The sequence below is a fragment of the Streptomyces sp. NPDC049879 genome (assembly GCF_044461265.1).
Classification (GTDB): domain Bacteria; phylum Actinomycetota; class Actinomycetes; order Streptomycetales; family Streptomycetaceae; genus Streptomyces.
In genome coordinates, this window is sequence record NZ_JBITKT010000006.1 from 449,031 (window position 1) to 505,503 (window position 56,473).

48 protein-coding genes, 1 other RNA gene and 1 pseudogene (1 of these 50 running past the window's edge) are annotated in these 56,473 nt (G+C 73.8%); 19 read left to right on the top strand and 31 right to left on the bottom strand.

Annotated features, from left to right (window positions below; genetic code table 11):
- The 7 genes from ACIBPC_RS22810 to ACIBPC_RS22840 all read right to left on the bottom strand — a co-directional run.
- Positions 1-724, bottom strand: partial view of a DEAD/DEAH box helicase gene (locus tag ACIBPC_RS22810; RefSeq protein WP_362961869.1) — the 5' end (the start) only. Its footprint begins 1,079 nt before the window's first position; the window shows 724 of its 1,803 coding nt (coding positions 1-724); its start codon is at positions 722-724; its stop codon lies off the left edge, out of view.
- A gap of 1,059 nt (positions 725-1,783) precedes the next feature.
- Positions 1,784-3,340, bottom strand: a complete 1,557-nt coding sequence (locus ACIBPC_RS22815) for an MFS transporter (RefSeq protein WP_398847062.1) — start codon at positions 3,338-3,340, stop codon at positions 1,784-1,786.
- Positions 3,341-3,494: 154 nt separating this feature from the next.
- The gene (locus tag ACIBPC_RS22820; protein WP_362961873.1) at positions 3,495-5,828 is read right to left on the bottom strand and encodes a molybdopterin cofactor-binding domain-containing protein; all 2,334 of its coding nucleotides are present in this window, start codon (positions 5,826-5,828) and stop codon (positions 3,495-3,497) included.
- A gap of 64 nt (positions 5,829-5,892) precedes the next feature.
- On the bottom strand, positions 5,893-6,948 hold the full coding sequence (locus ACIBPC_RS22825) for a 2Fe-2S iron-sulfur cluster-binding protein (protein ID WP_398847064.1): 1,056 nt from the start codon (positions 6,946-6,948) through the stop codon (positions 5,893-5,895).
- Positions 6,945-7,850 carry an FAD binding domain-containing protein gene (locus ACIBPC_RS22830; protein WP_362961875.1) on the bottom strand — a complete coding sequence of 302 codons (906 nt, stop codon included), beginning with the start codon at positions 7,848-7,850 and terminating at the stop codon, positions 6,945-6,947. The genes ACIBPC_RS22825 and ACIBPC_RS22830 overlap by 4 nt, the downstream gene beginning before the upstream one ends.
- A 393-nt stretch (positions 7,851-8,243) precedes the next feature.
- Complete coding sequence (locus ACIBPC_RS22835; RefSeq protein WP_362961877.1) at positions 8,244-8,546, bottom strand: DUF3039 domain-containing protein; 303 nt, start codon at positions 8,544-8,546, stop codon at positions 8,244-8,246.
- Positions 8,547-8,557: 11 nt separating this feature from the next.
- Positions 8,558-9,115, bottom strand: coding sequence for a YqgE/AlgH family protein (locus ACIBPC_RS22840; RefSeq protein ID WP_362961879.1), 558 nt, complete (start codon positions 9,113-9,115; stop codon positions 8,558-8,560).
- Between the two features lie 172 nt (positions 9,116-9,287).
- Here ACIBPC_RS22840 and murA point away from each other — a divergent pair, with 172 nt between their 5' ends.
- A complete protein-coding gene (gene murA, locus ACIBPC_RS22845; protein WP_398847066.1) occupies positions 9,288-10,607 on the top strand; it encodes a UDP-N-acetylglucosamine 1-carboxyvinyltransferase in 1,320 nt (439 codons plus the stop codon).
- A gap of 90 nt (positions 10,608-10,697) precedes the next feature.
- Here the strand turns inward: murA and ACIBPC_RS22850 are convergent, their stop codons facing one another.
- From ACIBPC_RS22850 to ACIBPC_RS22860, 3 genes are all read right to left on the bottom strand, one after another.
- Complete coding sequence (locus ACIBPC_RS22850; RefSeq protein ID WP_052848357.1) at positions 10,698-10,979, bottom strand: HU family DNA-binding protein; 282 nt, start codon at positions 10,977-10,979, stop codon at positions 10,698-10,700.
- A 350-nt stretch (positions 10,980-11,329) separates the two neighbouring features.
- Positions 11,330-12,781, bottom strand: coding sequence for an NAD-dependent malic enzyme (locus tag ACIBPC_RS22855; RefSeq protein WP_398847068.1), 1,452 nt, complete (start codon positions 12,779-12,781; stop codon positions 11,330-11,332).
- Positions 12,782-13,241: 460 nt separating this feature from the next.
- Positions 13,242-13,799, bottom strand: a complete 558-nt coding sequence (locus ACIBPC_RS22860; protein WP_398847070.1) for an ATP-binding protein — start codon at positions 13,797-13,799, stop codon at positions 13,242-13,244.
- Positions 13,800-14,008: 209 nt separating this feature from the next.
- Between ACIBPC_RS22860 and ACIBPC_RS22865 the strand changes: the two genes are divergently transcribed.
- The 5 genes from ACIBPC_RS22865 (at position 14,009) to ACIBPC_RS22885 (ending at position 17,050) form a co-directional block, all read left to right on the top strand.
- Positions 14,009-14,860 (top strand): helix-turn-helix domain-containing protein, encoded by an 852-nt coding sequence (locus ACIBPC_RS22865; protein ID WP_398847072.1) that lies wholly within the window; start codon positions 14,009-14,011, stop codon positions 14,858-14,860.
- 11 nt (positions 14,861-14,871) lie between these two features.
- Positions 14,872-15,063, top strand: coding sequence for a hypothetical protein (locus tag ACIBPC_RS22870; protein WP_398847073.1), 192 nt, complete (start codon positions 14,872-14,874; stop codon positions 15,061-15,063).
- A 151-nt stretch (positions 15,064-15,214) separates the two neighbouring features.
- Positions 15,215-16,066 (top strand): helix-turn-helix domain-containing protein, encoded by an 852-nt coding sequence (locus ACIBPC_RS22875; RefSeq protein ID WP_398847075.1) that lies wholly within the window; start codon positions 15,215-15,217, stop codon positions 16,064-16,066.
- 11 nt (positions 16,067-16,077) lie between these two features.
- On the top strand, positions 16,078-16,269 hold the full coding sequence (locus tag ACIBPC_RS22880) for a hypothetical protein (RefSeq protein WP_398847077.1): 192 nt from the start codon (positions 16,078-16,080) through the stop codon (positions 16,267-16,269).
- A gap of 34 nt (positions 16,270-16,303) precedes the next feature.
- Complete coding sequence (locus ACIBPC_RS22885) at positions 16,304-17,050, top strand: hypothetical protein (protein ID WP_398847079.1); 747 nt, start codon at positions 16,304-16,306, stop codon at positions 17,048-17,050.
- Positions 17,051-17,071: 21 nt separating this feature from the next.
- Here ACIBPC_RS22885 and ACIBPC_RS22890 read toward each other — a convergent pair.
- Positions 17,072-17,827, bottom strand: a pseudogene (locus tag ACIBPC_RS22890) (methyltransferase); the annotation flags it as partial.
- 217 nt (positions 17,828-18,044) lie between these two features.
- Positions 18,045-19,019, bottom strand: coding sequence for a helix-turn-helix transcriptional regulator (locus ACIBPC_RS22895; protein WP_398847081.1), 975 nt, complete (start codon positions 19,017-19,019; stop codon positions 18,045-18,047).
- A gap of 101 nt (positions 19,020-19,120) precedes the next feature.
- Between ACIBPC_RS22895 and ACIBPC_RS22900 the strand changes: the two genes are divergently transcribed.
- The 3 genes from ACIBPC_RS22900 (at position 19,121) to ACIBPC_RS22910 (ending at position 20,627) form a co-directional block, all read left to right on the top strand.
- Positions 19,121-19,522, top strand: coding sequence for a RidA family protein (locus tag ACIBPC_RS22900; protein ID WP_398847083.1), 402 nt, complete (start codon positions 19,121-19,123; stop codon positions 19,520-19,522).
- A gap of 136 nt (positions 19,523-19,658) precedes the next feature.
- A complete protein-coding gene (locus ACIBPC_RS22905; RefSeq protein ID WP_398847085.1) occupies positions 19,659-19,964 on the top strand; it encodes a cupin domain-containing protein in 306 nt (101 codons plus the stop codon).
- 195 nt (positions 19,965-20,159) lie between these two features.
- On the top strand, positions 20,160-20,627 hold the full coding sequence (locus tag ACIBPC_RS22910; RefSeq protein ID WP_362967690.1) for an NUDIX domain-containing protein: 468 nt from the start codon (positions 20,160-20,162) through the stop codon (positions 20,625-20,627).
- An 11-nt stretch (positions 20,628-20,638) separates the two neighbouring features.
- Here ACIBPC_RS22910 and ACIBPC_RS22915 read toward each other — a convergent pair whose 3' ends face one another.
- The 6 genes from ACIBPC_RS22915 to ACIBPC_RS22940 form a co-directional block, all read right to left on the bottom strand.
- On the bottom strand, positions 20,639-22,921 hold the full coding sequence (locus ACIBPC_RS22915; RefSeq protein ID WP_398847087.1) for a HelD family protein: 2,283 nt from the start codon (positions 22,919-22,921) through the stop codon (positions 20,639-20,641).
- 53 nt (positions 22,922-22,974) lie between these two features.
- A complete protein-coding gene (locus ACIBPC_RS22920; protein ID WP_398847089.1) occupies positions 22,975-24,141 on the bottom strand; it encodes a uroporphyrinogen-III synthase in 1,167 nt (388 codons plus the stop codon).
- A 108-nt stretch (positions 24,142-24,249) separates the two neighbouring features.
- Positions 24,250-25,617 carry a nitrate/nitrite transporter gene (locus tag ACIBPC_RS22925; protein WP_362967693.1) on the bottom strand — a complete coding sequence of 456 codons (1,368 nt, stop codon included), beginning with the start codon at positions 25,615-25,617 and terminating at the stop codon, positions 24,250-24,252.
- Positions 25,618-25,752: 135 nt separating this feature from the next.
- Positions 25,753-26,751 (bottom strand): DUF1015 family protein, encoded by a 999-nt coding sequence (locus ACIBPC_RS22930; RefSeq protein ID WP_398847091.1) that lies wholly within the window; start codon positions 26,749-26,751, stop codon positions 25,753-25,755.
- Between the two features lie 13 nt (positions 26,752-26,764).
- Complete coding sequence (locus tag ACIBPC_RS22935) at positions 26,765-28,063, bottom strand: ATP-grasp domain-containing protein (RefSeq protein WP_398847093.1); 1,299 nt, start codon at positions 28,061-28,063, stop codon at positions 26,765-26,767.
- Between the two features lie 96 nt (positions 28,064-28,159).
- Complete coding sequence (locus tag ACIBPC_RS22940) at positions 28,160-28,294, bottom strand: hypothetical protein (RefSeq protein WP_398847095.1); 135 nt, start codon at positions 28,292-28,294, stop codon at positions 28,160-28,162.
- Between the two features lie 214 nt (positions 28,295-28,508).
- Here ACIBPC_RS22940 and ACIBPC_RS22945 point away from each other — a divergent pair, with 214 nt between their 5' ends.
- A complete protein-coding gene (locus ACIBPC_RS22945; protein ID WP_362967696.1) occupies positions 28,509-29,435 on the top strand; it encodes a LuxR C-terminal-related transcriptional regulator in 927 nt (308 codons plus the stop codon).
- Between the two features lie 38 nt (positions 29,436-29,473).
- A complete protein-coding gene (locus ACIBPC_RS22950; protein ID WP_362967697.1) occupies positions 29,474-30,457 on the top strand; it encodes a helix-turn-helix transcriptional regulator in 984 nt (327 codons plus the stop codon).
- A gap of 39 nt (positions 30,458-30,496) precedes the next feature.
- On the opposite strand, the gene ACIBPC_RS22955 is transcribed toward ACIBPC_RS22950, so the two are convergent.
- From ACIBPC_RS22955 to ftsE, 6 genes are all read right to left on the bottom strand, one after another.
- Positions 30,497-32,428: a penicillin-binding transpeptidase domain-containing protein gene (locus tag ACIBPC_RS22955; RefSeq protein WP_398847097.1), complete on the bottom strand. Its 1,932-nt coding sequence runs from the start codon at positions 32,426-32,428 to the stop codon at positions 30,497-30,499.
- 113 nt (positions 32,429-32,541) lie between these two features.
- Positions 32,542-32,912: a transfer-messenger RNA gene (ssrA, locus tag ACIBPC_RS22960) on the bottom strand.
- A gap of 86 nt (positions 32,913-32,998) precedes the next feature.
- Positions 32,999-33,478, bottom strand: coding sequence for an SsrA-binding protein SmpB (gene smpB / locus ACIBPC_RS22965; protein ID WP_362967699.1), 480 nt, complete (start codon positions 33,476-33,478; stop codon positions 32,999-33,001).
- A 71-nt stretch (positions 33,479-33,549) separates the two neighbouring features.
- A complete protein-coding gene (locus ACIBPC_RS22970; RefSeq protein WP_362967700.1) occupies positions 33,550-34,665 on the bottom strand; it encodes a S41 family peptidase in 1,116 nt (371 codons plus the stop codon).
- Between the two features lie 117 nt (positions 34,666-34,782).
- Positions 34,783-35,691 carry a permease-like cell division protein FtsX gene (gene ftsX / locus ACIBPC_RS22975; RefSeq protein ID WP_362967701.1) on the bottom strand — a complete coding sequence of 303 codons (909 nt, stop codon included), beginning with the start codon at positions 35,689-35,691 and terminating at the stop codon, positions 34,783-34,785.
- A gap of 20 nt (positions 35,692-35,711) precedes the next feature.
- A complete protein-coding gene (gene ftsE, locus ACIBPC_RS22980; protein ID WP_362967702.1) occupies positions 35,712-36,401 on the bottom strand; it encodes a cell division ATP-binding protein FtsE in 690 nt (229 codons plus the stop codon).
- 284 nt (positions 36,402-36,685) lie between these two features.
- Between ftsE and ACIBPC_RS22985 the strand changes: the two genes are divergently transcribed.
- A complete protein-coding gene (locus ACIBPC_RS22985) occupies positions 36,686-36,883 on the top strand; it encodes a hypothetical protein (RefSeq protein WP_362967703.1) in 198 nt (65 codons plus the stop codon).
- A gap of 118 nt (positions 36,884-37,001) precedes the next feature.
- Here ACIBPC_RS22985 and ACIBPC_RS22990 read toward each other — a convergent pair whose 3' ends face one another.
- The 4 genes from ACIBPC_RS22990 to ACIBPC_RS23005 form a co-directional block, all read right to left on the bottom strand.
- Entirely contained in the window at positions 37,002-37,865 is an 864-nt protein-coding gene (locus ACIBPC_RS22990; protein WP_398847099.1) for an LPXTG cell wall anchor domain-containing protein, read from the bottom strand.
- Between the two features lie 232 nt (positions 37,866-38,097).
- Positions 38,098-39,204: a peptide chain release factor 2 gene (gene prfB, locus ACIBPC_RS22995; RefSeq protein ID WP_362967706.1), complete on the bottom strand. Its 1,107-nt coding sequence runs from the start codon at positions 39,202-39,204 to the stop codon at positions 38,098-38,100.
- A 29-nt stretch (positions 39,205-39,233) separates the two neighbouring features.
- Positions 39,234-40,502 (bottom strand): serine/threonine-protein kinase, encoded by a 1,269-nt coding sequence (locus ACIBPC_RS23000; RefSeq protein ID WP_398847101.1) that lies wholly within the window; start codon positions 40,500-40,502, stop codon positions 39,234-39,236.
- Between the two features lie 121 nt (positions 40,503-40,623).
- Positions 40,624-42,375 (bottom strand): serine/threonine-protein kinase, encoded by a 1,752-nt coding sequence (locus ACIBPC_RS23005; RefSeq protein ID WP_398847103.1) that lies wholly within the window; start codon positions 42,373-42,375, stop codon positions 40,624-40,626.
- Positions 42,376-42,834: 459 nt separating this feature from the next.
- Between ACIBPC_RS23005 and ACIBPC_RS23010 the strand changes: the two genes are divergently transcribed.
- The 6 genes from ACIBPC_RS23010 (at position 42,835) to galE (ending at position 52,656) form a co-directional block, all read left to right on the top strand.
- Entirely contained in the window at positions 42,835-45,429 is a 2,595-nt protein-coding gene (locus ACIBPC_RS23010) for an FHA domain-containing protein (protein ID WP_398847105.1), read from the top strand.
- A gap of 211 nt (positions 45,430-45,640) precedes the next feature.
- The gene (locus tag ACIBPC_RS23015; RefSeq protein ID WP_398847107.1) at positions 45,641-47,011 is read left to right on the top strand and encodes an ABC transporter substrate-binding protein; all 1,371 of its coding nucleotides are present in this window, start codon (positions 45,641-45,643) and stop codon (positions 47,009-47,011) included.
- 88 nt (positions 47,012-47,099) lie between these two features.
- Positions 47,100-48,395, top strand: coding sequence for a carbohydrate ABC transporter permease (locus tag ACIBPC_RS23020; protein ID WP_398847109.1), 1,296 nt, complete (start codon positions 47,100-47,102; stop codon positions 48,393-48,395).
- Between the two features lie 11 nt (positions 48,396-48,406).
- Positions 48,407-49,318: a carbohydrate ABC transporter permease gene (locus tag ACIBPC_RS23025; RefSeq protein ID WP_362967734.1), complete on the top strand. Its 912-nt coding sequence runs from the start codon at positions 48,407-48,409 to the stop codon at positions 49,316-49,318.
- A gap of 201 nt (positions 49,319-49,519) precedes the next feature.
- Complete coding sequence (locus tag ACIBPC_RS23030) at positions 49,520-51,697, top strand: CDP-glycerol glycerophosphotransferase family protein (protein ID WP_398847111.1); 2,178 nt, start codon at positions 49,520-49,522, stop codon at positions 51,695-51,697.
- Positions 51,685-52,656, top strand: coding sequence for a UDP-glucose 4-epimerase GalE (galE, locus tag ACIBPC_RS23035; protein WP_398847113.1), 972 nt, complete (start codon positions 51,685-51,687; stop codon positions 52,654-52,656). The genes ACIBPC_RS23030 and galE overlap by 13 nt, the downstream gene beginning before the upstream one ends.
- 3 nt (positions 52,657-52,659) lie before the next feature.
- Here galE and ACIBPC_RS23040 read toward each other — a convergent pair whose 3' ends face one another.
- Positions 52,660-53,184, bottom strand: coding sequence for a CGNR zinc finger domain-containing protein (locus ACIBPC_RS23040; RefSeq protein ID WP_398847115.1), 525 nt, complete (start codon positions 53,182-53,184; stop codon positions 52,660-52,662).
- A 26-nt stretch (positions 53,185-53,210) separates the two neighbouring features.
- On the opposite strand from ACIBPC_RS23040, the gene ACIBPC_RS23045 reads away from it, so the two are divergent.
- A complete protein-coding gene (locus tag ACIBPC_RS23045) occupies positions 53,211-54,266 on the top strand; it encodes an EamA family transporter (protein ID WP_398847117.1) in 1,056 nt (351 codons plus the stop codon).
- Here ACIBPC_RS23045 and ACIBPC_RS23050 read toward each other — a convergent pair.
- Entirely contained in the window at positions 54,238-55,404 is a 1,167-nt protein-coding gene (locus tag ACIBPC_RS23050; protein WP_398847119.1) for a hypothetical protein, read from the bottom strand. The genes ACIBPC_RS23045 and ACIBPC_RS23050 overlap by 29 nt on opposite strands.
- Before the next feature lie 10 nt (positions 55,405-55,414).
- Positions 55,415-56,242 carry a polyprenol monophosphomannose synthase gene (locus tag ACIBPC_RS23055; protein ID WP_362967717.1) on the bottom strand — a complete coding sequence of 276 codons (828 nt, stop codon included), beginning with the start codon at positions 56,240-56,242 and terminating at the stop codon, positions 55,415-55,417.
- Positions 56,243-56,473: the final 231 nt, after the last annotated feature.

Genomic DNA, 56,473 nt, shown 5'->3' on the forward strand with positions numbered 1-56,473 from the left:
TCTCGTCGCCCGCCTTGGTGCGCCAGCGCATGCTGCCGCTGTAGGAGAGGAAGATGACCGGCCGCACGACGCCGTCGCCGAGGGCGCTGCCGTATCCGTACGTGTAGTCGGCGACGGAGCGGCGGATACCGTCGTTGCCCTCGGCGTAGGCGACGAACGGGATCGGGTTCGTGTCCGAGCGGAACGGGGTGCCGGTCAACGCCAGCCGCCGCGTCGCGGGCTCGAACGCCTCCAGGCACGCCTCGCCCCAGGACCGGGAGTCACCGGCGTGGTGGATCTCGTCGAGGATCACGAGGGACTTGCGCTGCTCGCTGCGGTTGCGGTGCAGCATGGGCCGCACGCCGACGCCCGCGTACGTGACCGCGACACCGTGGTAGTCGCGGCCCACGGGACCGGCGCTGTACGCCGGGTCCAGGCGGATGCCTATCCGCGCCGCCGCCTCGGCCCACTGGGTCTTCAGGTGCTCGGTGGGCGCGACGACGGTCACCTGCTGCACGACGTGGTGGTGCAGCAGCCAGGACGCGAGGGTCAGGGCGAACGTCGTCTTGCCCGCGCCGGGTGTGGCGACGGCGAGGAAGTCCCGTGGCTGCGTCCGCAGGTACTCCTGCATGGCGGCTTCCTGCCAGGCCCGGAGCTTCCCCGCCGTGCCCCAGGGGGCGCGGCCCGGGAAGGCGGGCGAGAGGTGGTGGGACGACGGGACGGCGGACGATGCTGTGCTGGTCACGGTCTCCACGGTGCGGGGGTCGGCGGCGGCTGGCGATCGCGTCAGCCTAACCGAGCGACGCACGCCGCCCGGCAACCGGTCGACACCTGCCCAAGGCCGTCTCACCCAATCCCGGAAACGGCACGGCGAGCGCGCACACCACCGTGAACAACACCACAGCGGACGCACGGCGGTGCCGCCCGCGCGTGCGCCGTGCAGGGCGGAAACGGTTCGGCGGTGGCGCACGACGGCGCGCACGAAAACACGGTGAGGTTTAGGGGTTTCCGCCACGCGGTGACGCCTCCAGCCCAGGGTGCCGGATGGCCGCACGTCCGGAGACAGGGGCATCGCGACTCCCCCGCAAGCCACGACGCACGGGCCCGCTGGCGGCGCTCGGCAGCCACGGCGAGGCGTGACATCGCCGGAGACGGGGCGTCGCGACTCCCCCGGGTCCGTCCCCAGAGGGAGCGCCCGGCCGCCCGGCCTCCGGCGCGCGTGACCGCGGCACGCACCCACCGGGAGCACGGGGACGGATGTGCCCGGGGACATCGCGACCAGGAACCCCGTTCCCAGGACACGCGCCTCCCCGCGCACGGCCCGACAGCCCACCCCGCCAGGGCGGTCGGCCCACCCACCTGCGCCGTCGCGGTGCGGCTTCGCGCGCTCCTGGAGGAAGGAGCAGCGACGGCGCTTCGGCCAAGGGGGCGCCGGGTGCGACCGCAAGGCACCGGAGCGCGCAGTACTCGGGCAGGCAGCAAGCGTGCCTGTGCCCGCCCCCGGCTGCCCTGCCGACGGCAGCCCCCGCCCAGGGCGATCCGAGGACACGCGCCTCCCCGCACACGGCCCGACGGCCCACACCGCCACAGCAGTTGGCCCGGTGGGTGGAGCGGCGACGGCGGGCCGGGCCGAGGCCGTACGTCGAGCGTCCGTCCCGAGCAGGGGCGTACCCGCCGTCCCGGCCGGGAGTTCTCCGGCGCATGACCCGACACGCCCCGTTGGGCGACGGCCGGGCGGCCCGTCGCTCCGGCGCCCGCGTACGCGTGCGGGCCTGGGTGGCGGAGCCCCGGCCGGGCCCGCCGTTCAGACGGCCGCCGCCGTCGCCGTTCCCTTGGACGAGGGGGTCAGGCGGCCCGCCACGGCGACGCTCACCAGCGCCGTCACCGCCGTCACCGCGTAGACCACCACGAACGCCGCCGGACCCACCGCGCCTTCGAGCGCGCCGTCGTGCGCCACCGCCGAACTGTCCCCGCCCAAGGCGGCGAACGCGCTGCCGACCAGGGTGAGCATCACCACGTTCCCCAGGCTGTCGCACACCTGGAGCGAGGCGACGTTGCCGCCCGCCTCCTCGGGGGCGGACAGCCGCAGCACCAGGACACCGAGCGTCGAGACGACCAGGCCCATGCCGAAGGCCGCGAGGCCCAGCGTCACCACGGGCAGCGACACCGGGACGGTGTCGAACAGCACCAGCGGTGTCGTCGCCGTGCCCAGGGTCAGCAGGACCGTGCCACCGCGCACCAGCCGTTCCCTGCGCCCCTCGGCCCACGGCCGGGACTGCGCCCACGAGCCGAACGCCCACAGCGCCCCGGAGGCCGCCAGCGCGAGGCCCGCCTCGGTGTATGACAGCCCGCGCCGCGTGACCAGCATCAGCGGCAGGAACGTCTGCGTCGCCATGTACGCGGCCGACAGGAGCCCCCGCAGCGCGATGACGGACGGCAGCCCCCGGCGGCCGAGGAACGTGCCCGAGGGCAGCAGCCTGGTCGCGCCCGGCACCATCAGCGCCAGCCCGGCCAGCACGGGTATGAGCGCCATCCAGTTCAATTCCCGCCCGCCGTACTGGAGCAGGCCCGCGCCGAACGCGACCACCAGCGCCAGCCGCAGCCGCCGCCCGTCGAAGCGGTCCGCACCCCCCGGCGGCGGCCCGGCGGCCTGCCGCCGCAGCGCCGGGAGCAGCACCGCGAGCGGCAGCACGACCAGGACGGTGATCCCGAGGAACACCCAGCGCCAGCTGAACCGCTCGGTCACCGTCCCGGCGATCAGCGGCCCGATCAGCGAGGGCACCACCCAGGCCCCGGAGAACGCCGCGAACGCCGCGCCCCGCAGCCGTTCGGGGTACGCCCGGCCCACGGCCACGTACAGCGCGACGATGACCAGCCCGCCGCCCGCGCCCTGCGCCGCCCGGCCGAGGATGAACACCCACATGCTCCCGGCCGCCCCGGAGAGCAGCAGCCCGGCGCCGAAGGTCACGATGCCCGCGAGCACAGGACCCACCGGCCCGCGCCGGTCGCACCACTGGCCGGACAGCGACATGCCCAGCAGGCTCGTCGTGAAGAACGCGGAGAACGCGAAGGCGTACAGCGACACCCCGTCCAGCGCCTCCGCCGCGGCGGGCATGGCCGTGCCCACCGCCATGCCCTCGAAGGCGATCAGCAGGATCATGCTGACGCAGCCCAGGGTGAGCGTCCGGTACCGCGCGCTCAGCACACCGCCACCGGTGTCCACCGGCCCGTCCGGCTCCCCCGCCACCACGGCGGGGACCTCAGCCGGCGGCGGCCCCTCCCCCACCGGGACACCGATGACCGTCAGGCCCTCGGGTCCCGCCTCTTGTCCGGCCTCGTCGCCGGTCGTCCTGTCGCGCATGCCCCCAAGGTAAGGATCGGAGCCCGCTCCTGCCTATGGACCAAAGGACGAAACCGCACTCACCTTCGGCCGACGTCCCGGGACGGGCACCGCTCACTTCCGGCCGACACCCGTCCGGCCGCCGCCCCCGTCCCAGCCCCTTCCGAGCCCCCGCTCAGGCGCCGCCCACCGCGCTCTGCGGCCGGATCGGCAGCCGGTTGACCGGCCGCCCCGTGGCCGCCCGCACCGCCGCCGCGACCGCCGCGGGCGACACCACGACCGGCACCGCGCTCGCCGCCTTCGCCCCGAACGGCGCCACCACGTCACGCTCCTCCAGCAGCGACACGATCCGCACATCCGGCGCGTCCAGCGCAGTCGGCAGCGGATACCCCGACAGGTCGGGACGGCGCACCATCCCCCGTACGACACGCAGGTGTTCGGTCAGCGCCGCGCCGACCCCCTGCACGACGCCCGCCTCGATCCGCGCCCGCACCTGCCGCGGGTTCAGCACCCGCCCGACGTCCTGCGCGATCGCCATCTCCACGACCCGCACCGCGCCCAGCTCCACGTCCACGTCCACCACCGCGCGCACCGCCGCGAAGGCCAGCCCGACGAACGCGTCCCCCTGCCCCGCCTCGTTCAACGGCTCGGTGGGATGCGGGCGGCACTGCGCGGTCGCCCACAGCTCCTTGCCCTCCAGCGCCTCCGCGACCGTCGTGCTCAGCACACCGTCGTACGACGTGATCTTCCCGTCCGCGATGCTCAGCAGCTCCGCGGACATCCCGAACGTCGCCGCCAACGGCTGGAGCAGCTGCGTGCGCACCATCTTCGCCGCACGCTCCACCGCACCGCCCGACACCCACGTGTGCCGCCCGCGCCCGCCCGCGCCCGCGGGCGGCAGGTCGGTGTCCACCGGCGCCACATGCACCTCGTCGATGCCCAGCACGTCCTGCACGATCTGCCGCGCCAGCGTCGCGAAGCCCTGCCCCGAGTCGACCGCCGCGCACAGCACGGTCGCCACGGTGCCCTCGACCTTGACCGTGGCCGTGGCCACCTCGTCGGTCCCCTCGGCACCGAGCATGTGCACCATGCCGAGGGCATATCCGACGCCACGCCGAACGGCCCCGGGGTCCCCCGCGCCGTCGGGGCCGCCAGGCAGCAGCCAGTCCTCGACCGGCCCGTCCTTCGGCAGCGCGGGCATCGGCGCCTCCCGCACGGCGGCCAGCAGCTCCGCGACGGGCGCGGGGCAGGTGACGGCCTGCCCGGTCGGCAGCGTGTCCCCGGTGGACATGACGTTCCTGGCGCGCAACTCGGCCGGGTCGAGCCCGAGATGGACCGCGAGCTTGTCCATCTGCCCCTCGTACGCGGCGCAGACCTGCAGCGCGCCCTCGCCCCGCAGGTAGCCGGACGGCGGGTTGTTCGTGCGCACGGCCCAGCCGTCGACCACGGCGTTGGGCACCACGTACGGTCCGGCCGCGAACGACACGGCGGCGGCCAGCACCTCCGCGGAGTCGTCGGCGTAGGCGCCCGCGTCCATCAGCAGCTGCGCCTCGACCTTGACGAGCTTCCCGTCCCGGTTGGCGTGGTGCCAGTAGCGCAGCAGCGTCGGGTGCCGGTGCGCGTGCCCGAGGAACGACTCCTCGCGCGTCGCCGCCAGTTTGACGGGCGACGCGGTACGGATGGCCAGCAGCGCCAGCGGCAGCTGGAACCCGAGGTCCTCCCGGTCCCCCAGCGCGCCCGGCACCCCGGTGACGCAGATCTTCACCTGCTCCGCCGTCAGCCCGAGGCAGGCGGCCAGCCGGTCGCGGTCGGTGTGCGGGTCGGTCGACCCGATGTACACCTCGACGCCCCCGTCCGGGCGCGGCACGGCGAGCCCCGACTCGGCACCCACGGGCGCCGGGTCCTGCCGCCCCACGCGGTACAGCCCCTCGACGACGATCTCGCCGGTGGCCGACGGGTCGCCGTGCCGCAGCGGGATGTGCCGCACGAGGTTGCCGTCCGGGTGGATGGGCGGCGCCTCGAACGCCTTCTCCGGGTCGGTGACCGCGTCCAGCACCTCGTACTCGACGACGATCGCGGCGGCGGCCAGCCTGGCCGTCTCCGGGTGGTCGGCGGCGACGGCGGCGACCGGCTCGCCGTGGTAGCGCACCACCTCGGAGGCCAGCGGCGGCCGGTCCGTGACGGCGCGCCCCAGGCCGCCCGTGCCGGTGACGTCCTCGTGCGTGACGACGGCGCGCACGCCGGGCATCGCGGCGGCCTGGGCGGTGTCGATGCGCTTGATACGGGCGTGGGGGTGGGGCGAGCGGAGCACGGCGGCCCACAGCAGGCCCTCGGCCCACAGATCGGCGGTGTAGGGGTAGGTGCCCAGTGCCTTGGCCTCCGCGTCGGCCGGGGCGAGGGAGGTGCCGAGGCCGTGCGCGGGCGCGCCCGCGGGCCTGCCGACCGGCTGGCCGGCCACGGCGGGGGTGACGGTGATGGCGGCGGCGGTGTCGGCGGCCCGGTCAGTCATGGCGTTGCCCTTTCATCCCCATGCGGGGGTGCGTCCCCTCGCGGGAGTGCATCCCCTCGTCCCCTCACGGCTGTCCGGCGGAGCGCTGGTGCGGCAGCGGCGTCTGGCGTTCGGCGGCGGCCTCGTGGGCGGCGGCGCGCTCCTCGACCACGGTGCGCACCGCGTCGAGGTAGCCCCGGTAGCCGGTGCAGCGGCACAGGTTGCCGCACAGGGCCTGCCGCGTCTCCAGCTCGGTCGGCGCGTGGTTGCCCTCCAGCAGGTCATGGACGGTCATGGCCATGCCGGGGAGGCAGAAGCCGCACTGCACGGCGGTGGCGGCCAGGGCGCGCTGCACGTCGGACGGCACGCCGCCCTCGCTCAGGCCCTCGACGGTGCGGATCTCCGCCCCGGCGGCGGTGGCGGCCGGGACGAGGCACGCGGCGACCAGGCGGCCGTCCACCTGCACCGAGCACGCGCCGCACTCGCCCTGCGCGCAACCGTCCTTGGCCCCGGCGAGCCCGAGCCGCTCCCGCAGGACGTACAGCAGCGACTCGCCGATCCAGGCGCCCGCGACGGGCCGGTCCACGCCGTTCACCCGCAGGACGTAACTGACTTCGGGGTGGTCGCTCTGGCTCGCCGTGGGCGCGGGCGGTACGGCGACCGGGTCGGCGTCGGCGTGCCGCGGCGGGTCGAGGACGGGCGCGGGCGGGTACGGCTCGCCTGCCTGGTCGGGTGTCCACGGGACGGGCGGCACGTCGTGCCCCGGCAGTTCGGCCGCCGGGCGGCGGTTCTGCGCGAGCGCGGCGCCCTGGCCCATGGCGGCGGCGGCCTGCCCGGGGCGCAGGCCGTGGCCCGGCGCGGCGGGCGCGCCGTCCTGCTGCCCGCCCCCGGCGAACGGCATGGTCCACTGCCCGGTGGCGCCCGGGTCCATCGTCGGGGGCGTCGTGGCGGGCGGCGCGGTGGGCTCGTCGATGACCGGCGGTTCGTAGCCGTGCCCCGGCGCGGCGAGCGGCTCGGTGCCGGTCCCCTCGCGGTAGCCGCCGGGCAGCTCTATGAACGCGGTGGCGTCGGCGTCGTACTCCCCGCCCCAGCCGCCCTGCGGGCCGTGCGCGGTGGGGTCGGGCTGCTGGTCGTTGCTCATCCGAGAGCCCTTCCGAGTCCACGGCGGGCCAGTGTGGCCACCGTACGCCTCAAGTGCAGCAGCGCGGGCGAAAGTTGCGGAGTTTCGCCGCCGTCGGCGGGCGGTTCCGGGTCGGGGATGCACGCCATGCCGACGTACGTGCCGAACGCGTCGAGCGCCTCGGGCGTCAGGCCGCGTTCGCCGTCCCAGTCCACGAGGGACGCGACCCACCGCTCGGCGTCCAGCGGCCGCAGCGGCATGGGCGCGACGGCGCCGACCGCGCAGCGCACCTCGCGGCGCACCGGGTCGAGCACGACGGCGACGGACGCGGTGGCGCGCGCGGGGCCCGTGCGGGCGGTGGCGCGCAGGTACGCCTGGGGGGCGTGCAGCAGCGGTACGCGGACGTGGGCGACGAGTTCGCCGCGCCGCAGCCGGTCGCGGCCCGCGAGGAGGTTGCCGACGGGGATCTGGCGGCCGTCGCCGTCCGGGCCCGCGACGAGCAGCGTGGCGTCGAGGGCGGCGAGGACGGGGAGGGTGTCGCCCGCCGGGGCGGCGGTGATGATGTTCCCGCCGAGGGTGCCCGCGTTCCGTACCTGCGGGGGTCCCGCGGCGCGGCAGGCGGCGGCCAGGGCCGGGATCAGGGCGGCGAAGTCGGGGCGGCTCATCCGGGCGTGCGTGAGGCAGGCGCCGAGGAGGGCGTGCCCGTCCTGGTAGGCCCAGCCGCGGAGTTCGGCGAGTCTGCCGAGGCCGACGAGGGCGGCGGGGCGCAGCAGCCCGGCGTTCACACTCGCCATCAGATCGGTGCCCCCGGCGACCGGCACGGCGGCCGGGACCTCGGCGAGTGCCGCGACGGCGTCGTCAAGGGTGGACGGGAGCGCGACGAGCCGCGCCGAGTCGGGTGCGTGCGGTGCGTGCGTGCTCAATCCTGCTGCCCCTTTCCGGTGTCCCGGCTGCCCAGCCGTACGGTACGTCCTCGGGGCCCGGACGTGGCAACTCTGGCACAGATCCGAGCACGGTCCACGCGGGGGTCGGGCCGTCCACCGCTCACCCGATCGGGGCATGCGTGAGCATCTGTGACGGGTGGGAGGGAAGCGGAGGCGGAGGCGCCGGGGGAACGGCAGCGGGGACGCCGGGAAGCCCCGGAAGCGGAACGGAACGGGACGCCCGGCCGCCGTGCGTCGGCGGCCGGGCGTCCCGGGGCACGCGCGCCCGTCCCTCCGAGCGGTCCGGCGGACGCGGGACCGCGGGGACGGGCGGCGCGGCGGAGCGCGGTGCGGAGGCTGCGCGCGGGTTGCGGCGTGCGGAGGGGCGGCGGGCTACTTGCCGCCGCCGCCCTTGCCGCCCTTCCCGTCCTTGCCACCGCCGCCGAACGAGCCCATCGACTCGTAGATCTCCTTGCACATGGGGCAGACCGGGTACTTCTTCGGGTCGCGTCCCGGCACCCAGACCTTGCCGCAGAGCGCGACGACGGGGCTGCCGTCGAGCGCGCTCGCCATGATCTTGTCCTTCTGGACATAGTGGGCGAAGCGCTCGTGGTCGCCGTCGCCGTGCGTCGTCTGCGGGGTGGGCTCGACGAGGGTGCCGGCGCCCGCTCCGCGTTCGGGCTCAAGAGTGCTCATGGACCCCAAGCCTAATTCAGCGACGGGTCCTCCGGGTATGTCGCGAGCAGGGCGAGGGAGCCGCGCTGCCGCCGCAGGACGGCCCGCCACAGCCCTTCGGGGCGCGGCACGGACACGTCGCCCGGCTCGGAGTCCACGACGTACCAGGCGCCCTCGTCCAGCTCGCGCTCCAGCTGCGCCGGGCCCCAGCCCGCGTACCCGGCGAAGATCCGCAGGCTGCCCAGCTCGGCCGCGAGCACCTCGGGCGGCGCGTCGAGGTCCACCAGGCCGATCGACCCGTGCACCCGGCGCCAGCCGAGGGGGCCCTTCCCCGGTACGACGGCCAGCGCGAGCGCCGCGTCCAGCGCGACGGGTCCGCCCTGGAAGACGACGCCGGGCTCGACGGCCAGTTCCGCCCAGGCCTCCAGCACCTCGGACACGCCGACGGGCGTCGGCCGGTTGAGGACCACGCCGAGTGCCCCCTCGCGGTCGTGGTCGAGCAGGAGCACGACGGAGCGGTCGAAGTTGGGGTCGGACAGGGCCGGAGTGGCCACCAGCAACCGCCCGGTGAGGGAGGACTCCTCGGTCATGCGCCCATGATTCCGCATCCCGGGGGTAGACGGGAGGGCCGACCTCACGGCCCCGCACGGCGGTCCCGGCGGCCGGTCATACCATGGCGCGCTCAGGACCACTACCATTTCGAAACGGATCACCGTTCCGAGCAATCGGGGCCCCCGCACCCACCCAGAGATCGTGAGTTCGATGACCGACGACGTACTGCTAGTCCACGGCGGCACCCCGATCGAGGGGGAGATCAGGGTCCGCGGGGCGAAGAACCTGGTGCCCAAGGCGATGGTGGCGGCGCTGCTCGGCAGCGGCCCGAGCCGCCTGCGCAACGTGCCCGACATCCGGGACGTGCGGGTCGTGCGCGGCCTGCTCCAGCTGCACGGCGTGACCGTCCGCAGCGGCGACGAGGCCGGGGAGCTGATCCTCGACCCCTCGCACGTCGAGAGCGCGAACGTGGCGGACATCGACGCGCACGCGGGCTCCTCCCGTATCCCGATCCTCTTCTGCGGCCCGCTGCTGCACCGGCTGGGGCACGCGTTCATCCCCGGCCTCGGCGGCTGCGACATCGGCGGCCGTCCGGTGGACTTCCACTTCGACGTGCTGCGCAAGTTCGGCGCGACGATCGACAAGCGCGAGGACGGGCAGTACCTGGAGGCGCCGCAGCGGCTGCGCGGCTGCAAGATCCGCCTCCCGTACCCGTCGGTGGGTTCGACGGAGCAGGTGCTGCTGACGGCGGTGCTCGCCGAGGGCGTCACCGAGCTGTCGAACGCGGCGGTGGAGCCGGAGATCGAGGACCTGATCTGCGTGCTGCAGAAGATGGGCGCGATCATCAACCTGGACACGGACCGCACCATCCGCATCACGGGCGTGGACCGCCTCGGCGGGTACACGCACCGGGCCCTGCCCGACCGCCTCGAAGCCGCCTCCTGGGCGAGCGCGGCCCTGGCGACCAAGGGCAGCGTCTACGTCAGGGGCGCGCAGCAGCGCGAGATGATGACGTTCCTGAACACGTACCGGAAGGTCGGCGGCGCGTTCGAGATCGACGACGCGGGCATCCGCTTCTGGCACCCGGGCGGGCCGCTGAACGCGATCGCGCTGGAGACGGACGTGCACCCCGGCTTCCAGACCGACTGGCAGCAGCCGCTCGTGGTGGCGCTCACGCAGGCGTCCGGCCTGTCGATCGTGCACGAGACGGTGTACGAGTCGCGGCTCGGCTTCACGAGCGCGCTGAACCAGATGGGCGCCCACATCCAGGTGTACCGCGAGTGCCTGGGCGGGACGCCGTGCCGCTTCGGGCAGCGGAACTTCCTGCACTCGGCGGTCGTCTCTGGCCCCACGACGCTCCAGGGCGCCGACCTGGTCATCCCGGACCTGCGGGGCGGCTTCTCGTACCTGATCGCCGCCCTGGCCGCGCAGGGGACGTCCCATGTGCACGGCATCGGGCTGATCAACCGGGGCTACGAGAACTTCGTCAACAAGCTGGAGGACCTGGGCGCCAAGGTCGAACGCGCTTGAGGTGACCTGCCGCACCCGCGGACATGACGGAGGGGTGACCCCCTGGTGAGGGGGTCACCCCTGGCGATTGTTCACCGCGACGTCACGTCGTCACTGGCCCTTGGCGGCTTCCTTCAGCTTGGAGCCGGCCGAGACCTTCACGCTGTACCCGGCGGGGATGTTGATCGGCTCGCCGGTCTGCGGGTTACGGGCGGTGCGGGCGGCGCGGTGCGTCCGCTCGAAGGTCAGGAAGCCGGGAATGGTGACCTTCTGGTCGCCCTTGGCGACGACCTCCCCGACGGTCTCGGCCAGGGCCGCCAGCACGGCGTCGGCGTCCTTCCGAGTCACCTCGGCGCGCTCCGACAGAGCGGCCACCAGCTCACTGCGGTTCATATTACGTACTCCCGTGTTCAACTTGCCGATGAGGCGTGAGATCGATGCCGATGCTGCCAGGACCCACTGACAGTCCCTGGACCCGGGTCTGTCGCGCTGGTTCCCTCGCGCCCGGACGCATCCTGCCCCCACGAGTGGCGCGAAGGCCAATCCGCGCCGAGGGGGGTCACACGAAGAGCGTCCACGCCACGCCGCGGTGACGGTCCCCGAGGCCGTTGCCTCCCGGCCACCCTACGGGGCCGCCGGACGGCCCGGGCAACCGACTCGCCGCCGGATGGCGCACGCGACACGCGCGGCCCGCGCACGCGTCACCGTACGCGGGCGCGCGTGCACGGGGGGTCGGAAACCGGTCAGGCCCCGTCGGTCTCGGCCGGGCCAGGCAGCGGCGCGGGGGCGGTGTCGGCGTGCTGGGCGGCCTCCCTGACGGCCCCGGCGACGGCGCCGGAGACGCGTTCGTTGAAGACGCTGGGCACGATGTAGTTCGCGTTCAGCTCGTCCTCGCCGACGACGTCCGCGAGGGCCCGCGCGGCGGCCAGCATCATGTCGATGCTGACGGTCCTGGACTGGGCGTCCAGGAGGCCGCGGAAGACGCCGGGGAAGACCAGGACGTTGTTGATCTGGTTGGGGAAGTCGGAGCGCCCGGTGGCGACGACGGCGGCCGTCTGGCGTGCGATGGCCGGGTCGATCTCCGGGTCCGGATTCGCGAGCGCGAACACCACGGCGTCGTCCGCCATGGCCGCGACGTCCGAGGCGTCCAGCACGTCGGGGGCCGAGACGCCGATGAAGACGTCCGCGCCCGCGATCGCGTCGCGAAGGGTGCCGGTGACGCCCTCCGGGTTGGTGTTGTCGGCGATCCAGCGCAGCGGCGAGTCGCCGTCCGCGTCCACCAGGTCGGCGCGCGCGGCGTGCACGACGCCGTGGATGTCGGCGACGACGGCGTGCCGGACACCCGCCTCGATCAGCAGCTTGAGGATGGCGGTCCCGGCGGCGCCGGCGCCCGACATGACGACGCGGACGTCCTCCAGGCGCTTGCCGACGACGCGCAGCGCGTTGTGCAGGGCGGCGAGGACGACGATGGCGGTGCCGTGCTGGTCGTCGTGGAAGACGGGGATGTCGAGGGCCTCGCGCAGGCGGGCCTCGATCTCGAAGCAGCGGGGCGCGGAGATGTCCTCCAGGTTGATGCCCGCGAAGCCGGGGGCGATGGCCTTGACGATCTCCACGATCGCGTCGGTGTCCTGGGTGTCCAGGCACAGCGGCCAGGCGTCGATCCCGGCGAACCGCTTGAACAGGGCCGCCTTGCCCTCCATCACCGGCAGCGCGGCGTGCGGGCCGATGTTGCCCAGGCCCAGGACGGCGGAGCCGTCGGTGACGACGGCGACGCTGTTGCGCTTGATGGTGAGGCGGCGGGCGTCCTCGGGGTGCGCGGCGATCTGCGTGCAGACGCGGGCGACGCCCGGTGTGTAGATCATGGAGAGATCATCGCGATTGCGAATCGGATGTTTGGAGGACATCTCGATCTTGCCGCCGAGGTGCATCAGGAAGGTGCGGTCGGACACCTTGCCGAGGGCGACGCCCTCGATGGTCCGCAGCTTCTGGACGATCTCGTCCGCGTGCGCGGTCGAGGTCGCGGCGATGGTCACGTCGATCCGGAGCTTCTCGTGCCCGGAGGCGGTGACGTCGAGACCGGTGACCGATCCGCCGGAGGATTCGACCACGGTGGTGAGCTGACTGACCGCCGTGCCGCTGGCCGGCACCTCAAGACGGACGGTCATCGAGTACGAGACGCTGGGCGCCGTTGCCATGGCCGATAACTTCCTTCGCTTTCCAGAAAACGCCCCCGAAAACCTTGTCACCATACGAGAGATACGGCCGGACGGGAAAGCCAGGGCACCACGGCCGGGACAGCCCCGGGCGAACAGGCAGGAAACAGACACGAAACACGGCGCGCGGCACCGTCCGGCCGACGAGGACCGGAGACCTGTACGAAGGGGTAGGCGGACGCCCGCAGACGCGGAGAGAGAACCGCGGAGGAGAAGAGTAAGGACGCCGGCCCGCCAGCTCGCCTCGCGGCAAGGGGTCGCTCGTAGCGACTATGGTTGGGCCCGGGGGCATGGAATCGGGCCGGCGCCTCTTCCAGGCTACCGCACTCAGCCCGAAGGTCAACCGGCCACAAACCGCAGGTCAGGCCGTTGACAGCGGGTTCACGGCCGTCACCGCGCGTCCGCACCGGGACGGCCGAACGACCGCTCCGCGCCGCCTCGTTCAGGCGGCTTCTCGGACGTAAGGGATCGTTCCCCAGGTGCACGTCCCGGCGGCGTACGGCGCGGCGGCCCCGTAGCCCCAGCCGCCCTTGTGGTGCTCGACCAGCTCGCGGACGTCCACGAGCGACGACGCGCGCCGCCGGTCGCAGACGGCGGCGAGGTGGCGGTGGGCGTGGGCGGCGTGCGCGTCGTGCACAGTGACCTCGAACGCGCTTCCGGTGCAGCGCAGCGCCAGGTGGATCACCTGCCCCGCCGCCGTGAAGCGGCAGGCGTGCGCGGCCAGCTCGTACACGAGATCGAGCGCCGGTTCGACCATCTCCGCGCCGACGCCGTGGATGTCGCACATAATCTCCGCCGACTCCTGCGCGACGCTGGGCGTGGCGGCGGCCGAAGGCAGGGTGAGCCCGTACCGGAGGCTGAGCGGCGACGGCTCACGGAGATCGGGCCGCGGCGGCGGACACTGTGTGACGGTCGGAGCGGGCTGGAGGCTGAACGGATCGAAGACCCGCGGCACGGTCCCCTGCGTGACCGGTACGGGCGTGGGGGCGTTCTCGTACATGGACAACTCCGCTCACTGGCACGGTGGATGGGGTACGAACAGCGGCCACGCCCGCGCAAGGCTTCGCTCTCGCTGTACGTGAACGCGGCATCACCTAAGGTAGAGCAAGAGGTGCCACACTTACCACCCTGACAGTGGAACTCTTACCCCGTGGATAAGTGTTCGCCTCCTAGGCAGACTTGATCGCGCACCATCGAGAAAGGGGCCGGATGCCACCCCGCACCACACCCACACAACGGCAGCGCCGACTTGGCGCCGAGATCAAGAAGATGCGGACCGACGCCGGGCTCACGGCGGAGTACGTCGCAGGGCTGCTCGGAGTCGATCGCGGCAAGGTCTCGAACATCGAATCAGGCATCCGGAACATCAGCGCCGACCGCCTGCGCACGCTGGCGACACACTGCGAGTGCACGGACGATCGCTATCTCGCCGCGCTGCTGGAGTTCACCGAACCGCCACAGTCACAGTGGTGGGACGAGTACCGGGGCAGGCTGTCACCCGGTCTGCTGGACATCGCCGAACTGGAATGGCATGCCAGCCGAATCCAGACCATTCAGACGATCCACGTGCCCGGCCTCCTCCAGACCGAGGACTACGCCCGAAGCATTTTTTCCACAGGGCTGCCCGCACTTTCACGGCTCGAAGTCGAACTTCGTGTGGCACATCGGATGGATCGGCAGCGCGTACTGACACGGGACCGCCCGGTCGAGTACGTGGGGTACGTGCACGAAGCCGCGCTCCGGATGCTCTTCGGCGGACGGGACGCGACCAGGGACCAGCTCAAGGCACTTGCCGAGGCGGGCGAACGGGACAACGTGTCCGTACGCGTGGTACCCGTGGAAGTCGGCAGCTTTCCCGGAGCGGGACATGCGTTGCTCTACACGGAAGGTCCCGTTCACCGACTGGACACGGCACAGCTCGACTCGGCCCACGGCCCGGAGTTCATGCACGCCGAGCGCCAACTGGCCAAATATCGGGCTCACCTGGACTGGATGCACAGGAAGAGCCTCTCCCCCGACGCTTCGAGAGACTTCATCCAGCGCATCATGCACGACCTATGAGGAGCCCGACCGTGACAGTCATCAATTGGGAAGATCCCTTCTGCTCCGAAGGAAACAACTGCTTCCGTATCGGGACGGACGCCAATGGTCAGGCGTACATAGCGGTCGCCGGGCAGGAGGAGGACCACCTCACCGACACCCGCGAGGCGCTCCGCAACCTGATCCTCGACATCAAGGCGGGCAAGGCCGACCACCTCTTGTGAGCGCCCCAGGTGAGAGTGGCGGCATGGAGCTTCCCGCCACTCTTGCCAGACGTGAAGTTGGTACCACCTAGGCTGATCGGCTGTCGCCGGGACGGACGCCACGTCCGCTTTCGACGCATTGCCGCACCTCGTCACCTGAGAGAGACCGGCCATGCCGCCACGGAGTGCCCCCAGCGAACGACAGAAACGGCTCGGTGCGGAGCTGCGCAGGATACGGCAGGCGGCGGGCGAGACCACCGAGTTCGCCGCTCGCCTGCTCGGCGTGGACAGGACGAAGATCGCAAACGTCGAGACAGGTGTGCGGACCATCACGCCTGAACGGCTCCGCACCCTGGCCGCCCACTACGGCTGCCGGGACGAACGGTACGTCGAGGCACTCGCGGCCATGGGCAAACCGTCCGCGCAGGGCTGGTGGGAGATGTATCGCGCCCGTGTCCCGGCCGGGCTGCTCGACATCGCCGAGATGGAGTGGCATGCCGTCTCGGTACGGTGTGGCACGTTCCTCCACATGCCGGGACTGCTCCAGACCGACAGCTACATCAGAGCAGTGAGCACGGCATTCCGACCACCCTTGCCTGAACACGAGATCGAGCTGCGCATCGCGCTCCGGCTCCAACGGCAGCAGATCCTTCACCGCGCCGATCCGATCGCCTACACGGCCTTCATCCACGAAGCGGCCCTGCACATCGAGTTCGGCCCGACCAAAGTCGTGCGCACACAGTTGCGCCACTTGTGCGAGATGAGCGAACTGCCGAACGTGGACGTACGGGTGGTGCCGTTCTCCTGCGGCGCCCTGCCCGGCGCCGGGCAGGCCATGGTCTACGCCGAGGGAGTCGTCTCCGAGTTGGACACAGTGCAGCTCGACACAGCGCACGGCCCGGACTTCCTCCACCTCCCGGCGCAGCTCAACCTGTACGGCTCGCAACTGGATTGGATGGAGAAGGCCTCCTACAGCACCAGCGAGTCACAGAACTTCTTGTTGTCACTGAGCACGATCCGATAGGGAGCAACCTCATGGCCGACATCTACTGGCAAGAGCCGTTCTGCGGAGATGGGAACAACTGCTTCCGCCTCGGCACCGATGGCGAGGGCAACGGGTACATCGCCGTCGCCGGGGAGGAAGAACACCCCCTCACCGACTCCCGGGAAGCGCTCCGCAACCTGATCCTCGACATCAAGGCGGGCAAGGCTGATCATCTCCTCTGACCAGCAGGGGGCTCGTGTCGGCCGAGGAGAGTGCGTGGACATCCGCGAGGTGGTTGCCGGGCTCCGCGATGTCGTGCCGCTCGACGGCCTTGACGGCGCGTGGCACTGGTCGCCCGTGCCGGGCATCGGGTTCGCCGGTGCGCTCTCCGAGGACGGGGGACGGCTCCTCCAGATGAGCAGCCGTGGCTTCTACCGTCACGAGCTGGCCGTGGCCGCGCTTCGGTTCGCCCGGGAGCGGGAGAAGGAGATGTCCGCCCGGAACCCGTACCTCGGGTCCGCGGAAGGGTTCGCCGCGCCGGGCGGGCCGCCGTTCGACGCGGTGGCCGCCGTGGCGCCGACGGTGCACCGCTTCTACCGGGCCGACCGGCCCGAGCTGACGCCGTTCGTCACCTGCGTCTTCCCCGCCTACTCCTGCGAGTTCTCGGGCGGCGAAACGCAGGAGGAAGCGGTCACGCGGTACCGCATGCTGCGCCCCGCCGAATGGGAACGCGGGCCCCTCCCGTTCCTCAAGATGCGGTACGCGAACACCAGGACCGGCAGCCGCAGCACGAACAGGGGGCGGGGCTTCACGAAGCCGGACATCCTGGCGCACGAACTGCGCCTGCTGGCCGACGCGCCCGGCAGCTTCGTGGAGTTCGAAAACCGCCACGCGCACGTGTGGCGCGTGGAATGGCACGACGGCGCCTGGTTCGTCGCGGAGTGGGACACCCAGGACGGCACACCGCGCGAAATCGGCCTCGCCGCCCTCCTCACCTTCGCCACCGCCCGCCTGCACGACTGACGCCGGCCGCCGAAGAGTTGGTCAGATCGGCAGGTTCCAGCCGGGGCCGGCCTCGCTGCCGAGCCAGACCCGCTGACCTGCTGCCGAGACCGTGAGGCCGAACGCCTCCTGGTGGGGTTCACCGGCGGCCTGCCAGCGTTGCACGGCCCGTTCGACCCGGTCCCACAGGCGGACGGGCCCGCGCTGGACCACGGTCCACCCGCCGCCGGGGGCACGTGCCGTGCGGGCCTGTGAGCCGGTGGACACGTCCCAGAGGACCTGTTCGGCCCCCGCGCCCAAGCGTTCGGCCGAGGGCGCCGCGAGCTGCGCGACCCAACCGCCGGTCCAGTCGTCCAGCTTCGCGGGGTCGATCCGGCTCGGACGCTCGTCCCCGGGCAGCAGGGCCAGGGCCGGGCGGGGCGGGCGGTCGTGCGGCCGGGCGATCATGAAACTGGTGGTGCCGGGCAGGAACCGGCCCGTGGCCTCGCCGGGGCCGGTCACATCCAGCAGTGCCAGGGCGTGAGCGTAGCTCCACCCGGAGAGCGTGACGAGGATCTTGCCGCCCGGCCGTACCTGGTGCAGCCACGGAAGCGGGACGTACCGGACCGAGCACGTCGCGATCAGCCGGTCGTACGGACCGCCGTCCGGGTCGCCGCGCAATCCGTCACCGATGATCAGCCTGGGCGCCAAATCGGCTTCCTTGAGCGCCGCGGCCGCAGCTCCGCCCACCACCGGGTCGTACTCGATACTCGTCAGGCTGCTGTCGCCGAAACGGTGCGCACCGAGCGCGGTCGAATGCGCGATATTGCATGAACCGGGGACCTGACTCGCCAGTTGCAAGTTCTCCCGATCAGCACCCGTAGAGGGCCGGGAGGCCGAACGGAGCATCCCACGGTCCCTGGTCATGTCTCCCGGCTCGACCGGCGCGCTCCGCCACCCTCGCTGTTCGACGACTCCAGTGCGACGCTTTCTGTCGAAGTCGGCTTCGACAGAAAGCGTCGCAGTGGAGTTGTCCTCACGGAGACGCCCCGTAGCGGTCGGCGAGGGTGGTGGCGCGGGTGTGTAGGGAAGCGCGTAGCCATTGGGGGGCCAGGGCTTCCGCGTGGGTGGCGAGCTGCCATACCGCCCATTCGGCGTGGCGTGCGTCCTGGAAGGTTGCTTCGAGACGCAGTCGGCCGTCCGGCTCTGTCTCCTCGGCGCGAACGGTCAGTGCGGTGTCCGTCAGGTCCTTCAGCCGTGCCGGGTCCACGCGGAGCAGCACGGTGACCTGGTCGCCGCCGGTGCGGAAGCGCGTGCTGCGCTCCTGCCAGAGCCGGTCCAGGTCGACGCGGGCGGGGCGCCGGGCGGGCTCGGCGAGTTCCTCGGCGGCCAGGACGCGGGCCAGCTGGTACGTGCGGTCCTCGCCCGCGCGCGTGGCCAGCAGGTAGCCCTGGTCGCGGACGGTCACCAGGCCGATGGGGTCCACCGTGCGCCAGCGCGGGGGCTGGTCGAGGGCCGCGTAGTGGATGCGCAGCCTGTGCCCGGCGAGGACCGCGCTCCTGACCTCGCCCACGATCGCGTCCGGCACCTCCTCGGCGGCCGTGCGGCGCGCGAGGAGGTCGGTCCCCGGATCGATCAGGAACCGCTCGGCGACCCCGGCCGCCGTGTCCCGGTGGCTGTCCGGGAGCGCGTCGACCACCTTGAGCATCGCCGAGGCGAGCGCCGAGCCGAGGCCGAACACCTGCGCGCCGCGCCGCGACCCGGCGACGAGGAGGGCGAGCGCCTCGTCGTGGTTGAGCCCGGTCAGCTCGGTCCTGAAGCCGGGCAGCAGCGCGAAGCCGCCGTGGCGGCCGCGTTCGGCGTAGACGGGGATCCCGGCGGCGGAGAGCGCGTCGATGTCGCGCAGCACCGTGCGGGTGGACACCTCCAGCTCGCGGGCCAGCGTGGCGGCGGACAGCCGCCCGTGCTGCCGCAGCAGGAGCACCAGCGTTACCAACCGGTCGGCGCGCATGGGGAGAACCTACCGGCGATACACGACAGAGGGTGTCACGTATGCGCTGGGAGGCTGACCTGCGACGACGGAGGTTCCGTCGCCCAGGAGAGGTGCTTTCCATGACACACGCCCTCGTCAACCCGGAGGGTCTGCACGACCCGGTCCCGTTCGGCTACAGCCACACCGCCGTCGTCCCGGCGGGGAGTGAACTGGTGCTCGTCGCGGGCCAGTACGGGTCGGGTCCGGACGGCTCGGTGGTCTCGGCCGGCTTCGCGGAGCAGGTCGAGCGGACGTTCCACAACATCGGCGTCGCCCTCGCCGCCCACGGGCTCGGCCTGAGCCATGTCGTGCAGCTGAGGACGTACGTGGTGGACCACGACGTCAGCAAGCTCGGGCCGATCGCCGGGGCCGTGGCGAAGGCGTGGGGCGCGCAGCCGCCGACGCAGACGCTGCTCGGCGTCGCGGCCCTGGCGGCACCCGACGTGCTGTTCGAGGTGGAGGCCGTGGCCGTCCGCCCCTGACCCGCCCGCGTCCTGGCCGGGCCCGGCGGCGGGCCCGGCCAGGACCAGGCCGTCCGCGGGAGGTTTTACCGAACGGTCGCCCAACTTCCCTCCCCGCTCGGATAGCTTCCCGGCATCCGCTGCTGGGAGGTACGCGATGGATGCGATCGATGTCGCGAAGACGGCGGCCGCGTTGCCGGCCGCCTGGAGTTCCTGTTCCCTCGGGCAGGTGGGGACGGCCTGTGTGAAGGTCCTGCGCATGGACGGCACGCCGGTCCAGGAGGAGGCGCACGGGGCCGACGAGGTGCTGCTGGTGCTCGACGGGCGGCTGGAACTGCTGGTGGAGGGCACCGAAGTCACCGTCGCGGCGGACGAGATGTACCGGATACCGGCGGGCGCACGCCACGCCGTCCGTCCCGGCAGCCACGGGACGCTGATGATCATGGAGGTCCCCGAGGCGTGACGGCGGGTCCGCCGGGTCGCCGGGCGCCGCGCCCCGGCAAGTGCCGCGCGAACCGCTGCCGTCGGCGCTGTCCTCGCTGTCCCGGTGGGGGATCCGCGCCGAGATGACAGCAATGGTGGGTGGTGTGGCGGTTACGCTGTGGGTTCCCGCAGCCGTGCGGGCCCGCGTATCCGAGTACACGAGGACCGGCAGTCCATGGGCAGGACCGAGTACCACCACGACCCCGCCGCCCCCAAGGCGAACACCCTCATCCCGGCCAGCAACCTGCTCGTCGTCGACGACAGCGGCGCGATCCTCCTCCAGCGCCGACGCGACACCGGCCAGTGGGCCCTGCCCGGCGGCGCCCAGGACATCGGCGAGACGGCGGCCGAGTGCGCCGTGCGCGAGTGCCAGGAGGAGACCGGCATCCTCGCCGCGATCACCGGCTTCCTCGGTGTCTACTCCGACCCGGGCCACATCGTCGCCTACACCGACGGCGAGATCCGCCAGCAGTACGAGGCGACCTACACCGGCCGGCCGGTGAGCGGCGTACCCACCGTCAACGCCGAGGCCGACGGCGTGCGGTACGTCCGGCCCGCCGACCTCGACCGGTACGACATCCATCCGAGCATGCGCCGCCAGATCGGCGACTACCTGGCGGGCACGTATCCCCCTCTGGCGTGAGGGGTGAACGGTCAGGCGGGGGTCAGCAGTTCGGGGACGCCCGTCGCCGGGTCCGGGGTGTCGGACGGTGTCGAGAGGACCGTCAGGCGTTGTGTCGCGCGCGTCAGTGCCACGTACAGCACGCGCAGGCCCGCCGGGGATTCGGCCGCGATGCCCGAGGGGGCCACGACGAGGGTCGCGTCGTACTCCAGGCCCTTCGCCTCCAAGCTGCCGAGGACCAGCAGGCGGTCCTCCGCGTCCAGTCCCGCGACCCAGCCGCGGGCCTCGGCGCGGCGGTCCATCGCCACGACGATGCCGACCGTGCCGGGCACGTCGGCCAGGAGCCGTTCCGCCTCCGCGCGCACGGCGGCGCCGAGGTCGGTGCCCGCGACGGCGAAGCGGGGCTCGACGCCGGTGGAGCGTACGGCCACCGGCGGTTCGGTGCCCGGCATCGCGCGGGCCAGCACGCCGTCCGCGACGCGGGCGATCTCCGCGGGGTTGCGGTAGTTGACGGTGAGGCGGAACCGGCGCCTGGGGCGCGTGCCCAGCGCCAGGTCGCGTTCGGCCGCCGCCTCCTCCGGCGCGGGCCAGGAACTCTGCGCCGGGTCGCCCACCACCGTCCACGTCGCGCGCCGTCCGCGCCGTCCGACCATGCGCCACTGCATCGGCGTGAGGTCCTGCGCCTCGTCCACCATCACATGGGCGTACTCGGTGCGCTCCTCCGGCTCGCGCTCGCGGCGCTGGGTCAACCGGTCGGCGTAGGTGGTCAGTTCGGCGACGCCGGTCAGCTCTTCGAGTCCGTCGGATTCGCGCGGCGCGGCGGGGCGCGCGGGGGCGCCCAGCAGGGTGCGCAGCTCGTCCAGGAGCGCGACGTCGTGCGCCGACAGGCCCGCGCCCTCCGGCGTGATCCGGCGCAGCGACCGCGCGACCCTGCGGACCTCGCGCGGCCGCAGCAGGCGGCGGCCCCAGCGGGCGAGGCGCTGCTCGTCGGCCATGGCCCGCAGCACGCCGAGCGGCGTCAGCTCGGGCCACCACGCGTCGAGGAAGCCCGTGAAGTCGTCCTCGGTGCCGATGTCGTCGGTGAACGCGTCGCGCGCCTCGGCGGCCAGTTCGCCGTCCGGGTACCGCTCGGCCGCGCCCGACGCGCGCCACAGCGCGTCGAGCAGCAGGCGGCGGGCCCGGGGCCGCAGCAGGTTGACGGGCGTGGTGGCGCCGAGGACCTGCTGCCGTACGCGTGCCAGCTCCTCGGGCCCCAGCTCCACCCGGCGGCCGAACGCGACCACGCGCAGCCGCTCCGGCGCGCGCCCGCTGTCGAGCGCCCCCCGGGCGGCGCGCGCCAGGACCTTCACCATCACCGCCGCGCCCTTGACCCGCGCGACGGCCTGCTCGTCGTACGCGTCCGCCTCGAAGCCGTCCACCAGCGCGCCCAGCGCGCGGATCGCGACCTGCCCCTCCTCGCCCAGCGCGGGCAGCACGCCCTCGGTGTACGAGACGAGCAGCGGCGTGGGGCTGACGACGAGGATGCCGCCCGCGTACCGCCTGCGGTCCTGGTAGAGGAGGTACGCGGCGCGGTGCAGCGCGACGGCGGTCTTGCCCGTGCCCGGGCCGCCCGTGACCTCGGTGACGGACACGGCGGGCGCGCGGATCACCTCGTCCTGCTCGGCCTGGATGGACGCGACGATGTCGTGCATGCGCGCGCCCCGCGCCCGGCCCAGCGCCGCCATCAGCGCGCCGTCGCCGACGACCGCCAGCTCCTCCCCGTCCAGCAGCGCGCGCAGCCGGGGGCGCAGCAGGTCGTCCTCCACGCCCAGGACGCGGCGGCCCCGGCTGCGGATGACCCGGCGGCGCACGACCCGTCCGGGTGACACGGGCGTGGCCCGGTAGAACGGGGCGGCGGCGGGCGCGCGCCAGTCGATGACCAGCGGCGTGTAGTCGTCGGCCAGCACGCCGATCCGGCCGATGTGCAGCGTCTCGGCGATCTCGGCGACGGCCTGGCCGTCGGGGAGGACGCGGACCGCGTCGTCGGCCGGCTCGACGGAGGTGGACGCGCCGTCCGCGCCGCGCTCACCGTCCTTGCCCGCCAGCAGGTCCACGCGGCCGAAGAGGAAGTCCTCGAACTCGCTGTTCAGCCGCGCCAGGTGGCGGCCCGCCTGGAAGACCTGCGCGTCACGCTCGGCGAGCGCGCCCGGCGTGCCGACGTGGACGCGGCGGGCGGCGTCGGCCATCAGGTACTCGGCCTCGGCGATCTTCTCGGCAAGCCGCCGGTAGACGGCGTCGAGGTGCCGCTGCTCGTCGCCGATCTCGCGTTCCCGCACGTCCGTCCCCTTCGCCTGTCGCCGCGCAGCGCTCCACGGTAGACCACGGGCGGTCAGCGGCCGTACTTCCCGGCGTCGGGCGTGGGGTCGAGGGCGAGGCGGTAGCCACGTTTGACGACGGTCTGGATCAGCGTGGGCGCGCCGAGCGCGGTGCGCAGGCGGGCCATGGCGGTCTCGACGGCGTGCTCGTCGCGGCCCGCGCCGGGCAGCGCGCGCAGCAGGTCGGCGCGGGAGACGACCCAGCCGGGGCGGCGCGCCAGGGCGCGCAGCAGGGCGATCCCGGCGGGGGGAACGGGGCGCAGCGCGCCGTCGAGCACGACGGCGTGGCCACGGATCTGGACGGTGTGTCCGGCGACGGGGAGCGAACGGGCACGGGCGGGCAGTTCGCGGCAGAGCAGCTGGACGAGGGGGCCGAGGCGGAAGCGTTCCGGCTGGATGGTGGGGATGTCGTGCGCCTGGAGCGGCAGGGCGGTGACGGGGCCCACGCAGGCGGGCAGCACGTCACGCCGCAGCGCGTCCACGAGGCCGTCGCCCAGGCCCCGTTCCTCGGCGCGGCGCAGGACGGACGCGGCGGCGGGGGCGCTGGTGAAGGTGAGGGCGTCGAGCGTACGGGCGAGGGTCGCGTCGATCAGCCTGTCCAGCGGCGCGATGTCCGCCGGGGGCATCCAGCGGTACACGGGCACGGCGACGACCTCCGCGCCCGCCGCGCGCAGCGACTCGATGAAGCCGGGCAGCGGCTCGCCGTGCAGCTGGAGGGCGATGCGGCGGCCGCGTACGCCCTGGTCGAGGAGGCGTTGCAGCACCTCGGCCATGGACTCCGAGGCGGGCGACCACTTCTCGGTGAGCCCGGCCGCGCGGATGGCGCCGCGCACCTTGGGCCCGCGCGCCAGCAGCTCGGCCCCGGCGAGGGTGCCGAGCAGGGCGTCCCCGACGCCCCAGCCGTCGGCCGCCTCCACCCAGCCGCGGAAGCCGATGGCGGTGGTGGCCACGACGGTGTCGGGCGCGTGGGCGACCAGGTCGCGGGTGGCGGCGAGCAGGTGGTCGTCGTCGGGGAGCGGCACGATGCGCAGGGCGGGCCCGTGCTGGACCCCGGCGCCGCGCCGGTGGAGCAGGGTCGCCAGCTCCTCGGCGCGGCGCGCGGCGGTGACGCCGACGGTGAAGCCGTCCAGGGGCCTCGGGCCGGGGGCGGTGTCGGTGTCGTCGGTGGGCTGCTGGTGCATCGAGAGTGCGCTCCGGCGTGGGTGTTCCGGGTACGGGACGGCCGAGCCTGTCAACCGGGCGTGACGCGGCGGGATCAGCGGCGTTTCCCGGGAGTTACGCGCGGCGCGTCACACGCGGGCGTACGCGGCCTGGCGCGGGGCGGCGGGAACGGGCGTGCGGGGCCGGAGGTATACGGCCCAGGTGACGAGGGAGCAGACGGCGTAGAAGCCGAGGAACGCGGCGAAGGCGCCCGTTCCGCTGCCCGTGCTGAGGAACGACTGGCGGAACGCGAGGTTGACGCCGAGTCCGCCCAGCGCGCCGACCGCGCCGATCAGGCCGATGGCCGCCCCCGACAGCCGCCGCCCGCGCGCGGCGGCCTCCTCCCCCGCGTACCCCTCGGCGAGCGCGCGGGCGTGGTAGATGCCGGGGATCATCTTGTACGTCGAACCGTTGCCCAGGCCGCTGAGGACGAACAGCGCGATGAAGCCGGTGAGGAAGACCGGCAGCGACCCGCTGCGCGACGCCGCGAGGACGACGAGCGTCGCCGCCGCCATCCCGCCGAACGTCCACAGCGTGATGCGCGCCCCGCCGTGCCGGTCGGCCCAGTGCCCGCCGAGCGGCCGGACGAGCGAGCCGAGCAGCGGCCCGATGAACGTCACCGCCGCGGCCTGGAGCGGCGTGCGGTCGAACTCGTTCTGCAGCACGAGGCCGAACGCGAAGCCGTAGCCGATGAACGAGCCGAACGTGCCGGTGTAGAGGAACGCCATGATCCACGTGTGCCGGTCGCGCACCGACTCGGCGGCGGCCCCGGCGTCGGCGGCGACCGGCGCCAGGTTGTCCATGAACCGCCACGCCAGGACGGCGGCGAGCACGATCAGCGGCGCGTACGCGGCCAGCAGCACCCGGGGGCTGCCGTCCCCCGCCGTGGCGATCACGAGGAGCCCGGCGAGCTGGACGACGGGCACGCCGATGTTGCCGCCGCCCGCGTTCAGGCCGAGGGCCCAGCCCTTGCGGCGCAGGGGGAAGAAGGCGTTGATGTTGGTCATGGACGAGGCGAAGTTCCCGCCGCCGACGCCGGTGAGGACGGCGACGAGGAGGAACGTGCCGTAGCTCGTGCCCGGTTCCATCACCGCCCAGGCCGCGGCCGTCGGGGCCAGGAGCAACGCGGCGGAGAACACCGTCCAGTTGCGCCCGCCGAAGCGCGCGACGGCGAACGTGTACGGCACGCGGACGCACGCGCCGACCAGCGTCGCGACCGAGACGAGGAAGAACTTCCCGGCCGCGTCCACCCCGTACTCGGGCCCCATGAACAGCACCAGCACGGACCACAGCGACCAGATGGAGAAGCCGATGTGCTCCGACAGGACGGACAGCGCCAGGTTGCGGCGCGCGACGCGCTCCCCCGTGGTGCGCCAGAAGTGCTCGTCCTCGGGGTCCCACTCCTCGATCCACCGGCCGCCGCGGCGGCGGGCGGGGGCGTGCAGGTCGGCGGGCATGGGTGGCCTCCCACGGGTCGTCGGCTTCGTCGCCACGACCGTAGGGACGGCGCGTTTCGGTGCCGTGGTGCGAGGTGACGGCGGCGCAACCCTGTCCTCACGCGGCGCGCGGCCCGGCGGTGAGCGCCGGGGCGGTCAGCGCGTCCAGCCGGTGGCGATCGGCAGCGGGCCGAGGCTCGTGCTCTTCGGCGGCATCCCGGCGCCGCTCGCCGCGCCCGCCCAGATCTGGTCCCACGTCGGCGGCGGGAGGACGAGGCCGACCTCGTCGGGGCCCGGGTGCCCGGCGGTGTAGCGCAGCCGGGGCACGATCCCCTGGTCCTCGCACAGCGCGGGGAGGACGACGTGGTCGCTGATGGCGGCGGGCAGTTCGACCCACTCGGGCGGCAGGGAGCGCAGCCGCCCGGCGAGGGCCGCGGGCGAGATCTCCGACAGCTCCCAGACGCGGTCGCCACCGGTGAGGAGAAACGTTCCCGCCCGGGGCGTGCGCCGGGGGCGCGCGGGCCGCTCCGCGACCAGGGCGACGCGCTCCGCGGCCCGTACGGCGCGCAGCGCGTCGAGCCCCGGCACGATCCGGTGCGTCGCCGCCAGGGTCAACGGGAACCGCCGGTGGTCCACCACCAGCGCGGGCAGCCTGTCCGACACGGCCCCGGGCTGCGTACGGCGCAGGCGCCGCGCGGCCTCCAGCCGGTGGTGCCCGTCCGCGAGCAGCACGGGCGGCAGCGCGGGCGGCTCGTCGGTCCACGACGCGTCGCACACCCACAGCCGCTGGACGCCGCCCTCCGGGGTCTCCAGCTCCTGCACCGGCGCGCCCTTCACCGTCCGCTCGATGCAGTCCTCGAACGAGCCGAGGTCGGGCGCCGCGAGCAGCAGCGGCTCGTCGATGCCGCCGCGCTCCCGCAGCAGCCTGCTGTGGAGGGCGGTCCCGGGCTCGCCGGCCCGCTGGTGCCGCAGGATGTGGCCGGTCTCGACGCCGTGGAGGCTGAGGGACCCGAGGATGCCGCGCTGTTCGACGGCGCCGGCCGCGTCCCGGCGCTCCAGGACGTGGTAGCCGGCGGCGGCGAGCGGTCCCGCCGGTGCGCCGGGGAGGGGGAGGAGCAGATCTGTCCGTGGGGCCGGGGTCCTGGGGAGGACCAACGCGGGGAACAGGTCAGGCGGCAGAGTGCTCCTCCTCCTTCACCGGACGCACCGGGCCGGCCGGCCCCCTCCTGCCGGGGTCGGCCGCCGCGAGGGTGCCGGAGCCGCACAGGGGCTCCGGCACCACGATCGGGCACAGGGTGTCGAGCGCCTTGCGGAGCAGCGCGTCCCGCTCGTGCGGCCCCTCCGCGACGACGGTGACACGGCCATGTCCGGCGACCCGGCTGGTGGTCTCCGGAACATGGCTGCCGACGGGGACGCTGATCTCCACGCCGGTCACACCGGGCAGTGCCCGCGCCTCCTCGACGCCGTCCACCGCGGTGAGCAGTCCGGGCGGCAGCCGCAGGTACCGCACGCCCGCCCAGCGTCCGGCGGCGGCGGTACCGCCCGCGGGCCTCGGCAGCCCGAGCGCCGACGCGACGGCGAGGGCGTAGACGTCCGTCCCCGTCGCGGCCAGCAGTTCGGCGACGCTCTCGTCCCCGGGGTGGGCGTGCGACTCGATGAGCCGCGGCCCGCCCGGGGTGACGACGACCTCCGTGTGCGAGGGGCCGCTGCGCTGCCCGGCCGCGGCCAGGGTGCCCTGGACGAGGCCGTGGATCCGTGCCAGGAGCTCCGGGCCGAGCGCGGCCGGGAGGTCGTGGCCGCCCGCGTCGGCGCCGGTGCCGGGCGGGTGCTTCCTGGTGACCGCCAGGACGGTGTGCACCCCGGCCTCCGAGTGCGCCTGCACGCCGTACTCGGGTCCGTCGAGGAACTCCTCGACGATCAGGGCCGGTTCGGGAGTCAGTTCGGCGGCCAGGAACGCCGCGTCCGCCACGTCACGCAGCAGATGGACGTCCTGGCCGCCGGAACCGGTGCGTGGCTTGGCCACGCACGGGAAGCCGACGCGTTCCGCGGTGGAGACCACATGGGCGGCACGGTCGCACCGCTCGAACCGGACGGGGGCACCGGTGAGCTGGTCGGCCTTGGCCCGCAGCGCGGCCTTGTCCGTCAGATACGCGACGGCGGCATGGGGGTTGCCCGGCAGCCTCAGGGCCTCGTTGGCCCGTGCGGCGGCGAGGGCGCTGGTCTCCGTGAAACCGAAGACCGAGGCCGTGACGGGGAGGTGGGCGAGATGGCCGATGGCCATCATCAGCCGCGGATGGTCGCGCCACTCGACGGTGAGCGCCGAGTCGGCCACCGCGACGGCCTCCCTGACGGCCGGTGACGACAGGTCGGGCGCGAGGACGAGGGTACGGGCGCCGACCCGGCGCGCGGCCTCGACGACCGTGCGGCGCGGACTCAGCAGGACCGCCAGGGGTGCCTGGGGCGTCATCGTGCCGCTCCTCCGTCCTGTGTCCGTCCTGTGTCCGTGGTCGATCCGTCGGTCCGTCCTGGATCCCCGTCCTGCGTACGGCGGGAACGGGGGGCGTCAGTCCCAGACGCTGCCGGCCGGGGTGACCGTCTCGCTCGTGGCGGACCCGGCCGCCTCGTCCGCCGCGGCGAGCCCGGCGGACGCAGCCACGACCAGGAAGGCGGCGACGAGGCTGAGAGCAAACTTCTTCACGGGATCCCTCTTCCGTGTCCACATCGGCGAACATGAGTGGCATGCTGGCGCAATCACTCTCACGAGCTTTCACAGCGAAGTCGATAGAGTCGCTGTGGCATCATCTCGCCTGTCAAGTTGACGCCAAGGGGCTGGCCGACGTCGTTCGAGGAAGAAGAGCGTGAGCGAAAGCGGCAAAATAGACGCAGCGGCGGCCCGAGTCTACCGACTTCGCGTGCTCCATCCCACGGACTCGGCCGAACGAATCGCGGTCCGCGCGGGACTTTCCGCGGAACGGGTCGCCACCGCCGAATCCCAGCTCGCCGAGCTGGGGTTGCTGCGCCCCTCCCCGAGCGGCGGCCGGGTCGCCATCAGCCCGGAGAGCGCCGCCGACGCCCTGCTCGCGCCCATGGAGCAGGACATCCTCGAACGCCGCATCGCCATGGCCGCCACGCGCGCCCGCCTCCACGCCCTGTCAGGGGACTATCTGGAGGCCCGCAGCCTCCGTTCGGCCAAGAGCAGTATCGAGATCGTCGAGGGCATCGACAACATACGCGCCGTCATCGACGACCTGGGCCGCACCTGCGCCAAGTCCCTCGACGCGCTGGTCCCCGGCGGCGCCCAGAGCGACGCGTCGCTGCGCGCGGCGGTCGCGGTGGACCTCGAACTCCTCTCGCGCGGCATCCGCGTCCGCTCGCTGTTCCAGCACGCCGCCAGGACCCACCGCGCGACGGCCGTCTACGCCGCGACACTCGCGGAGGCGGGCGGCCAGATCCGTTCCACCAGCGTGCTGCCGACCCGCATGCTGATCTACGACGAGTGCGCCGTACTGCCGCTCGACCCGCTGGACACCGCCGCGGGCGGCGCCCTGGTGCGGGACCCGGCCGTCCTGAAGTTCCTCAAGCAGCTCTTCGAGCACTACTGGGACCGCGCCCTGGACTTCGCCGAGGACGAGCAGAAGGCGGGACCCGAGCCGACCGGTGTCGAGCGCGAGGTGCTGCTGCTGATGGCGGCGGGGAAGAAGGACGAGGCGATAGCCCACCAACTGGGCATGTCGCCGCGCTCGGTCAGCCGGATCGTGGCGCGCCTGATGGAACGCCTGGAGGCCGACAGCCGTTTCCAGGCCGGTGTCCGCGCCGCCCAGAGCGGCTGGCTGTCCTGAGCGGGGCGCGGGAGTCCGAGGGGCCGAGGGAGTCGCCGATGCACGCGGAACAGGAACTCGACGCCCTGACCGTCCGCGTCTACCAGCTGCGCGTCACGCATCCCACGGACGGCCTCGGGCAGTTGGCCGCCCGCGCCGGGCTCAGCCCCGAGGAGGCCGCCCGCGCGGAGGGCAGGCTGCTCGAACTCGGCCTGCTGCAGCGTTCCCCCGGCGGCGGCTGGGTGGCGATCAACCCCGAGAGCGCGGCCGAGAACCTCCTCGCCCCCGCCGAGCAGGAGATCCTCCAGCAGCGCATCGCGATGGCCGCCACCAGGGAGCAGCTCCTCGCCCTGTCGGGGGACTACCTGGAGGCGCGCGGCATGCGGTCGGCGCGCAGCAGCATCGAGATCGTCGAGGGCATCGACAACATCCGCGCCGTCATCGACGACCTGGTGCGCAACTGCGTGCGCTGCCTCGACGTGCTGGTGCCGGGCGGCGGCCAGAGCGAGGCGGCGATCAAGGCGGCCCTGCCCCTGGACCTCGCGCTGCGGTCGCGGCGTGTGGAGGTCCGCGCACTGTTCCAGCACACCGCGCGGCGCCACCGCGCCACGTTCCTGTACATGCGGCGGCTGACGCTGGCGGGCACCCAGGTCCGCACGAGCAGCACGCTCCCGGCCCGCATGCAGATCTACGACGGCGAGTGCGCCGTCCTGCCGCTCGACCCGCTGCGCCCGCAGGCGGGGGTCGCGATCGTGCGGGACCCGGCGGTGCTGCGGTTCCTGTGCCAGCTGTTCGAGCTGTGCTGGGCGGACGGGACGGACTTCGGCGAGTCGGAGGAGGCGGGCGGCCCCGAACCGGCGGGCACCGAGCGCGAGGTGCTGCTGCTGATGGCGGGCGGGCGGACGAACGACGAGATCGCCCGGAGCCTCGGCCTCTCGCAGCGGTCGGTGAGCCGCACGGTGGCGCAGCTGATGGCGCGCCTGGACGCGTCCAACCGCTTCCAGGCGGGGGCCCTGGCCGCGCTGCGCGGCTGGCTGGCCTGACACCGGCGGGCCGGGCCCCTCACAAGGCGTCGAGGCCCCTCACAGCGCGTTCAAGAAGGCCGCCGCCACCGGCCCCGCGTCCGAGCCGCCCGAGCCGCCGTTCTCCAGCACCACGGCGAACGCGAGGTCGCCCTCGCCGAGGAAGCCGATCATCCACGCGTTGGTGGACGTCTCGCCGTCCCCGTCCGCGTCGAACTCCGCCGTCCCCGTCTTCGCCCCCGGCGCCCCCGCCACGTCGGCGAGCGCCGAGGCGCTGCCCTCCGTCACGGTGTCCCGCATCAGGGCCCGCAGCGTCTCGGCCGTCCCCTCGGACAGCCGCGACGGCGCCTCGTACCGCTCCTCCGCCGCGTCGGGCACGAGCACCGGCTGCCGGAACGTGCCGTCCGCCACCGTCGCCGCGACCGCCGCCATGCCGAGCGGGCTCGCCTGCACCTGCCCCTGGCCGATCAGCGCGGCCGCGAGCGCGTTGTCGCTGTCCGGCACGGGCACGCTGCCGTCGAAGCTGGCCGCGCCGACGTTCCACTCCCCGCCGAACCCGAACGCCTCGGCCGCGGCGACGAGGGCCTCGGGCGCGATCCGGTCGCGGTTGCCGATGAACGCGGTGTTGCACGAGGCGGTGAACGCGTCGTGCAGCGTCGTGCCGGGGCCCAGCTCGAAGCGGCCCTGGTTCTCGAACGGCTGGCCGTCCACGGTCACCGTCTGCGGGCAGCCGAGCACCTCGTCCGGCCCCGCGCCGCCTTCGAGCAGCGCCGCCGCCGTGATCACCTTGAACGTCGAGCCGGGCGCCAGCTGCCCCTGGAACGAGCGGTTGAAGCCGTCCTCCGGCCAGTCGGCCGCCGCCAGCACCTCGCCGGTGGACGGCCGCAGCGCCACGAGCGAGCCCTCGCGGTCCACGTCCGCCAGCGCCTCCTCGGCGGCGCGCTGCACGGCCGGGTCGATGGTGGTGCGCACGGGCGCGCCGGCCTCGCCGCCCTCCTGCGCGTAGAGCGTGTCCACGGCGTCGCCCGACTCGCGGTCGGCGATGACGACGGCGGCCGACGGCGTACCGGCGAGCTGCTCGTCGTACCGCTCCTGGAGGCCGGAGGCCCCGGCGCCGCTCTCCGGGTCGAGCCCGCCGACCAGGGGCCTGGCCGCCAGCGCGAGCGGCCTGGTGCCCTCGGTGAACTGGAGCCCCTCGACGGCCCGCAGCGCGTCCTCGGCCTCGCGGAACGGCGCCTCCCGCAGCGTGATCACGGGGACGGCCTGGTCGGGCTCGGCCTCGGCGACGCGGTCGGCGAGCGCGTCCGTGTCGATGCCGGCGTCCAGCGCGTCGAGCGCCTCCCAGGCGGCGTCCGGGTCGCTGAGCTGCGCGGGCCAGACGCTGATCTCCCAGACGGTGGCGGGTCCGGCGAGCTGGCTGCCGTCCGCCGCGAGTATCGGCGCCCGTTCCGGGGAGTCCACGGACAGGACGAGCGTCTGGCCCTCCTCGAGCCGGGGGTGGACGAGCGCCGACTCCCAGGCGATGGTCCAGCCGTCCTGGTCGCCGTCCTCGCCCGGCATGACGACGGCGGAGGACTCGTACGTCCACTCCCCCACGCCCTCCAGCGTGAAGGCGGCCGTGAAGGGGACGGTGAACGCCCCGTCGGGCAGGTCCCCGCCCTCCGCCTCGGCGGGGTCGTCACCGACGGTGAACGCGACGGCCTCGGGGCGCATGTTCTCGGTCACCGACTCCAGCAGCGACCTGGCGGCCTCCGGGTCGTCGGTTCGGGCGGCGGCCCGCGCCGGCTCGCCCGCGGCCCAGGCGTCGAGGAAGCCCCGCGCCTGCGCGACCGCCTCGTCCGACCCGTCGTCCTCGTCACCGCCGCGCAGCAGCAGCACCGCGCCCACGGCGAGGACGGTCACGGCGACCGCTCCCGCTATGACCTTGGTGCGGTACGTGCGCCAACTGCCCGGCCGCCTGTCGGAGTCCCACCCCGCTGCGTCGTTCCCCATGGCGAGACCCTACCGTCCGCCTCCCGCGAGGCCCATGCCCCCGTGCTGCCCCCGTGCACACGACAGCCCCGGCCCGGTGACCCGGGTCGGGGCTGGTGAAGTGCGGGCACGAAGCGTGGAGATGGCGGGAATCGAACCCGCGTCCAACGAAGTGGAAGGAGGGCTTCTCCGAGCGCAGTCCGCTGCGATTTTCTCAGCCCCGGAGATCACGCGGACAAGTCTCCGACGGGCTCAGTCACTGTTTGTTGTCCCGCGCCGCTCCCGTGACCGGAACGTGCGGTGAGTCCCCTGGCTGATGCCAGTCCCCGGGCCGGGAACACTCCCGGGCTGACACCTCACCTACGCTGCGTCAGGCAGCGAGGGCGAAGGAATCGCGCTTGTTATTGGCGATTATTTTTTTGCGACACATGGTTAACGAGATCATTGCCGCTTCCTCGGCTCGCTTCCCCTGCTTCGACATCCGCTGTCGAAACCGATCATCCCCTGGGATGATGCTGAAGCCTCCGTGCCAACACCCTGTTCAGTTGTGACCGCCGACCGGTTGCCCGGCAGCGCCTCGTCCATCATACGTCACGCGCGCTGGCGGCGGCGGGCCGAGGAGATCGCGCGGTCCGCCTCGCGCCGGTCCTGCTTCTCCCGCAGCGTCTGCCGCTTGTCGTACTCCCGCTTGCCGCGCGCGAGCGCGATCTCGACCTTGGCCCGGCCGTCCACCCAGTACAGGGCCAGCGGCACGAGCGTGAGGCCGCTCTCCTGCGTCTTGCCGATCAGCTTGTCGATCTCCGAGCGGTGCAGCAGCATCTTGCGCCTGCGGCGGGCGCTGTGGTTCGTCCACGTGCCCTGGGCGTACTCGGGGATGTGCACGTTGTGCAGCCACGCCTCGCCGCCGTCGATCTGGGCGAAGCCGTCCACGAGGGACGCCCGGCCCTGGCGCAGGGACTTCACCTCGGTGCCGGTCAGTACCAGACCGCACTCGTACGTATCCAGAATGTGGTAGTCGTGCCGCGCGCGCTTGTGCTGCGCGATCAGCTTGCGACCCTTTTCCTTTGCCATGACCTGCCAAGTCTACGTCGTGGAGGGGGACGGTGCGCCGGCCCAGTAAACCCGGGCCCGGGGGCTGAGCGCTAACGACTTCCGGCCAGGCCGCCGAGGACCGTCACGGCGCTGTCCGCCGCGTCCTCGCCCGGGCCGACGAGCAGGTCGGGCAGCAGGCCGTCCTCGTCCACCAGCCGCCCCGACGGCGTCGCGTAGTGCCCCACGGTCAGCTCCGCGACGGAGCCGTCCGGCTGGGTGCTCGGCATCTGCACGGTCCCCTTGCCGAAGGTGCGGCTCCCGACGACGACCGCCCTGCCCCGGTCCTGGAGCGCGCCGGTCACCAGCTCGGCCGAACTCATGGTGCCGCCGTCCACCAGGACGACGAGCGGCGTCGCCGTGTCCCCGCCCGGCTCGGCGTGCAGGGCGCGCTGCTCGCCGTGGACGTCGTACGTCGCGACGAGGCCCCCGTCGAGGAACACCGACGCGGCGCCCGCCGCCTCGGTGAGGAGCCCGCCCGCGTTGCCCCGCAGGTCGAGCACCAGGCCGTCCCCGGCGGGCACGGCGGCGACGGCGGCCCGCAGCTGCTCGGCCGCACCCTGCGTGAACGAGGCGACGCGCACCCGCGTCACCCCGGGGACATCCCGGCTGACCGTCACCGTCTCGGCCGTCAGCCTGGCGCGCGCGATCTCGGCGGACCAGTGCCGCCCGTCCCGTTCGAGGCCGACGCGCACGGTCGAGCCGGGCCCGGCCGCCGCCGCCTCGTCGCTGCCGCGCAGCCGCGCGACGGCGTCCGTGACGGCCCAGCCGTCCACCCGGACGCCGTCGATGGTGCGCAGCGAGTCCCCGGCGCGGACGCCCGCGCGCTCGGCCGGGCTGTCCGCGTGGACCTCGCTGACCTCGATGCGCCCGGCGGCCGTGCGGACGACCGCTATGCCCGTGCCGACGTACTCGCCCGCCAGCGTGTGCCGCAGCCGCTCGTACTCCTCCGGCGAGTACGCGGTGGACCAGCGGTCACCACTGCGGCTCACCAGCACCTCGGCGTCGGCGGGCCGGGCGTCCGGCGCCGGGGCGTCGGCGCCGGACGCCGAGCTCTCGGGCCATGAGCCGGTGGCCGCGCCGGTGACCAGGACACCGAGGAAGACACACGCCAGGGTCGCCCCACGCCTGACCGGGTGGGGCGAACGACTGTGGCTGGCACGGGACATGCTGCGGAGTGTAGGGCACACCCCCGGGGCTCACGGGAGATCTCGTACGCGCGTGTGGCGGGCGGCACAGCGCGCCCCCGCCTACACCTCCGAAGCCCCTTACACCTTCAAGGCCCCTTACACCTTCAAATACTTGCGCAGCGCGAAGAACGCGGCGACCGACGGCATGAACGCCCCGACCAGCAGCACCATCGGCAGCACCCCGAGCACCGCGTCCCAGCCGATGAACTCGATCAGCGGGATCTCCTGGGCCAGGAAGTTGTTGATCGCGAAGTACTTGACGCCCACTATCAACACGCAGGCGAACAGCGCGCCCAGCACGCCCGCGATCGCCGCCTCCAGGATGAACGGCATCTGGATGTACAGGCCCGACGCGCCCACGAGCCGCATGATCCCCGTCTCGCGGCGGCGGCTGAACGCCGAGACGCGCACGGTGTTGACGATCAGCAGCAGCGCCACGACCAGCATCAGCGCCATGAGGCCGAGCGCCGCGTAGTTGACGCCGTTGAGCAGGTTGAACAGGTTCTCCAGCTGCGAGCGCTGGTCGATGACCTCGTAGACGCCGTCACGCCCCGCGAACGCCGACGAGATCACGTCGTACTGCGTCGGGTCGTGCAGCTTGACGCGGAACGACTCCTGCATCTGCTCGGGCGTGACGACGGCGGCCAGCGGCGAGTCGGCCTGCTGCTCCTCGTAGTGCTCGTACGCCTGCGCGGCGGACTCGTAGTAGACCTCCTCGACGATGTCGAACTCGCCGAGTTCCGCCTCGATCTGGTCCTTCTGCTCCTGGGTGACCGCGCCGCGCCGGCAGGCGGGCGAGTCCGCGTCCAGCTCGCTGCACAGGAATATCGAGACCTCGACCCGGTCGTACCAGTAGTCCTTCATGCTGTCGACCTGCTGGCGCGCCAGCAGGGCGCCGCCGAGCAGGGACAGCGACAGGGCGACCGAGACGATCACCGCGAAGGTCATCGTGAGGTTCCGGCGGAGACCGACACCGATCTCCGACAGGACGAAGTGGGCGCGCATGGCGTCCTTTCCGTGGATGTTCAGTGCTGGTAGCCGTAGACGCCGCGATGCTGGTCGCGGACGAGGACGCCCTTCTCCAGCTCGATCACGCGCTTGCGCATCTGGTCCACGATCTGCGCGTCGTGGGTGGCCATGACCACGGTGGTGCCGGTCCTGTTGATGCGGTCGAGCAGCTTCATGATGCCCACCGAGGTCTGCGGGTCGAGGTTGCCCGTCGGCTCGTCGGCGATCAGCAGCATCGGGCGGTTGACGAACGCGCGGGCGATGGCGACGCGTTGCTGCTCACCACCGGACAGCTCGCCCGGCATCCGCTCCTCCTTGCCGCCGAGGCCGACCAGGTCGAGCACCTCGGGGACGGTCTTGCGGATCTGGCCGCGCGGGCGGCCGATGACCTCCAGGGCGAACGCGACGTTCTCCCCCACCGTCTTGTTGGGGAGCAGCCGGAAGTCCTGGAAGACGGTCCCCAACTGGCGCCGCACCTGCGGGACCTTCCAGTTGGACAGGCGGCCCAGGTCCTTGCCCAGGACGTGGACCGAACCGGTCGAGGCGCGCTCCTCGCGCAGCAACAGCCGCAGGAACGTGGACTTCCCGGAGCCGGACGAACCCACCAGGAAGACGAACTCGCCGCGCTCGACCTCCAGGGAGACGTCTCGCAACGCCGGCGCGTTCTGCCGGGGATACGTCTTGGACACGTTGTCGAATCGGATCACGGTTACACCATGTCGTTACGGGGTACAGGCGGGGGCCTTGCTGGGCAGACCATACGCGAACCCGCGCCCCGCCCGCAGGCAGCGTCCCGGCGCATCCCCCTTTGTCCGGTCGGGGCGACCCGCCGCCGGTGCGCCAGGGGCCGGTGGGGACGCGGGAACGCGCGGTGCGCGCGGGGTGCCGTGCGGGGGCGGGGTTCGGTCACAGTCCGGTCCTGGCTTCTGCGTTTCCGGCCGTGTCCTGGCAGAGTGGAGGGCAGAGGGGGACACGAGAGGAGACGATCGCATTGACCGCCGACTGGCTGGTGTGCGCGAACTGCGCGGGGCGGGTGAGCGAGGGCCGCTGCGCGGTCTGCCGCGCCGAGCGGGCCCGGCTGCGCGACGAGGGGCGCGGCCCGTGGTCGTCCCTGGGCGGACCGGCGGGGCTCGCGGCCCTGCTGCTGGCGCTCGTCGCCGTCTGCCTGCTGGTGGCGCGCCCGGCCTGAGCCCGGCCGGGCGGGAGGCCGCCGAGACGTACGGAGGGGCCCGGAGCGATGTGCTCCGGGCCCCTCCGCCGTGCTGTCCCGCTCAGGCGGAACGGGCGGTACGCGTCACGCGGTGCCGTCAGGCGGCCGCCGCGCCGCCGCCGCCCTTGTTGATCAGGCGGGGCAGGTAGCGGAACGCCACGCCGCCCGCGATCATCGTCGCCGCGCCGGCGAAGAGCAGCGCCTGGTTCATCGAGGCGCCGGTCTCGGCCAGCTCGTCGCGGTCCTGGGCCTGGTCCTGGCCGCCGACGGTCTGCTGCTCGGTGAGGTCCTCGTCCGGGGCGGGCTGCTCGATCGGGTTGCCGGCGCCCTGGTTGTCGGGCTCCAGACCACCGTTGCCGTTGCCGCCCTCGTTCACGCCCTGAGGACCGCCGTTGCCACCGTTGCCGCCACCGGGGGTGCCGGGGTCGGAGGCGCCTTCCTGCTCACCGCCGCCGGGCGTACCCGGGTCGGAAGCACCCTCCTGCTCGCCACCACCGGGCGTACCCGGGTCAGAGGCACCCTCCTGCTCACCGCCACCGGGCGTACCCGGGTCAGAGGCACCCTCCTGCTCGCCACCACCGGGCGTACCCGGGTCAGACGCGCCTTCCTGCTCGCCACCACCGGGCGTACCCGGGTCAGACGCGCCTTCCTGCTCACCGCCGCCGGGCGTACCCGGGTCGGACGCGCCTTCCTGCTCGCCACCGCCCGGCGTACCCGGGTCGGACGCGCCTTCCTGCTCGCCACCGCCCGGCGTACCCGGGTCGGAAGCACCCTCGGTCAGACCGAGGACGCCGCCCTCCTGGCCGGCGACGACGCCGAGGACACTGTTCTCGGTGCTGGTCGGCTTCGCTGCGGCGTTCTGGGCGGACGCCGTGCCGACGACCGCGAGCGAGGCGCCCGCGGCGAAGACGGCCGCGGCGGCGACGCGCGCCATGTTGGCCCTCGTCTTAGGACTGGCCATGTATCCACTACCCCCTGTAGCTGTTTGGAGCTGACATCGTCCCGAATGTGCGGGGCAGCCTGTCGCAAGGGTGGTGGCGGTGCGGGGAGTTCCGGTTCCTTCACTCGCCCCCTGGCGCACAACGACCCCGGATCACAGAGGCATGCCAGGCGATCAGCTTTCCTGGTGAACGCATCCGCGTCAAGCGGGATGTCCGGTAAATTCCGGGCGAGGCGTGATAGTTGCGTGACGGTTACTTGTCCTGCTGTTTCCGCCAGCGGATTCCGGCTTCCAGGAAGTCGTCGATATCCCCGTCCAAAACACCCTGCGGGTTTCCGACTTCGTGATCCGTGCGCAGATCCTTGACCATCTGGTACGGCTGGAGGACGTAGCTGCGCATCTGGTTGCCCCAGGAGTTGCCGCCGTCGCCCTTGAGCGCGTCCATCTTCGCCTGCTCCTGCGCCCGCTGGTGGGCGAGCAGCCTCGACTGGAGGACGCGCATGGCGGCCGCGCGGTTCTGGATCTGGGACTTCTCGTTCTGGCAGGAGACGACGATCCCGGTCGGCAGGTGCGTGATACGGACGGCGGAGTCGGTGGTGTTCACGGACTGGCCGCCGGGGCCCGAGGAGCGGAAGACGTCCACCCGCATGTCGTTCTCGGGGATGTCGATGTGGTCGGTCTGCTCGACCACCGGCAGGACCTCGACGCCCGCGAAGGACGTCTGGCGGCGGCCCTGGTTGTCGAAGGGCGAGATGCGCACCATCCGGTGGGTGCCCTGCTCGACGGAGAGCGTGCCGTACGCGTACGGCGCCTTGACGGCGAAGGTGGTGGACTTGATGCCCGCCTCCTCCGCGTACGAGGTGTCGAGGACCTCGGTCGCGTAGCCCCGGCGCTCGGCCCAGCGCAGGTACATGCGCTGGAGCTGCTCGGCGAAGTCGGCCGCGTCCACGCCGCCCGCCTCGGCACGGATGGACACCATGGCCTCGCGCTGGTCGTACTCGCCGGACAGCAGCGTGCGGACCTCCAGCTCGTCCACGGCCTTGCGGACGGACGCCAGCTCGGCCTCGGCCTCGCGCCTGGTGTCCGCGTCGTCCTCCGCCTCGGCCAGCTCGAAGAGGACCTCCAGGTCCTCGATGCGGCCGTGCAGCTCCTCCGTCTTGGTGACCTGGCCCTGGAGCAGCGACAGCTTGCTCGTGACCTGCTGGGCGCGCTCCGGGTCGTCCCACAGGGTCGGGGCGGCGGCCTGCTCCTCCAGCGAGGCGACCTCGGCCTTCATGCTGCCCAGGTCGAGGACGGCCTCGATCGACTCCATGGTGGAGCGGAGGGACTTCAGGACTTCGGAAACATCGACGACTGCCACGCGACCAGCGTAACCGCTGGGGGCGGGGGTCAGGGGGTGGCCGGGTCGCCGTTCTCCACGACGAGGGCGGGGGCGCCGCCGGGCGGGGCGCCGTTGTCGCCGTCGGAGCCGCCCGAGGAGAGCAGCCAGCCGCCGATGGCGACGGCCAGGGCCACGCCCGCCGCGGTGAGGGCCAGGCGGCGGCGCCTGCGGTCTCCTGGGCGGCGTGCGGCTCCGGCACGGCGTGCGCCGGGGGCGCGGGGGGTGCGCGCGGTGCCGTGGGCGCCGCCCGCCAGCTCGTCGGCGCCGGGGACGCGCATCCGGGTGTGCGTGATCCGCTCGCCGTCCGGCGCGGAGCCCCGGACGAGGGGCACGGCGGCGCGCGCGGGGCCCGGCTCGCGCGGGGCGCCCGCGGCGACCGGCTCCGGCGCGGGGGCGGCGTCGCCCGCCGTGACGGGGTCGCCGATGTCCAGCGGGGGAAGCCCGGCGAGCAGGGGCGTCAGCTCGCGGAGGCGGGACGCCAGCTCGGCGGCGCGGAGCCGGGACGCGGGGGCCTTGGCGAGGCACTGCTGGATCAGTTCCCACAGTTCGCGGGGCAGGCCCGGCAGCTCGGCGGCCTTCTCGGTGACCTGGCGGCGCAGGACGGCGCCGGGGTGGCCGCCGCCGAAGGGGGTGAACCCGGCGAGCAGTTCGTACAGCACGGTGACCAGGGCGTAGATGTCCACGGCGGCGCGCGGGGGCAGGCCCTCGACGATCTCCGGCGCCATGTAGTCGGGGGTGCCGACGACGCCGGACTTGCCCGCGTGGCGCGGCTCGTCGATCAGCTTGGCGACGCCGAAGTCGGTGAGCAGCGCGGTGGTGGCGCCGTCGCGGATGTCGAGCAGGATGTTCTCCGGCTTGACGTCGCGGTGGACGATCCCGGCGGCGTGCGCCACGGCGAGCCCGGAGGCGACGCCCGCGACGATGGAGACCGCCTCCAGGGGCGCGAGGCGGCGTTCGCGCTCCAGGTGGGCGCGGAGGTCGGGGCCGCGGACGAGGTCCATCACGAGGGCGATGCGGTCGTCCGCGTCCGCGCCGGAGTCGGCGGGGTCGCCGACGATCAGGTCGCGGACGCCGACGATGTTCGGGTGTTCGAGGCCGAGGAGCGCGTGCCGTTCGTGGGCGAACCGCTCGGCCAGGTCCGGGTCGGCCGCCAGGTCCTCGCGCAGCAGCTTGATGGCCACGGGGCCGTCAGGGCCCTCGCCGAGCCAGACCGTTCCGGCGCTGCCGCGCCCCAGGACGCGGTGGGCGGTGTAGACGCCGCCGATGTTCCGTGCCATGGCGTGAGGCTACGACGAGCGCCGGGCGGCGTGCGGACAAGCGCGCCAGGATTGCCCGGTTTTATGGGCATGGCCCGGGGAAATTCGGTACGCGGAAGTCGATAAATCCCCGAGGCAGCCGTCAATTGTTCGGCATGTTCTCCTGGATGTCCTCGACCTGTTGGTTCGCCTCGTCGATGAGGCCGAGCCATTCCCGTACGTCGTCGAACCAGTCGGTGACCGTGTCCCAGAAACTCCGGCCGTCCGCAATCCAGTCCTGGACCGGTGTGAAGTTCCACACGAGAACGACGATCACCACGAGAATCAGGACCATGAACAGGCAGCCCTTGAGGCAGCCCAGCCCGGGAATGCGCATCGGGTTCGCGCTGCGTGACCGGCCGCGGTCGCGCGGGGGCTCGTCCCTGCGGTCGTCCTGCCGCCGCGGCGGCACCGGCTGCTGCGGCGGGACGGGCTGGCGGTACGGCTGCTGGTACTGCTGCTGATACGGCTGCTGCGCGTACGGCGACGCCTGCGGCTTGCGGTAGTCCTGCTGCGGCTGCTGCGGCGGGTACGCGTAGCCCTGCGGCTGCTGCGCCTGCTGGGGCGGGGGCGCGGGGCGGCGCTGCTGCTGGCGCCGGGGCGCGCGCTGGAGCGGGTCGTACGGGTCGACGGGCTGGACGCGCGTCGGCTCGTTGCGGTCGCGGGCGGCGCGCATCTGGTCCTGCCAGGGGTGCGGGCCCTCCGGCTCGGGGGCGCCCGAGGTGGGGAGGGCGCGCGTGGTGTTGAGGTCGTCGCCGCCGTTGTCGCGCTGGGGCAGGACGCTGGTCCTGCCGAACGGGTCGGAGGCGGGCTGTCCGCCGCCCGAGCCGCCGGGGAGCACCTGGGTGGGCTCGGCGGAGCCGGGGGGCGAGATGCCGGTGCCGGGGACCTTCACGGGGCGGGCGTCCGGCACGAGCAGGGCCGTCACGCCGAGGGCGGCGTCGCGCTGCTCGGTCGTGGCGCGCTCGGAGATTCCGGCGGCGACGGTGCGCAGAGCGCGGGCGAGACCGGCGGCGCCGGGGCGTTCGGCCGGGTTCTTGCGCAGGCAGCACTCGATGACGGTCCACAGCGGTCCCGGCAGCCCGTCGGGGCGGCGCGGCTCGTCGCTGAGGTGGCGGCGCAGGACCTCCAGGGTGCTGCCGCCGCCGAACGGGGGCTGGCCGGTGAGCAGTTCGTACAGGACGATGCCCGCCGCGTAGACGTCGACGGCCGAGGTCTGCGGCTTGCCCTCGGCGGACTCGGGCGCGACGTAGGAGGGGGTGCCGACGAACTCGTGGGCGCGCGTGACCCCGGGGGAGTCCGCGAGGCGGGCGATGCCGAAGTCCGTGAGCATCGGGCGCATGGGCCGCGGGTCGGCGGGCGGGCCCGGCGGGTCGGTGCGGCGTTCGGCACCGGCGAGCAGGACGTTCGCGGGCTTGAGGTCGCGGTGCACGATGCCCTTGGCGTGCGCGGCGGCGAGCGCGTCGGCGATCTGGGCGGTGAGCAGCGCGGCGCCGACGGGGCTGAAGGGCCCGTTCTCGTACAGGTAGCGGTGCAGGTCGGGGCCGTCGATGAGGTCCATGACCAGGGCGATCATGTCGCCCTCGACGACGAGGTCGCGGGTGCGGACGATGTTCTGGTGGCTGTCGTTGCCGAGCCGCAGCAGGACGGCGCGCTCGCGCATGAAGCGCATCACGACGTCCGGGTCGGCGGCCAGCTCCTCCTTGAGGACCTTGACCGCGACGCGTTCGCCCGGCTCGCCCGTGACGGCCGCCTCGTCCCCGGCGGCCTGGCGCTGGCGTCCGAGCCAGACGGTGCCGGTGGCGCCGCGTCCGAGCGGCTCTTCGAGCAGGTACTTGCTGCCTACCGGCCGCACGTGCGCTCCCTGGTGCTGTGTCGGGACCCGAGTTCCCTACTGTAGTGGGGCCGCCCCGCGCCACGAACGTGTGTGTGACGGCCGTCCGCGGCGGTGGGGTGCGGGGAGGAGGACGCCGGGGCGGGGGCGCGCGGTTTCCCGCGAGGCGGGGGGCCTGTGCGGGCGCTCTCGTGCCGGGCGGCTCTCTGGCTCTACGATCATGCGCGCCGCCGAGCACGGCGCGGTCGCGGTACGGGCGGCCCGGGTTGGGCGGGAACGACCGGTTCGCCGGGCCGGGGACGGACACCCCACCGATCAGTTCTGGTCAGATATCGCCAATCAAGATCATTAAGCGCCAGCGGCGCGGTGCGCTGTCGGTGCTGGGTGCGAGGATGCTTTCAGCATCAGCATCCGATGCGACCGCGGCCGGGGACGGCCCGCGGGAGCGCCGGATCGCTGGTGAGGTGACCGGGAGGGCCGATGCCGATTCAGATCAGGTTGACCGTGTGGCCCGGTGACGGCTCGGGCGGCGTGGACGTGCGGATCGGCGCCCCGGCCGGGACCCCGCTCGACACCGTGCTCGGCGCCCTGGCCGGTGCCGTCTCCCCCGGCGGCGCGGCGCCCGGCGCCGTCTTCTGCGAGGACAGGTACCTCGACCCGCGCCGCACCGTGCTCGGCGAACCGCCCCTGGTGGACGGCGCCGTCCTCGCCTTCCAGCACCCCCTGGAGACCGCGCGGCGCGAGCCCGTCCCCGCGACGCTGCTGGTCGCCGCGGGACCCGACGCGGGCGGCGTCCACCTGCTGCGCGGCGGCGAGGTCCGGATCGGCAGGTCGGCGCAGGCGGACGTCCCCCTGGACGACCCCGACATCTCCCGCGCGCACTGCTCGCTGACCGTCGGCCCCGACGGCTCCGTCACCGTGACCGACGCCGGATCGACCAACGGGACGCTGCTCGACGGCCGCCCCGTGACCGGCGGCCCGGTGCCCGTACCGTCCGGCGGCGTGCTGCGGCTCGGCGAGACGGCGCTGCGCGTCGTGACCGAGGGCGGGCGCGACGGCGCGGCCGGGCACCTGCCCGCGCCCCGGCGCGCGGAGGAGGACGAGGCGGGGCACGGGCAGCGTCCCGCGCGGCGCGGCCTCGGCGGCCGGGGGAGGGGCCGCGGGCCCGAACTCGACACCGGGACGCGCCAGATGCCCCGCTGGGACGCCGCGCCTGACGCGTACGCCCCCGGTGGTGCCGACGCCGCCGACGAGGCGCGCTGCCCCGACCCCGCCACCGTGCTGCTCACCGCGCTCGACCGCGGCCCCCGGCTGTGGGAGCGCGGCCCCGGGCACCCGGACGCGCTGCGCGTGCGCGTCGGGACGGCGCACCGCCCCTCGCGCGCCCTGCCGCCGGTGACGGTGGACCTCGCCGCGGCCGGCTCGCTCGGGCTGGCCGGGCCGCGCGACCGCGTGACCGGTGTGGCGCGCGCCGTGCTGGCGCAACTGGCGGCGTTCCACGCGCCCGGCGCACTCGAACTCGTCGTGATCGCGCCGGGGCGCGCCGCCGACTGGTCGTGGCTCGGCTGGCTCCCGCACACCCGCCCCGAGCGCGGCCAGGACTGCCGCCTGCTGGTCGGCTTCGACGCCGAGCAGGCCGCGGCGCGGCTGCGCGAACTGGCCGAGCGCACGGACGGCGCGGCGGGGCCGGGCGGGCGGCGCGTGGTCGTCCTGGCCGACTGCGGCCCCGACACCCCCCCGGCCACCGTCTCGGCCCTCACCCGGCTCGCCGCCGGTGGCGCCGCGGCCGGTGTCCACGTCGTGGCGCTGGCCGAGGCCGCCTCCGCCACGCCCGCGTCGCCGGTCGAACGGTCGCTGGCGGCCGCGCGCGCCGTGTCCCCGGTGTTCGCGGCGTGCAGCGCGGCCGTCCTGCTGAGCGGCGCGGTCGCGACGTCCCTGCGCGTCGTCGGCCGGGACGGGCAGGCAGGTCCCCCGGTGGGCGCGGACGCCGTGTCCCCGGCGTGGGCCGAACGGTTCGCGCGGGCCCTGGCGCCGGTCGCCGAGGACGCCGGTGCCGACGGCGCGCCCGCCCCGGCGCGGGCGGCGGCGCTGCCGGACACCTGCCGCCTCCTCGACGTGCTGGAGCTGTCGCGCGTCACGCCCGGCACGCTGCGCGAGCGGTGGACCGGGCGCGAAGGGCTCACCGCCGTGCTCGGCGCGGGAGCGCACGGCCCGGTCGCGGTGGACCTGGCCGCGCTGCGGGGCCCGCTGACGGTGGAGGGCGGCCCCGGCTCGGGGCGTACCGAGCTGCTGAGCACGCTCGCCGCCTCCCTCGCCACCACGCGCGGGCCGCGCGACCTGTCGCTGCTGCTCGTGGAGGGCGCGGGCGACGGCCTGCGGCCGGGCGCGGAGCTGCCGCACGTCGCCACCTACCTGGGGGCCACCGATCCGGTGCGCATGCGGGCGTTCGCCCAGGCGCTGCGGGCCGAGCTGAAGCGCCGGGCCGCGCTGCTCGGCGACGCGGACTTCGGCGCCGTACGGGGCCGGCTCGGCCGGGTCCACGCGCCCAGGGCGGCGGGCGACGTGACGCTCGGCGCGCCGGAGGGGCCGCCCGTGCTGGCGCCGGGGAGCGATCCGCTGCCGTGGCTCGTCGTGCTCGTGGACGACTTCGACGCGCTGCTCGCGCCGCCGCTCGGCGCGCCGGGGCGGCAGGCCGCGGGGTCGGTGGTGCGGGTGCTCGACGCGGTGGCGTCCGAGGGCGTGCGCCTCGGGGTGCGGCTGGTCGTGGTGGGCGGTCCGGTGGCGCCCGGCGGGGGCATATCCGTGGCCATGACCGGGCAGCCCGCCGGGCGGGGCGAGGTGCGCAGGGGCGGGACGGCGGCGCCGTTCCAGGCCGGGCGGGTGACCGGGCGCATCCCCAGGACGGCGACCGCGCGGCCCACCGTGACGCGACTCGACTGGGCCCGCGAGGGCGACCCGCCGACCCGCCGGCCGGTCCGCGAACTGGGCAACGGGCCGACCGACATCGCCCTGCTCGCGTCCGCCGCCTCCCGTGCCGCCGACGCGGACAGATCGGCGCCCGCGAGCCTCGTCTGACCCCGCGCGACGACACGTCGGTACATGATCGGAAATTCGCGTTCCACCGCTTCGATCTTGGGTAACAGCCGGATCACAAACGGCAGTTGACACCCTCCGTGGTCTTGCCCGCACAGAACGGCGGGCGTAGGACTCAGTGATCAGGACGTGCGGCGTTGCACACCCTGCGCTGTGGGGGCGTTGCCGTACCGGATGGGGTGAGGCGGTGCTCATGGGCGGTTCGGGCCGGGTTTCCCGGCGGAGGGTCTTCCGTGCGACGGCGGCGACGGTCGCCGTGACCGCGCTGGCGCTGTCGGCGTGCAGCGCGGAGGAGGACGACACGGGGCGTGACCACCCGGTGACGATCGAACTGCCGGACCTCGGCGGGCAGTCGCTGGAGGTCTCGGCGGTGTGGACGGGCGCGGAGCGGGACAACTTCCTGCGCGTCATGGACGAGTTCGAGGCGCGTACCGGCGCCTCGGTCAGCTATGTGCCGAGCGGGGACAACGTCTCGCAGTTCGTGGGCACCAAGATCGAGGGCGGTTCGCCGCCGGACATCGTGATGGTCCCGCAGCCCGGCGTGCTCCAGGAGTTCGCCGAACAGGGCTGGATAGCCCCGGTCGGCGACCTGGTGCAGGAGCAGCTCGACGCCAACTACACGCAGGGCTGGCAGGACATCGCCGCCCGGGACGGCGTGCAGTACGGCGTGTACGTGAAGGCGGCCAACAAGTCGCTCGTCTGGTACAGCGACACGGCGTTCGACTACGCCGGTGTCTCGCCGCCGGAGAGCTGGGACGACTTCGTGTCGACGTCCTGGACGCTGTGGGAGTCGGGGACGACGCCGCTGTCCGTCGCGGGCGGCGACGGCTGGACGCTCACCGACTGGTTCGAGAACATCTACCTCTCCCAGTCCGGCGGTGAGATGTACGACCGGCTGATCGCGCACGAGATCCCGTGGACCGACCCGAGCGTCACCGACGCGCTGACCGCCCTCGGCCAGGTCTTCGGCGAGGAGCGGTTCCTGGCGGGCGGCGCGGGCGGCTCGCTCCAGACGGACTTCCCGACCTCGGTCACCCAGACGTTCACCGACCTGGAGACGCCCGCCGCCGGGATGGTCTTCGAGGCGGACTTCGTCGGCGCCGTGATCACCGACAGCACGGACGCCGTGATCGGCGAGGACGCGCGCGTCTTCCCCTTCCCGGCCGTGGGCGGCGGGGACGCGCCGGTGGTGAGCGCGGGCGACGCGGCCGTCGCCATCGCGCCGGACGGCGAGGCCAGCGAGGCGCAGCAGGCCATGCTGGCGTTCCTCGCCTCGACCGACGCCGCGGCGATCTGGGCCGAGCCGGGCGGCTACGTGTCGCCCAACAGGTCGCTCGACCTGGAGGCGTACCCGAACGACACGCAGCGCGGCATCGCCGAGGCGCTCATCGCGGCGGGCGACGACTTCCGGTTCGACATGTCGGACCAGACGCCCGCCGACTTCGGCGGCACCACAGGGCAGGGCATGTGGCAGGGGCTCCAGAACTTCCTGCGCGACCCCGCCGACATCCAGGGGGCCCAGGAGTACCTGGAGTCCCAGGCCGCCGCCGCGTACGGCGACTGACGGCTCACCACCCGCGGGTCACCCCGTGGTTCACCACTGCGGTGCTCCCACTGCGGTTCCCTCACTGACGGACGGAGACTGACATCCCATGGCATCCGGCAAGGCGGTGATCAGAGCCCGGCCCTGGGCCGTCGCGTGCTTCCTGCTGCCCGCGCTGCTGCTGCTCGGCGCACTGGTCGTCTACCCCATCGCGTACACGGTCTGGCGCAGTCTGTTCGACGCGTCGGGCGACGGGTTCGTGGGCCTGGACAACTTCACGGAGCTGTTCAGCAACGACTCGATACGGCACGCCCTGCGCAACAACCTCATATGGATCGTGGTCGCGCCCACCGTGGCGACCGGCCTCGGCCTGATCTTCGCGGTCCTGACGGAACGTATCCGCTGGGCCACCGCGTTCAAGCTGATCATCTTCATGCCGATGGCCATCTCCATGCTGGCCGCCGGCATCATCTTCCGGCTGGTGTACGAGCAGGACCCGGACCGCGGGCTGGCGAACGCGGTGCTGACCACCGTGCACGACACGTTCTCGGGCGACTCGTCCTGGCCCGACGCCGAGCCGCGCCCCGACGGGCCGATCACGGCGCAGGACGACGGCTCGTACCTGCTGGAGACGCCCGTCTCGGCCGGTCAGCCGGTGCTGCTGCCGCTGGTGGCCGTGCCGCAGCCCGAGCTGGAGGGCGCGGCGCCCGCCGCCGCGCCGGAGGGCGCCGCGGACGCGGTGAGCGGCACCGTGTGGATGGACTTCACGCGGGGCGGCGGCACGCCCGACACGATCGACCCGGAGGAGAAGGGCCTGGCGGGCATCACCGTCGAGGCCGTGCGGGACGGCGACGTGGTCGCCGACGCGACGACCGGGGACGACGGGACGTTCACGCTGCCCGCCGAGGCGGACGGCGCGCAGCTGCGGCTGGCGGCGGACAGCTTCACCGCCCCGTACAACGGCGCCGAGTGGCTCGGGCCCAACCTGGTGACGCCCGCGATCATCGGCTCGTACGTCTGGATGTGGGCCGGTTTCGCGATGGTCCTCATCGCGGCGGGCCTGGCCGGGGTGCCGCGGGAGACGCTGGAGGCCGCCCGCGTCGACGGCGCGAACGAGTGGCAGGTCTTCCGCCGCATCACCGTCCCCCTCCTGGCGCCGCTGCTCGCGGTGGTCATGGTGACGCTGATGATCAACGTGCTGAAGATCTTCGACCTCGTGTACGTCATCCCGCCCAGCTCCAGCCAGGGTGACGCCAATGTGCTGGCGCTCCAGCTCTACCTGGAGTCCTTCGGCACGGGCGGCGACCAGGGCGTCGGCAGCGCCATCGCGGTGCTCCTGCTGCTCCTGGTCCTGCCGGTGATGTTCTTCAACCTGAGAAGGCTGCGACGGGAGAACCAGCGGTGACCGCGACGACCCTGACCGCGAAAGAGCCCGGACCCTCGGGGTCCCCGGCGGGCGGAGCCTCCGGGCCGCCCCGGCGTTCCCTGGCCTCCCGGGTCGCCTCCGTCGCCGCGAGCGGCGGGGTGCGGGTGGTGCTGGTGATCCTGGCGGTGGTGTGGCTGCTGCCGACCGCCGGGCTGCTGGTGTCCTCGTTCCGCGACTCGCGCGACATCGCGTCCTCCGGCTGGTGGGAGGCGCTGACCGACCCCGGGCAGTGGACGGCCGGGAACTACGACGCGCTGCTCAGCAACGGCACGTTCACCGACTCGGTGTGGACGACGGTGCTGATCACCGTGCCGTCGACCGTCCTGGTGATCCTGCTGGGCGCGCTGGCGGCGTACGCGTTCGCCTGGCTCGACTTCCCCGGCCGCGACTGGTGGTTCCTGGTCGTGGTGGCGCTGCTGGTGGTGCCGGTGCAGGTGGCGCTGATCCCGGTGGCGCGGCTGTTCAACACGCTGGGGATCTTCGAGACGACGCTGGGCGTGGTCCTGTTCCACTCCGCGTTCGGCCTGCCGTTCGCCATCTTCCTGCTGCGGAACTTCTTCGCCGAGATCCCGCGCGAGCTGCTGGAGGCGGCGAAGCTGGACGGGGCGGGCGAGCTGCGGCTGTTCACCCGCGTGGTGCTGCCGCTGGCCGGCCCGGCGATCGCGGCGCTCGGCATCTTCCAGTTCATGTGGGTGTGGAACGACATGCTGGTGGCGCTGATCTTCGCCGACTCGGGGTCGCCGCCGATGACGGTCGCGCTCCAGCAGGAGATGCGGCAGTTCGGCAGCAACTTCGACGTGCTGGCGCCGGGCGCGTTCCTGACGATGGTCATCCCGCTGGTGATCTTCTTCGCGTTCCAGCGGCAGTTCGTGGCCGGGATGATGTCCGGCGCCGTGAAGTAGGGCGGCGGCGCGACCGTACGGCGACGGGGCCGGGCCCGGCGGGCGACCGCCGGGCCCGGCCCCTGCCGTGTGCGCTGCCTTTTGCTCCAAATGAACGGATCGCGGGCGCGACACCTCGCTCGTCCCCGGGATGGCACTGCGGAAGAGAGATTGTCGGATGGTCATTGGTCATCCGATATGCCGCCCCGTGGATGTGGTGCCGTGCCCCGCTTCAGCATCATCGTGCCCGCCTACCAGGTGCAGGCGTATCTCCCCGCCTGCCTGACCTCCGTGCTCACGCAGGACCACACCGACCTCGAACTGCTGGTCGTGGACGACGCGTCCCCCGACGCGTGCGGCGACATCATCGCCGAGTTCGCCGCCGCCGACGCCCGCGTCACCGGCCTCCGCCTCCCCCGCACGCTCGGCCCGGGACCGGCCAGGAACGCCGCGCTCGACCGCGCCACCGGCGACTACGTCCTCTTCCTCGACGGCGACGACGCCCTCACCCCCGGCGCCCTGGCCGCCATCGCCGCCCGCCTGGACACCACCGGCCACCCGCAGCTGCTGGTGCACGACCACGCCGTCCTCTCGTTCGACGGCACCCTCTCCCCCGGCCTCGCCGCCGGGCTGCTCTCCCGGCGCGGCCCCGACGCCGGTCCCCTCACCGCCCGGCCGTCCCTGCTGCGGCTGCCCCCGACCGCCTGGGGACGCGCGTACCGCCGCGACTTCCTGCTCGGCACCGGCCTGCGCTTCCCGCCGGGACACCACCAGGACGTGCCCTTCGCCTACCCGGCGCTGATCGCCGCCGAGACCGTCGCCGTGCTCGACCGGGTGTGCCTGCACCACCGCGCCCGCCGCCGGGGCGGCCGTACGCACGGGCCGGGGCCGGGGCACGCCGACCTGGTGGACCAGTACGAACGCGCCTTCGCCCTGCTGCCCACCCAGCGGTGGCGCGCGGCGCTCTACCGGCGCATGGCCGACCACCTCAGCACCGTCTACCGCACCCCGGGGCTGCTGCCCGCCGCCGAACGCGCCGACTTCTTCCGCCGCAGCGCCGCCCTGTGCAGGCGGCACCGCACGGCGGCCGGGGCCACCGCGCTCGGCGCGAAGCAAGGCGGGGCGCACGTCCTCTTCCGGCTGGGCGCACGGCGCGCGTTCCAGCTCACGGCGGTGGCCCAGCGCCTCGGCAGGCGGCTGCACGCCGTCGTGCGCGGCGCGGGGCGGCGGCTGCGCGCCCTCGCCCTGCGCGCGCACTACCGCTGCCAGCTGCGACTGCCCCTCGACCGGCGGCTCGCCGTGTTCACCACCGGCCGCGGCGGCAGGTACGGCTGCCACCCGGCCGCCATCGAGGCGAAGCTGCGCGAACTGGCCACCGGCATCCGCACCGCCTGGGTCGCCGGGCCCGGCCAGTCCCTGCCCACCGGCGTACGGCGCCTGACGCCCGGCACCGCCGCGTACTGGTCCGCGCTGGCCCGCGCCCGCTTCCTCGTCAGCAACAGCGGCTTCCCCGACATCCTCGCCGACCGCCCCGGGCAGCTGCGCCTCCAGACCCACCGCGGCACACCCGTCGCCCACCGCGGCCTGGACACGCGGGTGCGCGACGTGCCCCGGCTGCTGCGGCAGATCGACACCTGGGACTACTGCCTCTCCGCCAACCGCCACTCCACCCTCGCCTGGGAGGCCGCCTACCCGGCCGACTACGTGACGCTGGAGTACGGCTCCCCGCGCGCCGACGTCTTCCACACGGCGGGCGTCGCCGACGTCCTGCGCGCCCGCGCACGCCTCGGCGTGCCCGACGGCGTGCTCGCCGTTCTGTACGCCCCCGCGCCCCGGGCGTACGCCTCCCGGCGGCGCGCCCCCCTCGACCTCGGCGCCCTCGCCCGTGCCCTCGGCCCCCGCTTCCGGCTGCTCGCGGCGGCGGACGACGCGCTGGAGGACCAGTGCCTCGCCGCCGACGCGCTGGTCACGGACTACGCGCCCGTGCTGTTCGACTACGCCGCCCTGGACCGGCCGGTCGTCGTCCACGCCGACGACTGGGAGACGTACCGGACCGTGCACGGCGCCTACTTCGACCTGCCCGCCACCGCACCGGGCCCGGTGACCCGCACCGCCGCCGAACTCGCCGCCACCCTCACCGACCCGCTCCTGTGGACGGACCCGGGCCTCGCCGCGCGGCGCGCCGCGTTCCGGCAGCGGTTCTGCCCCTACGACGACGGGTTCGCGGCCGAGCGCGTGGTGCGCACATTCTTCCTCGACGGCCGGGACGTCCCGCCCGTCGTCCCCGCCAAGGCCCGCCGCCCCGTCCCGGGCGCGGTCGCGGTGGCCGCACCGCGCCGGCCGTCCGCGCCGGGCGTCTCCCCGCGCGAGTTCCTGGAGGTATCCGCATGTCCTTTCTGATCACCGGCGGCGCCGGGTACATCGGCGCCCACGTGGTGCGCGCGCTGGCCCTGGCGGGCGAACGGGTCGTGGTCTACGACGACCTGTCCACGGGCGACGCGACCCGCCTGCCCGACGGCGTACCCCTCGTCCAGGGCTCGATCCTGGACCGGGGCGCGCTCGACCGGACCATCGCCGACCACCGCGTGCACACCGTGATGCACCTGGCCGCCCGCAAGGAGGTCGCCGAGTCCGTCCGCCAGCCGCTGCGCTACTACCGCGAGAACCTCCACGGCCTCCAGATCCTGCTGGAGGCGGCGCGCGGCGCCCGCGTCGGCCGCTTCGTGTACGCCTCGTCGGCGGCCGTCTACGGCTCGCCGTACACCGACCGGGTCACGGAGGACACGCCCTGCGTGCCGCTGAGCCCGTACGGCGAGACGAAGCTCGCGGGCGAGTGGCTGGTCCGCGACGTCGGCCGCGCGCACGGCATGGCGACGGCGAGCCTGCGCCACTTCAACGTGGCGGGCACCGCGCTCCCCGCCCTCGCCGACCGGGACACGTCGGGCCTGCTCCCCATGACGTTCGACCACCTCGCCGCCGGACTGCCCCCGCGCATCTTCGGCGACGACTACCCGACCCCGGACGGCACCTGCGTCCGCGACTGGGTGCACGTCGAGGACCTCGCCGAGGCCCACGTCGCGACCGCCCGCGCCCTCGCCGACCAGCCGGAACCGGCCCACCTGACACTGAACATCGGCCGCGGACAGGGCGTCTCGGTCCGCGAGATGGTCGACCTGATCACGGAGATCACCGGCACGACACACCTGCGCCCCACCAGGGCCCCCCGCCGCCCGGGCGACGCCCCTCACGTGGTGGCCTGCCCCGACATGGCGACCAAGCACATCTCCTGGACACCACGCCACGACCTGCGCGCGATGATCACCTCAACATGGTCAACCTGGCTCCACCAGCCGGTGTGACCGTCACGCCGTCGCCGCGCGGCGGGTTGTGCGGTGGCGGGTCACGGCGTCGTTGTTCGCGCAGCGGACGGTGCAGTACGTGCGGCGGCCGTTGCGTGAGGTGTCCACGTATGCCCGGTCGCAGCGTGCGCAGCGGCCCAGGCGGTGTGGTGCCGCGTTGCAGACGACGAACGCCAGGCCCGCCGCCGTGACGGCGCGGATGTGTGCCGCCGCGTCCGCGCCCGGGGCGCTGTAGTGCAGGTGCGGCGCGTGCCCGTCGTGCATGGTGATGCGCGGGCTGCTCGACGCGTCGGCCAGCAGGTCGTTGACGGCCGCCACGCGCGTGCCGAGGTCCTGGTCGCCGAAGCAGCGCCCGAGGCGGCGGCTCCACGCCCACAGCTCCTCCGCCTGCGCCTGGGTCAGGTCGCGGCGGAGGATCTCGTGGGCGGCGAGCAGCGGTTCGAGGGCGGCGGGGGTCGGGGGCGCGGGGAGGTTGACGAGTTCGGCGGCGAGCCGGGCGGCCTGGCCGCCGTAATGGTTGAACTGCACAAGACCATGACAGCACGCTGGTGGCCATGACACCAGCGCCCCTCCTCGTCCTCGGCCAGATCGTGAGCATGCAGCTCGGCTCGGCGGTCGCGAAGGGGGCGTACGACGACGCGGGCCCCGTCGCGCTGGCGGGGATGCGGCTGATCTTCGCCGCACTCGTGATGTGCGCCCTGGTACGCCCCCGCCTGCGACGCCTGACCGCCCGCCAGTGGCGCGCCGCCATCGCGCTCGGCGTCACGATCGGCGTGATGAACATGGCGTACTTCTCCGCCATCGACCACCTCCCCCTCGGCGTCGCCGCCACCCTCGAACTCCTCGGCCCGCTCGCCCTCGCCGCCGCCCTGTCCCGCCGCCCCGCCCACCTCGCCGCCGCGCTGCTCGCCCTCGCGGGCGTGCTGCTGCTGACGGCCCCGGGCGGCGCCCTGCCCGCGCTCGGCGTGGCCCTGGGCGCGACGGCGGCGGTGTGCCGGGCGTCGTACGTCGTGCTGAACGGGCGGGTGGGGCGGCTGTTCGACGACTGGACGGGCCTCGCCGTCGCGCTCGCGGTGGGCGCCGTGGTGGTCAGCCCGGTGGCGGCCGTCACCAGCGGCGCGGCGGTGGCCGCCCACCCGTCCGTCATCGGACCCGGCATCGCCGTCGCGCTGCTGTCCTCGCTGATCCCCTACTCGCTGGACATGGCCGCGCTGCGCCGCATCGGCCCGCGTGTCTTCGGCGTCCTGCTCGCGCTGAGCCCGGCGGCCGGGGCGGGCGTCGGCTTCGTCCTCCTGGACGAGGAGCTGTCGGCGCGCCAGCTGTGCGCCGTCGCCCTGGTGGTGGCGGCCGCCGCGTGGTCCGTCGGCCAGTCACGGCCCGTACGGCGTACCGCCCCCATCGCGTCGTCGCGGCCCCGGCCACGCCCCGGGTCCGGCGAACACTGCCCCGTCTGCCTGCGCGCGGGCGGCGGCGAGTGGACCCTGCGCTCCCGCCATCACACGTCCGAGGGCGAGGCCGAGTACTGCGTCAGCCCCGGCGGCTGCCTCGTGGTCCTGCTGGACGGGCGGATCGTCAAGCACCTCACGGCGGGCCGGAACCCAGCAGCGTGAACGCCCCGTACGCCCCCGACGCCAGCGCCGCGCCCGCCAGCACCAGCGCGACGTACCCCCGCCGCAGCCGCAGCAGCGCCACGGCGGGCGGCAGCAGCAGGCCGAACGCGGGCATCATCAGCCGGGGCCGCGACCCGAAGTACCCCGAGCCGACCAGCGACGTCACGACCATCACCACGGTGAACGCCACCAGCGGCAGCGGCTGCCCCTGCCGCACCCCGAGCACCACCAGCCAGCCGACGAGGACCAGCGCCGCGATCAGCCCGAGGCCGCCGACGACGTTGGAGGCCAGGTTGTCCGCGACGAAGCCGAGCAGCGCCCGGCCGCCGTCGAAGCCGTTCCCCCAGCCCGCCTGGACGTCGAAGTAGCCGTACGGGCTGTCCTCGCGCACCGCGACGTACAGTACATAGCCGCACCAGCCGAGCGGCGCCAGCAGCGCGCCCAGCAGCGGACGGACGGGGAACGCGCGGCCCTGGCGGCGCGCCCCCAGCAGCGCGACAGCGGCGGCCACCCACACCGCGGCGACCACAGCGGCGCCGGAGGGGCGCGTCAGCCCTGCCGCGACGGCCAGCGCGCCCGCCGTCAGCCAGCGGCCGGTCAGCAGCGCGTACAGGGCCCAGGCCGCCAGCGCCGTGAACAGCGCCTCGGTGTACGCCATCGACTGCACGAACGCGGTCGGGTACGCGCCCCACAGTCCCACCAGCACGACGCCCAGCGCGTCGCGCCCGGAGATCAGCCGCGCCACCGCCCAGATGCCCCAGGCGGCGGCGAGCGACGCGGCCCAGCCGATCAGCAGCCCCGCGTCGTTGACGGAGAGCGGCGTGACGGCGGAGACGGCCCGTTCGAGGGCGGGGAAGAGGGGGAAGAACGCCAGGTCGGAGTGGAGGTCGCCGTCCGGGAGCCGGATCTCGTACCCGTAGCCGTCCGCGGCGACGCGGGCGTACCAGACGGAGTCCCAGCGGTCGTTGAGCAGGGTGTGCGGGCTCTTGTCCTCGACGGCCGCCCAGCAGGCGAGGATCAGCAGACCGGTCATACGGACCGCCGCGTAGAGCAGCAGGGCGGGGGCGGCGGCGCGCAGCGTCGGGGATGTACGGGCGGCGGGCGCGCGTATGTCCCTTATGCCGGTGAGCAGGGTCATGGCGGCGGGGTCACCGGAGCCGGGATGTGGCGGCGGGCTCTTCCGGGACGGGCTCCCCCTCGGCAGGGGGAACGGCCGCGCGGCGGCGGCCCGTCAGGTCGCCGAGCAGCAGCCGCCAGGGCAGCAGCGCCGCCTCGTACTGCACGCGGGCCGACATCTTCGACGCCCCCTGCCGCCGCTCCTCGAAGCGGATGGGGATCTCGACGGCGGCGTGCCCCGCGCGGACGGCGGCGTGCTTCAGCTCGACCTGGAAGCTGTAGCCGTTGCTGCGGGTGTGTTCGAGGTCCAGCGCGCGCACCACGTCGGCGCGCCACAGGACGAAGCCCGCCGTCGCGTCGCGCAGCCCGGTGCGCAGGACGGCGCCGACGTACCGGTTCGCCCAGCGCGACAGCAGCCTGCGGTGCGGCGCCCACTCGTCGGCGAGCCTGCCGCCCGGCACGTAGCGGCTGCCGACGACGAGCCCGGCGCCGGTCGCCAGGGCCGTGCCGACGAGCTGCGGGACGTACTCCGTGCCGTGGCTGCCGTCGGCGTCCATCTGCAGGACGTACGCCGCGCCCTCGTCCACGGCGCGGGTCATGCCCGCGACGTACGCGCGGCCCAGGCCGTCCTTGGCGGTGCGGTGCAGCACCGAGACGCGGCCCGGGTGGCGGGCGGCGAGCCCGTCGGCCAGCTCGCCCGTGCCGTCGGGGCTCGCGTCGTCCACGACGAGCAGCCGCAGCCCCGGCAGCGGCAGGGCGAGCAGCGCCGCCGCCGTCACGGGCAGGCTGTCCGCCTCGTTGTAGGTGGGCATCACCACCGTCACGGCGGCCTCGGCACAGGCCCGGCCGGCTCCCGCCATGGCAGCGCTCCCGTTCACGGATGAGTCAGTGATTCGAACGTCATCCTAGTGCTGTGGCCGGGAAGGTTTGCCGGCTCACGGCTCCCCCAGCCTGGCGGCTGGGGGTGCCCCCAGGTGCGGTGCATCGCAAGGCACCGGATCGCAGCTCGTACTCGGCCGTACTCGCGCGATGCGGTAACGCAGCGAGGTGCCGTGCCGGGCGTCGTGAGTCGGTGAACCTTTCCGGTCACA

Excerpts from the sequence above, each read along its gene's own strand:
- murA (WP_398847066.1), top strand. The coding sequence starts at position 9,288 with ATGACCGACGACGTACTGCTAGTCCACGGCGGCACCCCGATCGAGGGG.
- ACIBPC_RS23050 (WP_398847119.1), bottom strand. The coding sequence starts at position 55,404 with ATGACCCTGCTCACCGGCATAAGGGACATACGCGCGCCCGCCGCCCGT.
- ACIBPC_RS22935 (WP_398847093.1), bottom strand. The coding sequence starts at position 28,063 with ATGACGCCCCAGGCACCCCTGGCGGTCCTGCTGAGTCCGCGCCGCACG.
- ACIBPC_RS22905 (WP_398847085.1), top strand. The coding sequence starts at position 19,659 with ATGGATGCGATCGATGTCGCGAAGACGGCGGCCGCGTTGCCGGCCGCC.
- ACIBPC_RS22895 (WP_398847081.1), bottom strand. The coding sequence starts at position 19,019 with ATGCGCGCCGACCGGTTGGTAACGCTGGTGCTCCTGCTGCGGCAGCAC.
- ACIBPC_RS22855 (WP_398847068.1), bottom strand. The coding sequence starts at position 12,781 with ATGGCAACGGCGCCCAGCGTCTCGTACTCGATGACCGTCCGTCTTGAG.
- ACIBPC_RS23045 (WP_398847117.1), top strand. The coding sequence starts at position 53,211 with ATGACACCAGCGCCCCTCCTCGTCCTCGGCCAGATCGTGAGCATGCAG.
- ACIBPC_RS23055 (WP_362967717.1), bottom strand. The coding sequence starts at position 56,242 with ATGGCGGGAGCCGGCCGGGCCTGTGCCGAGGCCGCCGTGACGGTGGTG.
- ACIBPC_RS22900 (WP_398847083.1), top strand. The coding sequence starts at position 19,121 with ATGACACACGCCCTCGTCAACCCGGAGGGTCTGCACGACCCGGTCCCG.
- ACIBPC_RS22910 (WP_362967690.1), top strand. The coding sequence starts at position 20,160 with ATGGGCAGGACCGAGTACCACCACGACCCCGCCGCCCCCAAGGCGAAC.
- ACIBPC_RS22835 (WP_362961877.1), bottom strand. The coding sequence starts at position 8,546 with ATGAGCACTCTTGAGCCCGAACGCGGAGCGGGCGCCGGCACCCTCGTC.
- ACIBPC_RS22970 (WP_362967700.1), bottom strand. The coding sequence starts at position 34,665 with ATGTCCCGTGCCAGCCACAGTCGTTCGCCCCACCCGGTCAGGCGTGGG.
- ACIBPC_RS22920 (WP_398847089.1), bottom strand. The coding sequence starts at position 24,141 with ATGCACCAGCAGCCCACCGACGACACCGACACCGCCCCCGGCCCGAGG.
- ACIBPC_RS22955 (WP_398847097.1), bottom strand. The coding sequence starts at position 32,428 with ATGGGGAACGACGCAGCGGGGTGGGACTCCGACAGGCGGCCGGGCAGT.
- ACIBPC_RS23010 (WP_398847105.1), top strand. The coding sequence starts at position 42,835 with ATGCCGATTCAGATCAGGTTGACCGTGTGGCCCGGTGACGGCTCGGGC.
- galE (WP_398847113.1), top strand. The coding sequence starts at position 51,685 with ATGTCCTTTCTGATCACCGGCGGCGCCGGGTACATCGGCGCCCACGTG.
- ACIBPC_RS22820 (WP_362961873.1), bottom strand. The coding sequence starts at position 5,828 with ATGACTGACCGGGCCGCCGACACCGCCGCCGCCATCACCGTCACCCCC.
- ACIBPC_RS22990 (WP_398847099.1), bottom strand. The coding sequence starts at position 37,865 with ATGGCCAGTCCTAAGACGAGGGCCAACATGGCGCGCGTCGCCGCCGCG.
- ACIBPC_RS22865 (WP_398847072.1), top strand. The coding sequence starts at position 14,009 with ATGCCACCCCGCACCACACCCACACAACGGCAGCGCCGACTTGGCGCC.
- ACIBPC_RS22825 (WP_398847064.1), bottom strand. The coding sequence starts at position 6,948 with ATGAGCAACGACCAGCAGCCCGACCCCACCGCGCACGGCCCGCAGGGC.
- ACIBPC_RS22950 (WP_362967697.1), top strand. The coding sequence starts at position 29,474 with ATGCACGCGGAACAGGAACTCGACGCCCTGACCGTCCGCGTCTACCAG.
- ACIBPC_RS23000 (WP_398847101.1), bottom strand. The coding sequence starts at position 40,502 with ATGGCACGGAACATCGGCGGCGTCTACACCGCCCACCGCGTCCTGGGG.
- ftsX (WP_362967701.1), bottom strand. The coding sequence starts at position 35,691 with ATGCGCGCCCACTTCGTCCTGTCGGAGATCGGTGTCGGTCTCCGCCGG.
- ACIBPC_RS22840 (WP_362961879.1), bottom strand. The coding sequence starts at position 9,115 with ATGACCGAGGAGTCCTCCCTCACCGGGCGGTTGCTGGTGGCCACTCCG.
- ACIBPC_RS22815 (WP_398847062.1), bottom strand. The coding sequence starts at position 3,340 with ATGCGCGACAGGACGACCGGCGACGAGGCCGGACAAGAGGCGGGACCC.
- ACIBPC_RS23020 (WP_398847109.1), top strand. The coding sequence starts at position 47,100 with ATGGCATCCGGCAAGGCGGTGATCAGAGCCCGGCCCTGGGCCGTCGCG.
- ACIBPC_RS22860 (WP_398847070.1), bottom strand. The coding sequence starts at position 13,799 with ATGTACGAGAACGCCCCCACGCCCGTACCGGTCACGCAGGGGACCGTG.
- smpB (WP_362967699.1), bottom strand. The coding sequence starts at position 33,478 with ATGGCAAAGGAAAAGGGTCGCAAGCTGATCGCGCAGCACAAGCGCGCG.
- ACIBPC_RS22850 (WP_052848357.1), bottom strand. The coding sequence starts at position 10,979 with ATGAACCGCAGTGAGCTGGTGGCCGCTCTGTCGGAGCGCGCCGAGGTG.
- ACIBPC_RS22880 (WP_398847077.1), top strand. The coding sequence starts at position 16,078 with ATGGCCGACATCTACTGGCAAGAGCCGTTCTGCGGAGATGGGAACAAC.
- ACIBPC_RS23015 (WP_398847107.1), top strand. The coding sequence starts at position 45,641 with ATGGGCGGTTCGGGCCGGGTTTCCCGGCGGAGGGTCTTCCGTGCGACG.
- ACIBPC_RS22875 (WP_398847075.1), top strand. The coding sequence starts at position 15,215 with ATGCCGCCACGGAGTGCCCCCAGCGAACGACAGAAACGGCTCGGTGCG.
- ACIBPC_RS22925 (WP_362967693.1), bottom strand. The coding sequence starts at position 25,617 with ATGCCCGCCGACCTGCACGCCCCCGCCCGCCGCCGCGGCGGCCGGTGG.